At 64.7% G+C, this 57671-nt stretch carries 24 protein-coding genes (1 of these 24 running past the window's edge); 19 read left to right on the plus strand and 5 right to left on the minus strand.

Going from position 1 to position 57671, the window contains the following annotated elements:
- Positions 1–133: 133 nt before the first annotated feature.
- A complete protein-coding gene (locus AABB87_RS00005; protein ID WP_341969021.1) occupies positions 134–484 on the minus strand; it encodes a PspC domain-containing protein in 351 nt (116 codons plus the stop codon).
- A 241-nt stretch (positions 485–725) separates the two neighbouring features.
- Between AABB87_RS00005 and AABB87_RS00010 the strand changes: the two genes are divergently transcribed.
- From AABB87_RS00010 to AABB87_RS00025, 4 genes are all read left to right on the plus strand, one after another.
- Positions 726–2264, plus strand: coding sequence for an alpha/beta hydrolase (locus AABB87_RS00010; protein ID WP_341969022.1), 1539 nt, complete (start codon positions 726–728; stop codon positions 2262–2264).
- Positions 2261–3082, plus strand: coding sequence for an ABC transporter ATP-binding protein (locus AABB87_RS00015; protein ID WP_341969024.1), 822 nt, complete (start codon positions 2261–2263; stop codon positions 3080–3082). The genes AABB87_RS00010 and AABB87_RS00015 overlap by 4 nt, the downstream gene beginning before the upstream one ends.
- Positions 3079–4290 carry an ABC transporter permease gene (locus tag AABB87_RS00020; protein ID WP_341969025.1) on the plus strand — a complete coding sequence of 404 codons (1212 nt, stop codon included), beginning with the start codon at positions 3079–3081 and terminating at the stop codon, positions 4288–4290. Before AABB87_RS00015 ends, AABB87_RS00020 begins: the two co-directional genes overlap by 4 nt.
- A 445-nt stretch (positions 4291–4735) precedes the next feature.
- Positions 4736–6637 carry a sensor histidine kinase gene (locus AABB87_RS00025; protein WP_341969026.1) on the plus strand — a complete coding sequence of 634 codons (1902 nt, stop codon included), beginning with the start codon at positions 4736–4738 and terminating at the stop codon, positions 6635–6637.
- A gap of 72 nt (positions 6638–6709) precedes the next feature.
- Here the strand turns inward: AABB87_RS00025 and AABB87_RS00030 are convergent, their stop codons facing one another.
- A complete protein-coding gene (locus tag AABB87_RS00030) occupies positions 6710–7000 on the minus strand; it encodes a hypothetical protein (protein ID WP_058721390.1) in 291 nt (96 codons plus the stop codon).
- 251 nt (positions 7001–7251) lie between these two features.
- Between AABB87_RS00030 and AABB87_RS00035 the strand changes: the two genes are divergently transcribed.
- The 4 genes from AABB87_RS00035 (at position 7252) to AABB87_RS00050 (ending at position 11756) form a co-directional block, all read left to right on the plus strand.
- The gene (locus AABB87_RS00035; protein WP_058721389.1) at positions 7252–7971 is read left to right on the plus strand and encodes a helix-turn-helix transcriptional regulator; all 720 of its coding nucleotides are present in this window, start codon (positions 7252–7254) and stop codon (positions 7969–7971) included.
- A gap of 135 nt (positions 7972–8106) precedes the next feature.
- Complete coding sequence (locus AABB87_RS00040) at positions 8107–8289, plus strand: hypothetical protein (RefSeq protein WP_058721388.1); 183 nt, start codon at positions 8107–8109, stop codon at positions 8287–8289.
- A 73-nt stretch (positions 8290–8362) separates the two neighbouring features.
- A complete protein-coding gene (locus AABB87_RS00045) occupies positions 8363–9616 on the plus strand; it encodes an HlyD family secretion protein (protein WP_341969029.1) in 1254 nt (417 codons plus the stop codon).
- The gene (locus AABB87_RS00050) at positions 9609–11756 is read left to right on the plus strand and encodes a peptidase domain-containing ABC transporter (RefSeq protein ID WP_341969661.1); all 2148 of its coding nucleotides are present in this window, start codon (positions 9609–9611) and stop codon (positions 11754–11756) included. The genes AABB87_RS00045 and AABB87_RS00050 overlap by 8 nt, the downstream gene beginning before the upstream one ends.
- Before the next feature lie 7 nt (positions 11757–11763).
- On the opposite strand, the gene AABB87_RS00055 is transcribed toward AABB87_RS00050, so the two are convergent.
- Entirely contained in the window at positions 11764–12621 is an 858-nt protein-coding gene (locus AABB87_RS00055) for a DMT family transporter (RefSeq protein WP_341969663.1), read from the minus strand.
- A gap of 244 nt (positions 12622–12865) precedes the next feature.
- Between AABB87_RS00055 and AABB87_RS00060 the strand changes: the two genes are divergently transcribed.
- The 7 genes from AABB87_RS00060 (at position 12866) to AABB87_RS00090 (ending at position 53551) form a co-directional block, all read left to right on the plus strand.
- Entirely contained in the window at positions 12866–14197 is a 1332-nt protein-coding gene (locus AABB87_RS00060; RefSeq protein ID WP_341969665.1) for an aminotransferase-like domain-containing protein, read from the plus strand.
- A gap of 130 nt (positions 14198–14327) precedes the next feature.
- Positions 14328–18326: a response regulator gene (locus AABB87_RS00065; RefSeq protein WP_341969031.1), complete on the plus strand. Its 3999-nt coding sequence runs from the start codon at positions 14328–14330 to the stop codon at positions 18324–18326.
- Between the two features lie 15 nt (positions 18327–18341).
- On the plus strand, positions 18342–19508 hold the full coding sequence (locus tag AABB87_RS00070) for a response regulator (RefSeq protein ID WP_445944817.1): 1167 nt from the start codon (positions 18342–18344) through the stop codon (positions 19506–19508).
- A gap of 258 nt (positions 19509–19766) precedes the next feature.
- Positions 19767–21338 (plus strand): ABC transporter transmembrane domain-containing protein, encoded by a 1572-nt coding sequence (locus tag AABB87_RS00075; RefSeq protein ID WP_341969034.1) that lies wholly within the window; start codon positions 19767–19769, stop codon positions 21336–21338.
- Positions 21335–23530, plus strand: coding sequence for an ATP-binding cassette domain-containing protein (locus tag AABB87_RS00080; RefSeq protein WP_341969035.1), 2196 nt, complete (start codon positions 21335–21337; stop codon positions 23528–23530). The genes AABB87_RS00075 and AABB87_RS00080 overlap by 4 nt, the downstream gene beginning before the upstream one ends.
- A gap of 16 nt (positions 23531–23546) precedes the next feature.
- Positions 23547–24890 carry an HlyD family type I secretion periplasmic adaptor subunit gene (locus AABB87_RS00085; RefSeq protein ID WP_341969037.1) on the plus strand — a complete coding sequence of 448 codons (1344 nt, stop codon included), beginning with the start codon at positions 23547–23549 and terminating at the stop codon, positions 24888–24890.
- A gap of 38 nt (positions 24891–24928) precedes the next feature.
- The gene (locus tag AABB87_RS00090; protein ID WP_341969039.1) at positions 24929–53551 is read left to right on the plus strand and encodes a VCBS domain-containing protein; all 28623 of its coding nucleotides are present in this window, start codon (positions 24929–24931) and stop codon (positions 53549–53551) included.
- Between the two features lie 116 nt (positions 53552–53667).
- On the opposite strand, the gene AABB87_RS00095 is transcribed toward AABB87_RS00090, so the two are convergent.
- The gene (locus AABB87_RS00095) at positions 53668–53805 is read right to left on the minus strand and encodes a hypothetical protein (protein WP_341969041.1); all 138 of its coding nucleotides are present in this window, start codon (positions 53803–53805) and stop codon (positions 53668–53670) included.
- Between the two features lie 45 nt (positions 53806–53850).
- On the opposite strand from AABB87_RS00095, the gene AABB87_RS00100 reads away from it, so the two are divergent.
- Positions 53851–54093: a DUF2061 domain-containing protein gene (locus AABB87_RS00100; protein ID WP_341969042.1), complete on the plus strand. Its 243-nt coding sequence runs from the start codon at positions 53851–53853 to the stop codon at positions 54091–54093.
- Here AABB87_RS00100 and AABB87_RS00105 read toward each other — a convergent pair.
- Positions 54083–54400, minus strand: a complete 318-nt coding sequence (locus AABB87_RS00105; protein WP_058721381.1) for a YkgJ family cysteine cluster protein — start codon at positions 54398–54400, stop codon at positions 54083–54085. The two genes, AABB87_RS00100 and AABB87_RS00105, sit on opposite strands and share 11 nt — an antisense overlap.
- Before the next feature lie 214 nt (positions 54401–54614).
- On the opposite strand from AABB87_RS00105, the gene mnmG reads away from it, so the two are divergent.
- The 3 genes from mnmG to AABB87_RS00120 all read left to right on the plus strand — a co-directional run.
- Positions 54615–56573 (plus strand): tRNA uridine-5-carboxymethylaminomethyl(34) synthesis enzyme MnmG, encoded by a 1959-nt coding sequence (mnmG, locus tag AABB87_RS00110; RefSeq protein WP_341969043.1) that lies wholly within the window; start codon positions 54615–54617, stop codon positions 56571–56573.
- Between the two features lies 1 nt (position 56574).
- Positions 56575–57261, plus strand: a complete 687-nt coding sequence (rsmG, locus tag AABB87_RS00115) for a 16S rRNA (guanine(527)-N(7))-methyltransferase RsmG (RefSeq protein ID WP_445944823.1) — start codon at positions 56575–56577, stop codon at positions 57259–57261.
- A 93-nt stretch (positions 57262–57354) separates the two neighbouring features.
- Positions 57355–57671, plus strand: the 5' end (the start) of a protein-coding gene (locus AABB87_RS00120; RefSeq protein WP_058721378.1) for a ParA family protein. 454 nt of this gene lie beyond the right edge of the window; only the first 317 of its 771 coding nucleotides appear in the window; its start codon is at positions 57355–57357; its stop codon lies off the right edge, out of view.

Here is a 57671-nt window from a genome sequence, read left to right on the forward strand (position 1 = left end):
CAGTTGGTGACAGCCTTGCCGCTGGTATCGCGGCAAGTCCTTCGGCAGCCGAGCCAAGCCTTCCGGCTTGGCTGTGCGGCCTCAGAGCTACTCACGTCGCTTCGCTCCGTTCGGGCGGTCTGTCACGCAAGTCCTAAGATTCTTCCGGGACAAAGATCCACAGCAGCAGATAGACCAGCACGCCGCTGCCGGCGCAGATGGTCAGCAAGCTGAACATCAGCCGCCACAGCCAGGTCGGTGTGGCCGTGAGTTGCGCCAAGCCACCGCACACGCCGCCCAGCCAGCGGTCGTCGCGGCTGCGCTTGAACTCGTTGATGGCCGGCATGCCATTGCTCGCGAAATAGTCAGAACCTGCCGAGGCGCCCGCATTGCCGCCTGAGCCACCGCCCAGCACCCGCTCTTTGGCGCGCGCATATTCCTCGGCCGACAAAGTGCCACGGTCGTGCAGTTCGGCCAATTTGGCCAGCTCGTCGCTGATGGACATGGAAACAACCCTCCGATTGATGTTGATGACGCTAGCCTAAAGCTTTCAGCCGCCGCCGACCAGCCCATGCGACAGACTGCCGCCTGGCCAGCGCGAACGGTATGCACCGGCCCATTCATCCCGGCAAAGGGCCATTCATCCGCGCAATTGCCCATTGAACGCCTATGCCTTGTGGGCCCGAGCAGCGTGCCCATAATCCGCCCCATCCCAAGCTGGAGTGGAGAACAAGCAGATGAATGGCATGAGAAGACTAGCCCGCCAACGCGGCCGGCGGCACTGGACGAGCGGCCTGCTGAGCCTGACGATGGCAGCAGCCGCCGCCCAGGCAGCCACGGCCAGCCCCGCCGCCACCGCCGAACGCACGACGACCCAAGCCTGCCGCGTCGAGGGCGTGCCCAACGAATTGCAATGCGGCAGCATCAAGCGCCCGTTGGACCCCAGCAAGCCCCAAGGCACGCAGGTCGACATCCACTTCCTGGTGGTGCCGGCCATGGCGCGCAACAAGCAGCCCGACCCGGTGCTGATGCTGGCCGGCGGCCCCGGCCAAAGCGCCATCAGCGTGGCGCCCATGGTGCTGCCCCGCCTGGCCCGCATGAACAATCGGCGCGATCTGGTTTTCATCGACCAACGCGGCACCGGCAAGTCCGCCCCGCTGCAATGCGCCGATGCCAGCAAGCTGCCGCTGAGCGAAGCGCTGGACCGCGCAGCCATGCTTAAACGCCTGGAGCAATGCAGGATTGAGTTGAGCCAGCTGCCACACGGTGATTTGACCCAGTACAGCAGCAGCATCGCGGTGCAAGACTTCGAGGCCGTGCGCCAGGCCCTGGGCGCACCGCAATGGAACTTGATCGGTGGCTCCTACGGCACCCGCGCGGCGCTGGAGTATCAGCGCCAGTTCCCGGCCCAGGTGCGGCGCACGGTGCTCGATGGCGTGGCCCCGCCGGACATGGTGTTGCCGGCCAGCTTCTCTGTTGACGGCCAGGCCGCGCTCGACGCCATGCTGGACTTCTGCGCCAAAGACAAAAGCTGCGCGCAGCAATTCCCCCAGCTGCGCCAGGAATGGCAAGGCCTGCTGCAAAGCCTGCCGCGCAGCATCAGCGTCAAGCATCCGCTGACCGGCCAGGCCGAGCGCTTCACGCTCGAACGCGCCCAGCTGCTGCAAGCGGTGCGCACGCCGCTCTACGCGCCAGCCTTGGCCGCCGCCCTGCCAGCCGCCATTCACGCCGCGCATCTGGGCCAGTTCGAGGGCCTGCTGGGTTTGAGCGGCAGCCTCGGTTCGGCCAAGAGCATGAAGCTGGCAGAGGGCATGCACTTCTCGGTGGTGTGCGCCGAAGATGTGCCGCGGCTGGCCCAAGCCAGTGACAAGCCCGGCGCCGACTTTGGCCTGAACGACGCCCAGCTCTACACCCAGGTGTGCAAGAACTGGCCCCGCGCGAATGTTCCGCAGGCCTTCTACAACATGCCGCCGGCGCAGTCACCCGTCTTGCTGCTCAGCGGCGGCGCCGACCCCGCCACCCCGCCCCGCCACGGTGAACGTGCGGCCAAGGCCCTGGGTGCCAAGGCCCAGCACATCGTCGTGCCCGAGGCCGGCCACGGCGTGATGGGCCTGGGCTGCATGCGCGAGCTGCTGTTCCGCTTTATCGACGCCAAAACCGACAGCGCCGCCCTGCCCCAGGACGCCAGCTGCGCCATCAAGATTCCACGCCCGCCTGCCTTCCTGCCCGTTCAGCCGCAGCAGCAGCAACAACAGGCAGCCGCCACCGCCAAGGAAGCCTCATGATCGAGATCGAAAACGTCAGCAAACAGTTTGTTGCCCCCGGTGGCTCCGGCGTGGGCGGCAAGCAAGGCCTGCTCGCCGGTTTGGGTTTGAAGCGCGTGCCCAAGCAGATCGTGCATGCGGTCAGCAATGTGACGGTGATCGCGCCAAGCGGCCGCATTACCGGTTTGCTCGGGGCCAACGGCGCCGGCAAGACCACCACCTTGCGCATGCTCGGTGGCCTGTTCCAACCCGATAGCGGGCGCATCACGGTAGACGGCATCGCTGTGGCCAGCCAGCCGCGCGAGGCGCTGGCCCGCATGGGCATTCTGGGCGACGCCCACGGCCTCTACCCGCGCCTGACGGCGCGCGAAAACATCATTTACTTCGGCCGCCTTCAAGGTATGGAGGAAGACGCTGCCAGCGCCCGTGCCGCTGAACTGGCGCGTTTGCTCGACATGACGCACATTCTGGACCGCCGCGCCGAGGGCTTCAGCCAGGGCGAGCGCATGAAGACCGCGCTGGCCCGCGCCCTGGTGCATGACCCCGCCAACATCGTGCTGGACGAGCCCACCAACGGCCTCGATGTGCTGGCCACCCGCTCGCTGCGCGAGGCGCTGCGGCATCTGCGCTCCGTCGCTGGCGGCAACAAGACCATCATTTTTTCGACCCACATCATGCAAGAGGTGGAGCAGCTGTGCGAGCACGTGGTGGTGGTGGCCAAGGGCCGCAGCGTGGCCGAAGGTTCGGTGCCCGAGCTGCTGGACTTGGCGGGTGAGCGCCGCTTCGAAGACGCGTTCGTGAAACTGGCTTTTGGCAATTCTGAAGAGGTGGCCGCATGAGGACCGAGAACAAAGACAACACGAACAAGGCGGCCAGCGGCCTCTGGCGCAACTTCCGCGTCGTGTTCTTCAAAGAGGTGATCGACGCCTTGCGCGACCGCCGCACCCTGCTGCGCCTGATGGTTCCCGCCGTGCTGATGGGGCCGCTGATGCTGCTGGCAATTTCGGGCCTGATCTCCTCGCTGGAAACCCGTGCCGACAAGCGCGAAATTCTGGTGGCCGGCATGGAACACGCGCCCACTCTGCGCAACTACATCGAACGCCAGACCTACACCATCAAGGAAGCACCCAAAGACTACGAGGCCGGCCTGCGCGCCAACACCTTGCTGGAGCCGGTGCTGGTAATCGGCAAGGATTTTGAGCAAGACTTGCTGCACGGCGAGCAACCCACGGTGGAGCTGGTGAGCGACAGCGCCAACCAGCGCGCCGGCGCGGGCATGGCGCCGATCCAGCGCTTGCTCAGCGGCTTCAACCGCGAACGCGCCTCGCTCAACCTGGCTTTGCGCGGCGTTTCCACCGAGCTGCTGCAACCGCTTCTGGTGGAGGAACGTGATCTGGCCAGCACCCAGGCGCGTGCCGCCCGCATCACAGGCATGATCCCCATGTTCATCATCATGGCGGTCTTGTACGGCGCGCTAACGTCCGCCCTCGACAGCACCGCCGGTGAGCGAGAGCGCGGCTCGCTGGAGCCACTGCTGATGAACCCGGTGCAGCAGTTCGCCCTGGTGCTAGGCAAATGGGGCGCGGTGGCCTGTTTGGGTCTGGCGGTGGCCATGCTGGCCAACCTCAGCTTTTTGCCGGCGCAGTGGCTGCTGGGCAATGACAGCCTGCAAGCCATGTTCCAGTTCGGCAGTTACGAGGTGCTGGTGTTCTTCTTGCTGCAGCTGCCCCTGGCGGCGGGCATTGGCGCCTTGCTGATGGCCATGGCGATTCGCACCAAGAGCTTCAAAGAGGCGCAGGCCAGCAGCACCCTGGTGATCACCTTGGTGGCGCTGGCGCCCATGGTCAGCCTGCTCAACCCGGGCGGCGACGCGCCCTGGTATCTATGGGTGCCAGGCTTGTCGCAGAACACCTTGATGATGCTGGTGCTCAAGGGCGAGGCACTGACCGCCGCCCAGGTGCTGCCCGGCGTGCTGGTGGGCCTGTTGCTGACGGTGACCAGCCTGATCTTTGTGGCGCGCTCGATGCGCGGCGCGGTGGCCAAGTAGCGCTCGACTCAACACTGAGAAGGGCGCGTGCCGCCCCTTTTCGGTCAGTGCGGACCCGGCGCTAGGCTAGCGCCGCACCGGCTTGGAGCCAGGTACGGGAATGCTGGCCATTGTCTTGAGCCAAGGCTCATGCACATAATGGTTCGGCATCTGCCGCGCAAAAGATGCCGGTCAAATTTGTGCTCGGGCCAGGCCTTGCTTGCCGCCCCTGGCGCCCAGGATCAGAGTGCGCACCGAGCTTCGGGAGGCTTGCATGTTCTTGTCCAGTACTTGCTCGCAGCTTGACGCGTTTATGCGCAGAGCTTCAGGCTGCGCGGCGCGCCATGCGACAGGCCACCTGCCACCGCGGCCCCACTTGCACTGAACGGCCGGGCTCGGGCAAGCAACAATGGCTGAGAACCTGGCACTGAGCAGACTTTGGCCTCGGCATTTCAAACATCGGCTGATGTTGCTGATGTCGGTCTTGCTGGTCTTGGCCACCGCCATTCAAGGCGCCATCACCGCGCAACGACAAAGCAATCAGGCCCTGCAGGACAAGCGCGAACAGGCCGCCATGCTGGCCCATAGTTTGGCGGTGGCCACGGCGGAATTGCTGCGCAGCGACAGGGGCTATATCGAGCTGCAAGCCTTGATTCAAAGCTATGCCAGCTTTGACAGCGTGGGCGCCTTGAGCATTCTGGGCCTCAAAGGTCAGGTGATGGCGCAGCTGCACCGAACGCCCAAAGCCACCCAGGTGACCGAGAGCAAAAGCAATGGCGCCGGCATGGTGCTGCCGACCCAGCCGCTGTTCAGCGCCAAGCTCGCCGACGATGGCAAACACCTCGAGATCTGGCAGCCGGTGATGGCCGGGCGGCATTTGGGCTGGGTCAAGCTGGACTATGACTTGCAATCCCTGCGGGAAGTTCAGGCCCAGGTCTGGCGCGAGACTTTGGCCGTGGCTGCGTTGCTGGTGGTCTTGTGCATGATGCTGCTGCACGCCCTGCTGAAGCGGCCGATGCGCGCGCTGGAGAATGCCCGCCGCTTCGCCAGTGAGCTGGCCGATGCTCGCGGCCTGACCGAACCCGTTGAGGCCGGGCCGATTGAGTTTGTGGAACTCGGCCGCGCCCTCAACGAGGCCTCGGTCTTGCTGCTCCAGCAGATGATCGTGCTGAAAGACAGCATGCAGCGCCAGCAAACCCACAAGGCACAGATGGAGGCGCAGAACGAGCAGCTGAGCGCCATCTTCGCGCTCAGCCGCGACGGCCTGCTCACCTTTGATCAGCACGGCCAGGTGCAATTCGCCAATCGCGCTTTTCTTGATTTGACCGGCTTGCAGGCCGAGGAACTGCTGGGCCAGACCGACACGCATCTAGAGACCCTGCTGCTGGCACGCGCCCAGGATGCCGAGGAGTTCGCAGGCCTAGCCGCCTGCTTCGCGCCGCCAGACCCACTCAATGCTCAGAAGCAAGCCCGCCAGACCAGCCTGAGCTTGATCGGCGACCGCCCGCGCGTATTGGCGCTGAGTGGCCAGCACAGCCAATCGGCCAGGGTCAGCCGGGTCTTGTACGTGTGTGACGTGACCCGCCAGCATGAGGTGGACCGCATGAAGTCAGAGTTCCTGGCCCTGGCTGCGCATGAACTGCGCACGCCGATGACCAGCATTTTTGGCTATGTGGAGCTGATGCTGGAACGCGAGATGAGCGAGGCCAAGCGTCAGTCGATGCTGGCGCGCATCTACCGGCAATGCCAGTTGATGATCAATATCCTCAACGAACTGCTGGACCTGGCCCGCATCGAGGCGCGCGGCGCCAGCGACTTCAAGTTCGAAACCCTGGACCTGGCCACGGTGGTGGCCGAAACGCTCAACGATTTCAAACCCCCGCAAGGCCGCGAGCCGCCCCAGCTGGAGGCGCGCGATGCCGGGCACCCGCCGATGCTGGTGTGCATCGACCGTCAGAAGATGCAGCAGATTCTGCTGGGCACCCTATCGAATGCCTACAAATACTCGCCCGAGGGCGGGCTGGTGACGGTGCGCTTGCTGCAAGCGCAGCGGCCAGCCTCCACCGGCAAGCGCATTGCCAACGGAATCCGGCTCGGCAATGGCGGTGATGCCAGTGATGCCGCAGTAGGCCCGGAAGGCCGGCCGCATTTCGGCGTGCAGGTCGAGGACCGTGGCATTGGCCTCTCAGCCGAAAGCCTGGCGCGCATGGGCGAGCGCTTTTTCCGTGTCGACACCTCCGGCCACATCCCCGGCACCGGCCTGGGCGTCAGCATCGCCCGCGAATTGCTGGATCTGATGGGCGGCCATATGCAGATCGAGAGCGAACTCGGTCGCGGCACTCGCGTGACGCTATGGATCAAGTGTTGAGGCTTGCGCGCTCAAACGCATCGGTGACGTGCCGTTCAGCTGAATTCCAAAGTCTCCCGGAACGGACCCGGCTCAGTGCAGTCCGGACAAGGCCCGCTGCACCTCATGCTGCCAAGGCAAGGCATGGACGATCTCGTTGAGCTGGCGCGCTGATTCAAATGGCGCCAGCACTTCACCAGCGGGCGTCAAGAACTGCACATTGGTGATCAAAGCCATCGGGTCGACCATGGCCACCACCCCTTCCGACATGCTGACCCAATCCCAGGCCACACCGGCCCGCGAGCTACCGTCGTCACCTTGCCACAGGGTTTGCCCCAAAGCTGGGCGATTAGCGTCGCCGGCAACCAACACTTGAGTGCTCAAATGCGCGAACTGTAGTTGGTGCACATGCAATACCTTACACAAAACTCGTGGCCACGCGTACACAATCCAAGCTGGGGTCATAAAAACAATTCAATAAATTGAGGCAGGGAAAAAAGCTCAAGCGCTCACGCTTGGAATATGACAAGTGTGATGACACTTGTCGTAATTCGATAGCTGTAAACCTTGTCAGGGAACAACGGCACTTTCGTTCGATGCATCACGAACGACCCGCCTAAATTTGGACGAAAGCGATGCTGCAGGGGGGTTACCAATCGGTACTCGAGGCCCAATCCCGTGATCAGTTCCGCAGCGAAATCATTCGCTTTGCGCAGGGTCTGGGTTTTGCGACGGTGTCAGCCACGGTGGTGGTCGACCATACCCTGGGCGTTTCCGACTTTGAGACGGTGGACAACACGCCGGACTCCTACTCCACCCATTTCCAAGATCGCGACACTTGGCGGCGTTGCCCAGTCACTCAGCATTGCAAACGCCAAAGCGTCCCCATCATCTGGAATCAGACTACTTACGCGTCCTGCGGTCAGGCTGATCTCTGGGAAGAACAGGCACAGTTTGGCTACAGGACCGGCATCGCTCTCGCCCTCCACATGCCAGAAGGTCGGCATTTCATGTTTGGCATGGATCGGAGCGATCCGCTGCCGAGCAACGCTGTCGAGCTGACTCGGCTGGTCGCCGACTTACAACTATTTGCCGTTTACGCGCAAGAGGCGGCTTGGCGGGTAGTCTTGCCAAAATCCCAAGGTGCTTTATCGCCCAAAATGCACCTCACGCCTCGCGAGCTTGAAGCTTTGCGTTGGACGATGGACGGAAAGACCGCCTGGGAAGTCGGCACCATCCTCAGTATTTCGGAAAGAACAGCGGTTCTTCACATCAGCAATGCGATGCGAAAACTCGACTGCACGACCAAACATCAGGCGGTGCTGAAGGCACTGCGTTTCGGTCTGATCAGATAGAGCACACTTTTCCCCGATTAATGCCAAGCCAGTCACGCTGACAAGTGTCAGAGTTGACAGTTACCTCACTTGCATCGGTCTGTTGAAATTCAACTCATGCACTCAACAGAGTGAGTTCAACAAACGGATGCCCACATGAACACCCAAGACCAAACCCCTGTCGCAACAATCTCGAACACCGATGTTGGCCCAGTGGAAATCAGCCTTGATTTGCTGCAACAGGTTTCTGGCGGCACCCCACGCGGCGGCTGGATTGTCGAACCCACCACCGTGCTGGCCATTGAAGCCGAAGCCCCGACACCGCGCGGCGGCTGGTAAGCAGCCACCCCCAGCCGATACCGCCAGCGCGGTATCCCAACACAAGAGCGGAGTTCGCTTTTTCTAGGTCCGCATGCTTTTCAGATCCGAAGCCCTGGCTGGTCAAGAACAAAAAGGCTGGCTGGGTCAGGTGCAAGTCCTGCCACCGCTGTCGCTCCAACTGCTCACCGCTGCGGCCGTGGGCAGTTTGTTCTTGGTCGGCGTGTTTTTGAGCACGGCCGAATACACCCGCAAGGCGCGGGTCAGCGGCTATTTGGTGCCCGACCGCGGCGTCTTACGCATCAATGCGCCGCAAACCGCCACGGTGCTGAGCCGGCTGGTGAGCGAAGGCCAGCAGGTCAAGCAAGGGGATGTGCTGTTTGTGCTGGCCCTGGACAGCGCCAGCCAGGCGCCTGAAGACATCGCCAAAAACCTCAGCGCCCGCCAGCAAAGCCTGGGGCAGACGGCCGAGCAACAACAGCGCTTGCTGGAAACCCAGCAAAGCGCCCTGGCGCAGCGGCGCTTGGGCTTGCAGCGCGAATTACGCCAGTTGCAGGACGAGCGCGCCCTACATGCCGAACGCCTGAGCCTGGCCGCCGAGGCGCTGGCGCGGCTGGAGGCCTTGAAGAACGATCAGTTCATCTCCACCGCCCAAGTGCAAAGCAAGCGCGAGGAATTGCTGGGCCTGCGCGCCCAGGCCCAAGCCTTGGAGCGCCAACGCGAAGCGCTGCAGCGTGATCTGGAAACAGTGGATGCGCAAGCGCGGGAGTTGCCGCTGCGCAGCCAAGTGCTGCAGGGCGAGATCAGCCGTGACCTCGCCGCCTTGCAGCAGCAGGGGCTGGAAACGGAAGGCCGGCGCCGCCTGGTGCTGCGCGCGCCCAGCGACGGCGTCGTCTCCACCTTGCAGGTCGAGCCGGGGCAAAGCGTCAGCAGCGCCGCACCTCTAGCCAGCTTGCTGCCGGCGCAAACGCAGATGTTGGCGCAGCTGTTCGCGCCCTCCAGCGCGGTTGGCTTTGTGCGCGCGCAGCAGGCGGTGCAACTGCGCTATCAAGCTTTTCCCTATCAAAAATTCGGTCAGCAAAGCGGCAGCGTGCTGCAGGTCTCACGCACGCCGCTGAGCCCGGCCGAGCTGGCCGGCCTGAACCTGCCCGCCGCGCTGAGCCAAGGCCCGGGCAGCGAGCCGCTGTACCGCATCACCGTCAAGCTGGACCGGCAAACCGTGTCGGCCTATGGCCAGGCCCAGCCCCTGGCCGCCGGCATGCAGCTGGATGCCGATGTGATGCTGGAACGGCGCCGCCTGATCGAGTGGATTTTTGAGCCCATCTTGAGCCTTGCCCAACGTGTCTGAAGCCTCCTCGTCCTCGCATCGCCTTCTTGAACGCCTGAGCCTGGGCTGGCGCGGCCGCGGCCAAATGCCAGTCATTCTGCAGACCGAGGGCGCCGAATGCGGCCTGGCCTGCCTGGCCATGATTGCCAGCGCGCAAGGCCGGCACTGCGATTTGCGCCAGCTGCGCACGCAGTTCTCGCTCTCGCTCAAGGGCGCCACCATGGCCGATCTGGTGCGCATGGCCACGCAGCTGGGGCTGACGAGCCGGGCCTTGCGCGCCGAACCGGCTCATTTGGCCCAGCTGCATCTGCCCTGCATCCTGCACTGGGACTTCAATCACTTCGTGGTGCTGGAGCGGGTGCAGGGCGACGAGGCCCACATCATCGACCCGGCCCATGGCCGCCGCAGGCTCAAGCTGGCGGACTTGTCCAAGCACTTCACCGGCATCGCGCTGGAGCTGCGAGCGGGCGCTGACTTCGCCCCACAGCCTCGCCCAGCGCCACTGCGTTGGCGGCAGTTGCTGGGGCGGATCACCGGGCTGAGGCGCTCACTGGCGCTGGTTTTGGGCCTGGCGTTGACGCTGGAGCTGCTGGCCCTGCTGTCGCCCTTCTTGCTGCAATGGGTGGTGGACGGGGTGCTGGTCAGCGCCGACCGCGACCTGCTGGTCACCCTGGGCCTGGGCTTTGGCCTGCTGGTGCTCTTGCAGGTGGGCGTGGGGGCGCTGCGCTCCTGGGCGGTGCTTTATCTCTCGGCCACGCTGAATGTGCAGTGGCTGAGCCAGGTGTTTGCGCATCTGATGCGGCTGCCGCTGGATTGGTTTGAAAAGCGCCAGATCGGCGATATCTGGTCGCGCTTCGGCAGCGTGCAGACGATTCAACGCGCCTTCTCCACCCAGTTCGCCGAAGCGCTGCTGGACGGCGCCATGGTGCTGCTGACGCTGGCCATGATGTGGGTTTACAGCCCACGCCTGAGCGCCGTGGCAATGCTGGCCGTGGCCGCTTATGCCGGGCTGCGCTGGGCCTTCTTCAGACCGCTGCGCGAAGCCTCGGAAGAGGCCCTGGTTCACGAAGCGCGCCAGAACGGCCACTTTCTTGAATCGCTGCGCGGCGCCCAGGCCATCAAGCTCTTCAACGCCCAGGCCGAGCGCAGCGCCAGCTACGCCAATCTGGTGGTGGAGCAGATGAACGCGGGCATCCACATCCGCCGCCTCGACCTCTGGATGGGCGTGGGCAACAAGCTCTTGTTCGGGCTGGAGCGGGTGGCCATCGTATGGCTGGGCGCCCTGCTGGTGCTGGACCGTGAGCTGTCGGTGGGCATGTTGTTCGCGTTTCTGGCCTACAAAGAGCAATTCAGCCTGCGCCTGGCCGGTTTGATCGACAAAACGGTGGAGCTGCGCATGCTGCGCCTGCAGGGCGAACGCCTGGCCGACATCGTGCTGACGCCGCCCGAAGCTGCTCAACAAGCCTTAGTCGCCGCGCCGCCAGACAGCGCCGCGCTGGAATTGCGCGATGTCAGCTTCCGCTACGCCGATGGCGAGCCGCTGGTGCTGGCGCATTGCTCGCTACGCATCGAGCCGGGCGAGTCGGTGGCCATCATCGGCCCCTCGGGCTGCGGCAAGACCAGCTTGCTCAAGCTGATGCTGGGCATCCACGCGCCGCAGTCGGGCGCCATACTGCTGGGTGAGCAGCCGTTGGAAAAAATTGGTACGGCGGCCTGGCGCCAACGCATCGGCACGGTGATGCAAGACGACCAGCTCTTTGCCGGCAGCATTGCCGACAACATCAGCTTCTTCGACCCCGATGCCGACGCCGAATGGGTGCAGCAATGCGCCCGCCTGGCCTGCGTGTTCGAGGACATCGCCGCCATGCCCATGGGCTTTCAGAGCTTGATTGGCGATATGGGCCACAGCCTCTCCGGCGGCCAGCGCCAGCGCGTGCTGCTTGCCCGGGCCCTGTACAAAAAGCCGCAGTTCCTGTTCCTGGACGAAGCCACCAGCGCCCTGGATGTGGACAAGGAGCGCCAGGTCAATGCCTCACTCCGCCAACTGCCGCTGACCAAAATCGTCATCGCCCACCGGCCAGAGACCATCGCCGCCGCCCAGCGCGTCATCGCCCTGCAGGGCGGGCGCATTGCCCAGGATTTGCGCAGCGTGCAGGCTTGAGGCCAAGCTAGCGCGAGAACCTTCTGGCCCCGGCCACGCAAAGAATCACCCCCAGCGTCACGCCCAGCATGCCGGGGCTGACTTGCTCATGCAGCAAGCTGGCCGCCAAGGCCAAACCGAAGAAGGGTTGCAAGAGCTGCAACTGGCCCACGGCCGCAATGCCACTCTGGGCCAGGCCGCGGTACCAGAAGACAAAGCCGATCAGCATGCTGAACACCGAGACATAGCCCAGGCTGAGCCAGGCCGGCATTGAGATGCCGCTGAACTGCGCCGGCTGAGTCTGCCAAGCCAGCACCGCCATGAAGGGCCAAGCCAGCAGCAAGGCCCAGCTGATCACCTGCCAGCCGCCCAAGGTGCGCGAGAGCTTGGCGCCTTCGGCATAGCCCAGGCCGCACACCACAATCGCCAGCAACATCAGCAAGTCACCCACAGGCGCCGCGCTCAAGCCTTGGGAGAATGCAAAGCCCACCACCAAGGCGCTGCCCAAAATCGAGAAGACCCAGAACACCGGCCGGGGCCGCTCACCGCCACGCAGCACCGCAAAGGCGGCGGTAGCCAGTGGCAGCAAGCCGAGGAAGACGATGGAATGGGCGGAACTGAGGTGTTGCAAGGCCAGCGCCGTCAAGATCGGGAAGCCCAAGACCACGCCGAACGCCACCAGGGCCAGCGAGCCCAATTGCTGACGCGCCGGGCGCGGCGCCTTGAACAGCAGCAAGAGGCCCAAGGCCAAGAAGGCAGCAATACTGGCCCGCGCCGCCGTCAAAAAGAGCGGTGAGAACTCCTGCACCGCCACCCGTGTGGCCGGCAAGGAGGCGCTGAAGATCAGCACCCCGATAAAGCCATTGACCCAGCCGCGCAGGCTCACATGGGGCCCGCCCTCACGTTCACCCTCGTGTTCGCCATCAAGGCGCGGGGCCAAGGCGTTCTGCCCCTCTTGTTCTTGCTGCTTCACCACACGCGCTCCCTTGGCGCCATATCACTCGAGCCCGCTTGCGCGGAGCTTTCCTGGTGCATGGCCTGGCGTCCACTTCGGGTTTGAGGGGTTTGCCTGCGGCCATGCTAGGCAAGAGAATGATGACATTCAATTAATTGTCATGGATACATTGCCCATGGTGCGCGCCCGGTACAAACAAGTGGTCGACCGCTTTGCGGCCGAGATTCAGGCCGGCAGCTTGGCCCCCGGCACCCGACTGCCCACCCACCGCGATCTGGCGCGCAGCGAAGGCATGGCCCTGGTCACCGCCAGCCGTGTGTATGCGGAGTTAGAGGCCATGGGTTTGGTCAGCGGCGAAACCGGCCGTGGCACTTTTGTGCGCGAAGCCAAGCTGCCGCAAGCGCATGGGCTGGACCAGCAGGCCACACCCGACGGCATGCTCGATCTGAACTTCAACTACCCCGCCATGCCGGGCCAGGCGGAACTGCTGCGCAGCGCGCTGCGCCAACTGGCCACGGCCGGCAATCTGGATGCGCTGCTGCGCTACTCGCCGCATGGTGGCCGCGCGCATGAACGGGCGACGGCGGCGCGGCATCTGCAGCAACGCGGCTTATTTGTGGATGGCGAGCAAGTCGCCCTAGTTACTGGCGCGCAGCATGGCTTGGCCACCACGGTGATGGCCTTGCTGCAGCCGGGCGATCTGGTGGCGATTGATGCGCTGAGCTATCCCGGCTTCAAGCTGCTGGCCGAGACGCATCGCCTGGAGCTGGCCCCCCTGCCGGCCGCCGGCCAAGGCCCTGACCCCGAAGCCTTGCGCGCCCTGTGCCAGCGCCGCCGTGTGCGTGCCATCTACACCATGCCCACCCTGCACAACCCCATGGGCTGGGTGATGAGTAGCGCGCACCGGCAGGCCCTGGTCGAGGTGGCCCGGCAGCATGGCCTGCTGATCATCGAAGACGCGGCCTATGCCTTTCTTGAACGCCATGCCCAGCCACCGCTGGCGACGCTGGCGCCTGAGCTGACGGTCTATGTCAGCGGACTGTCCAAGAACGTGGCCGCCGGGCTGCGGGTTGGCTTTGTGGTGGCACCGGCGCCGTGGCTGGTGCAGATCGAACGCGCCATCCGCGCCACCACCTGGAATGCCCCGGGCTTGATGACGGCGATCGCCTGCGCCTGGCTGGAGGACGGCACGGTGGCCAGCCTGGAGGAGCAAAAACGCCAGGATGCCCAGGCCCGGCAAAGCCTGGTCAGCCAGGTGCTGGGCGACCTGGGCTGCATCCGCCACCCCGCGTCCTACTTCGCCTGGTTGCCGCTGCGGGAAGAGCAGCGTGCCGACCGAGTCGCGATGGCGCTTTTGTCCCAAGGCATCTCGGTCGCAACAGCCCAGCCCTTCTCGACCGGCCCCGCCCCGCAAGCGCTGCGCTTGGCCCTCGGCTCGGTGCCGCTGGAGGTGCTGCGCGACGCGCTGGGGCGGGTCAAACAAACCATCGAGGCCCAAGCGTATTGATGCGAAAGCCATCACCGAAACAGTGGGAATAGGCACCAAGGATAAAAAGAACAAAGCCGCGACGACGGCTCGGGGCGAAGCGGCCTAGACCTATGAAATACTGCCCAGCACCCTCTTAGCTCGAACCACGATGCAAGCGCCAGAAACCACTGACTTGGAACCCGCTGCACACAAGCTTCCAACGCTGCGTCTGCGCCTGGCAACGCAGATTCTGGGCTTGCTTTTTGTGGCGGTTGCATCCTTTGGCTTGCTGTTCTATTTCTTGCAGGCGCGACCATTGCTGATCAATTTGGCCGCCGCCGATGCCGAGCGCGCGTCCAGCCAGGTGGAGGCCCGCATCAACGAAGCCACCGCGAGCTTGAACAAGCTGGCGGTGATTGCCGGCGGCTGGGGGCGCAGCGGCTTGCTCGACATCGACAAGCCCATGGCTTTCAATCAAATCCTGAAGCAGCTGCTGCTGGAGCACCCGCTGGTCGATACGGTTCACCTAGCCGACGCGCAGGGCCGGGAATTGAGCCTGCACCAACTGGAGGAGGATCGCGGCTGGCTCAATCGCGTCGTCAAGGCGGATGGGGAACACAAACACCGCTGGTTGACACACGACACGGGTCTGAAGAGAAGCGAAGAGCGGATTGACGCGCAGGACTATCAGCCCCAAGAGCAGCCCTGGTTCAAGGCCGCTTCAGGGGCTCAAGCGGACAATCACTTGGTCTGGACCGCGCCCTACCTCAACGGCGTCAGTGGTGAAACGGTGGTGTCCGCTGCGATGCGCTGGCATGACCCCAATGGCCAGTTACTGATCCTGGCCTTTGACCTGTCTTTGCAGGACTTCTCCGACTTCACCAGCAAGCTCAGCATCGGCAAGTCCGGGCGAGCCGCCGTACTGATGGCCGATGGCCGCTTGATTGGCGTGCCCCTGCACCCCAGCACGGCCACGCGCGACGCGGTCAAGAAGCTGGTGCTCGTGCCCATCGATCAAACCCCCTTCAACGTCTTGCGTGCGGCCTACGCGACCTGGCAGCAAGGCGGCATGAAGGACATCGGCCTGCTGCGCTTTGCCGTGCCGGCGGAAAACAACGCCGTCTGGTTTGCCCGCGTGCAGCGGCCCAGCAAGCCTGGCATGTTTGAATACATCGTTATGACCGTGGTGCCGGAGTCTGACTTTGTCAGCATCGGCGGCGCCTTCATTGCCCAAGCGCTGCTGATGCTGGCGGCGCTCAGCGTGCTGGGCTATGTGATGGCCCGGCGCATGGCCACAAAGCTCAGCCGCTCAATGGCAGCCCTGGCCAAGGAATCGCGCCGCATCGGCCGCATGGATCTCAAAGACCCGGTTCGCATCGACGCGCGCTTTGCCGAATTGCAAAGCCTGGTGGACGCGCAAGAAGGCATGCGCCAGCGGCTCTTGCAGTCCACCACCGAGTTGGCGGAAATGAATCACTCCTTGGAAGCCAAGGTCGCGCAGCGCACCGCGCAGCTGGCCGAGAACGAGGCCCGGCTTTTGGCCATTCTGCAAGACAGCCCGATCGGCGTGGGCATCGTGGGCAAGGACGGCGTGGTGCACTTTTGCAATCGCCAGCTGGCGCGCCTCTTGGGCCTGAGCGAAGACGAAGTCAAACAACACAATTTCGCCGAGTTCTGGACCGAGGCTGGCTCTCGCGACGCCTTTCTGAAGACCCTGAGCACGGGCGTAGATGTGCTGGACCAGGAAGTGCAATTCCATCGACCCGACGGCCAGGCCTTCTGGGTCTTGTTGAATGCGCTCAATCTGGACTATCAGGATCAGCCCTGCCATATCTCCTGGTTCTATGACAGCACCGAGCGCCACGCCGCCATGTTGGCGCTGAAGCAGGCGCACGACTTGGCGGAAGAAGCCGCCAAGATGAAGGCCGACTTCCTGGCCAATATGAGCCACGAAATCCGCACGCCAATGAACGCCATCATCGGCATGTCGCATCTGGCGATGAAGACGGGGCTCAACCCGCGGCAGATGGACTATGTCAGCAAGATCCAGCAGGCGGGCCGCCACTTGCTGGGCATCATCAATGACATCCTCGACTTCTCCAAGATCGAGGCCGGCAAACTCAGCCTGGAAGAACTCGACTTCGAGCTGGACAAGGTGCTCGACAACCTGGCCAATCTGGTCGGCGAAAAGGCCTCCAACAAAGGCCTGGAGTTGCTCTTTGATGTGGCCAAGGATGTGCCGGCCATGTTGCGCGGCGACCCCTTGCGGCTTGGCCAGGTGCTGGTCAACTTCGCCAATAACGCAATCAAGTTCACCGAGGTGGGCGAGGTCAGCATCGTCGTTCGGGTCGAGCAAGACTTGGGCGATCGCCTGCGGCTGCGCTTCACCGTCAAGGACACCGGCATCGGCCTGGACGAGGCCCAACAAGCCCTGCTCTTCCAAGCCTTCCAGCAGGCCGACAGCTCCACCACCCGCAAATACGGCGGCACGGGATTGGGCTTGGCCATCTGCAAGCAAATTGCCGAGCTGATGGGCGGCCAGACCGGCGTGAGCAGCCAACTCGGCGTCGGCAGCAATTTCTGGTTCACCGCTGAGTTCAAGAAGAGCCAAGCCCTGCCGCCCAGCTATATGCCTCAACCCGATCTGCGCGACCGCCGGGTGCTGGTAGTAGATGACAACGCACACGCCCGCAGCGTGCTGCATGATCTGCTGGAATCCATGACCTTCCGCGTCGCCCAAGCCGCCAGCGGCCCCGAGGCGCTAGAGGAAGTCGACAAGGCCCGGGAAAGTGGCGACCCCTTCGAATTGGTGCTGCTGGACTGGCAAATGCCCGGCATGGACGGCATCGAGGCTGCCCGCCGCATGCAAGCCGAGCAAAAAGTTGCCGCACCCAAGCTGGTGATGGTGACGGCCTATGGGCGCGAAGAAGTGGTCAGCCAGGCGCGCGCCACCGGGATCGAGGATGTGCTGATCAAGCCGGTCAGCGCCTCCATGCTGTTCGACACCGCGATTCGCCTGCTGAGCGACGCGCAGCCCGCCAGCAACTCGCCAGACGCGAGCGGTCCAGACGCCCTGCTGCATCAGTTGGCAAGCCGGCGCGGCGCCCGCATCTTGGTGGTGGAGGACAACGAGCTCAACCAGCAGGTGATTTCCGATCTGCTAACCGATGCGGGCTTTGTGGTCGAAGTGGCCGAGCATGGCGCCATCGCCCTGGACATGCTGGCCAACAAGCCCTACGCCCTGGTCTTGATGGATATGCAAATGCCGGTGATGGACGGCTTGACCGCCACCCGCTTGCTGCGCGAGCGCCCTGCCCTGGCCGATATGCCCGTGCTGGCCATGACCGCCAATGCCATGCAGGCCGACCGCGAGCGCTGCCTGCAGGCCGGCATGAACGATCACCTGAGCAAGCCGATTGAGCCGGACGCGCTGTGGGCGGCCTTGCTGCACTGGATACCAGCCCAGGTGGCAGAGGCGATGAACTCGGCTGGCGCGGCGCCGGCGGCCGATTCAAGCCAGCCGCTGGCAGGTTCAGCCTCAGCCTCTTCGGCGATCACCTTGCCGGAGATTGCGGGCCTGGATGTGCAATCCGGCCTGCGCCGCGTGCTGGGCAAGCCCGAGCGCTATCTCGCCACGCTGAAACGCTATCTGACCAACCAGGCCACGGCCGCCTCGCAAATCCAGGCGGCGCTGCTGCAGGCCGACTTCCCAACAGCCGAGCGCCTGGCCCACACCAGCAAGGGCCTGGCGGGCAATATCGGCGCCGACGCGGTGCAGGCCACGGCGGCCACTTTGGAGCAGGCCTTGGCCAAGCGGGAGCCTGAAGCCATCTTGCGCCCCTTGCTGGTCGACTTTGAAGCGAGCTTGGCGAGCCTGATGGCCGCCTTGCACGAAGGCTTGGATGAGGACTCAGAAGCGGCATCTCCCGCCGCCGACATCCAGTGGGGCAGCGATGAAAGCCAGCAACTGGTCGAGCGCCTGGCCCAACTGCTGGCCGACGATGACGCCGAGGCCGGCCAACTGTTTGCCGAGCAAAAGGCCAGCCTGCAAGTCCTGCTGGGTCAGCGCTATCGAGAATTGGAAGCGGCCATTGGCGGTTATGACTTTGAAGAGGCCTTGGCAGCGCTGAAGACCGCAGCCGAGCAAGCCGGTCATCCCCTGGATTGAATGGAGAAAAAGCAAATGGATAACTTGCTGGCCGAGCACAAGGCCACCGTCCTGGTAGTCGATGACACGCCCGACAACCTCAGCTTGATGAGTGAGCTGCTGAAAGACCTCTACAAGGTCAAGGTCGCCAATAGCGGCGAGAAGGCGCTGAAGATCGCCACCAGCGCCAACCCGCCCGACCTGATCTTGCTGGACATCATGATGCCCGGCCTGGACGGCTACCAGGTCTGCACCCAGCTCAAGGCGGCGCCACAGACGCGCCATATCCCAGTGATCTTCCTGACAGCCAAGAACGAGATCGAGGATGAGAAACACGGCCTCGACCTGGGTGCGGTGGACTACATCACCAAACCGATCAGCCCGCCCATCGTGCTGGCTCGCGTGCACACCCAACTCGCGCTGAAGGCCAGTGCCGACTTCCTGCGCGACCAGAATGCCTATCTGGAAAGCGAGGTGCAGCGGCGTACCCGCGAGGTGGCGGCGATTCAAGACGTCACCATCATGGCCATGGCCTCGCTGGCCGAGACCCGCGACAACGAAACCGGCAACCACATCCGCCGCACCCAGCACTACATCAAGGCCCTGGCCCTGCAGTTGCAAAAAGACTCGCCCTATGCGGCGCAGCTGGACGATCACACCATCGACATGCTGTTCAAGTCCGCCCCGCTGCATGACATCGGCAAGGTCGGCATCCCCGACCGCATCCTGCTCAAGCCCGGCCGCTACGAGCCGCATGAGTTCGAGATCATGAAGTCCCACCCCCGGCTGGGCCGCGACGCCATCATCCGCGCCGAACAAGAGCTCGGCATGAACGTGCCCTTCTTGGCCCATGCCAAGGACATCGCCTACGCCCACCAGGAAAAATGGGACGGCAGCGGCTACCCCGAAGGCCTGAGCGGCGAGGCCATTCCGCTCTCGGCCCGCCTGATGGCACTGGCCGACGTGTATGACGCCCTGATCAGCCGACGCGTCTACAAGGCGCCGATGACGCACGAGAAAGCAGCGACCATCATCCGCGAAGGCCGCGGCACGCATTTCGACCCACTACTGGTCGATGCCTTCGAGGCCATCGAATCCACCTTCATCGCCATTGCCGCCCGCTATCAAGACAGTGATGACGATATGGCCGAGAAGGCGCGTCAGATCGAAATTGCCAGCGGCGGAGCCAGCAACGCTTCGTGATGTGCGGCGCAAGCCCATACACCGCTGTGTACTGCCGGCCACAGTCTCACAAAAGCAGGCCAAGAAGACCGCGCCGCTAAGCGTGTTGAGCCCCTGCGCGCAGGTCGCGGACATGGGTTCATTGCTATATTGGCAAAGCACTCGTCGACACAAACTCGCGCCTGCGCCAATGGTCCTTGCTTCTATTGAATCAGCCCATCCATGACAGCCATCCACCCGTCGACACCACTCCGGCCCAGCCCAACTCGTCGGCCCCGCTTGTTTCGGCCCGACATCCTCTTGGTTTCTTTGGTGATGCACCTGCTGGGCCTGGCGCTGCCACTGGCGCTCTTGCAGATTTACGACCGCATCCTGCCCGCCCAAGCCTACGGTACGGCAGTGTTTTTGGTGATTGGGGTCGGTGTCGCGATCTTGCTGGAAGCCGTGTTGCGCTACGGGCGCCAGGCCTTGTTCGCCAATATCGGCGCCCGCTACGAGGCGCAAGCCACCATGGCCGCGCTGGAGCGCCTGCAATTGGCCGATATTGCGCAGCTGGAAAAGCGCGGCACCCCCGCCATCAGCGATGCCTTGCGCGCCATCGGCCAAGTGCGTGACTTCTGGTCCGGCCAAGCCGGCGCGGCGCTCTACGAACTGCCCTTTGTGGCGCTGTACGTCGCCCTAATCGCCTATGTCGGCGGCTGGCTGGCCCTCATTCCGCTGGGTCTTTTCATTGTGGCCATAGGCTTTGCGCTGGTCTGGAACCCGCAGATCGAGCGTTGGTCCAGCGATGCGGAGCAGGTCAATCGCCAACGCCAAGACTTTGTGTGGTCGGTCTTTGGCGCGCTGCGCTATTTGAAAGCGATTGGCGCCGAACTCAGCCTTGCCGCGCTGTGGCGCGACATCAATCAACACTCGATGGCCGTCAACGCCGAACTCGAAGCCCGGCTGGGCTGGCTGCGCGAGAACGCGGCGGCCATTGGCCAGCTGTCCACCGTCTTGGTGGTGGCCTTTGGCGCCACGGAAGTCATGAACGGCCAACTCACCACCGGTGCGCTGGCCGCCTGCACCATGCTGGCCGGCCGCTCCATCGGCCCGGCCATGTCCAGCCTGGGTTTTTGGTCGCAAAGAGCGCGCCTGGGCGAAGCCCAAGCTCAGGTCGATGACTTGTTGAACCTGCCCGACGCACCAAGCTTTGCCTCGGCGGCCAAGCTCAGCATCGAGCAAGGCGAACTCCGCCTAGACGCGCCCAGCCTCTTAGACGGCCCCGTCACCCTCGCCCCCGGCGAAGTCGTGCACCTGCAAACCGACGATACCCAAGCCGCCTCGCGCCTCCTGACCGCCATCGCGGGTTTGAGCCTTGACGATGGCGTTCAGGTGCAAGTCGATGGGCGCGCGCCGTCCGCCTACAGCCATGAGGCTTACCGCGGTAGCGTGGCTCTGGTCACCCGGCAACTGGCCCTGGTGCCGGGCTCGATTCTCAACAATTTGACCCTGTACAACGCCAGCCTCAACGCCTCGGTGCAGCCGCTGTGCGAAGCCCTGGGCCTGCAAGCGCATCTCGACAAGCTCAAGAACGGCGTGCTCACCGACGTTGGCCCCGGCAGCGCCGAGCAGATTGACGAGGGCATTTATCAACGCATCGCCATCGTGCGCGCCCTGCTGTGCCAGCCGCGCATTCTGTTGCTGGATCACGCGGCCAGCGGCGTTGACCTCGACGGTGTCAAACGGCTCGCCGCCCTTTTGACCGGTATGCAAGGCAAGACCACCGTGTTGATCGCAACTTACAAAGAGCCGCTGATTGCGGCTTGCAATCGCAGCCTGGTGCTCAAGCGCTCGGGAGGTGTGCAATGAGCGCGCTTGATCACAGCATCAGCATCGGCAGCGAGCAAGAACGCATCGCGGCCATCAACGCCGTGCTCGGCACCGCCCGGCTGAGCCAATCACCCTTGGCACCCTGCGTCGCGCCGCTGCTAGTGACACTGAACTGGATGGGTGCGCCACGGCGGCTGCTCAGCGGCTTGCCGCCCAAGAGCAGCCTGTTTGATGCCGATGCCTTGACGCGGCTCATGAGCCATCTGGGTTATCAGCTGCGGCGCCGCAGTTGGAAGGGCTGGCCCGGCCAGCTAGAGACCTTGCCGGTCGGCAGCATCGTGCAAGCGGCAGACTCGGCGCGCGTCTACCTGGGCCACAGCGAAGGCAAGCATTGGTGGCATGACGGCCAAACGGCCAGCGAAGGAGCGCCACCCGCCAAAGGCGACACCTTGCTGCTGGTGCAGGCCGACGCCACCTATCAGCCCCTGGACGCACCTCAAACCGGCTGGTTCGGCCGCCTGTTCCTGGCCGCCCGGCGTGAGATTGGCGGGCTGATGTGGGTCAGCCTGGCGGCCAATCTGCTGGCTTTGGTGATCTCTTTGTTCACCATGTTCGTCTACAACACGGTGATCCCGAGTGGCGCCCGAGGCACGCTCTGGACCCTGACGGCCGGCGCGGTCATCGCCATCTGCGGTGCCTGGGGCTTGCGCATGGCGCGTGCCAGCTTGCTGGCGAAGCTGAGCGGCTGGGCTGGCGTTCGCATCAGCCAATTGGCCATGACCAAGACTCTTGGCCTGCCGCTCGAGGTGTCAGCGCGCCTGGGGCTCGAAAACAATCTGAGCCGGCTGCGTTCCCTGGAAGGCGTGCGGCAATGGTTCGGCGGCGGTGGCGGCGCGGTCAATATTGACTACCCCTTCGTGCTGATCTTTTTGCTGGTGATTGCGCTGCTGGGTGGGCCCATAGTCTTTGTGCCCATCGTCGGTTTAGGTCTGTTCGCCCTGCTCTCCTGGCCGCTCTCGACCCTGCTCAATGCCCGGGCGAGTGCCGTCGGCCGGATCTCGCGGCACCTGGGTGAGATGGCCGGGGTGGTCAGTGGCCGGCTGCGCGCCTTGCGGGGCGTTCCAGCCACCGCGCTGTGGAACCGGCATCTGGGCGAGTTGGTCGCGCAGTCGGTGGCACTGAACCGCGACTACGCCTTGGCCAATGCGCTGACGCAAACCGTCGGCCAAGCGCTTTCGATGCTGATCGTGCTGTGCACCATGGGCGTGGGCATTTCTTTGGTGCTGACGCAAAGCATGAGCACCGGCGGGCTGATCGCCGCCATGATGCTGATCTGGCGCGTCACCACACCGGCGCAGCAGTTCTTTGCCAGCCAGGTGCGGGTCAAGCAATTGCTCGATTCCGGCCGCCAACTTGAGCGCCTATTGGCCACGCCGGGCGAAGCCTCCAACCCACAGCTGACCTCGGCGGTGGCCGAGCTGACTCCCGCCGTGGAAGCCGATAGGCTTTACTACCGCCACAGTGCGGACCGGGAGCCAGCCCTGGCCGGCGTGAGCTTTGCGGTGGAAGCTGGCCAGATGCTGGTGGTGGTCGGGCCCAACGGCGCGGGAAAAAGCACGCTGCTGGAAGTCTTGGCCGGGGTTCGCCCCGCGCAAAACGGCCGGGTGCGTATTGCTGGCCGCGACATTCGCCAGTTCGATCCGGTGGACTACCGCGCCTGGCACGGCTATCTGCCGCAAATGACGCAAAGCCTGCCCCTGACCGTGCGCGAAGCCGTCAGCCTGCGCCGACCCGGCAGCATGGACAGCGAGCTGGCCGCCGCCCTGGCCCGCGTTGGCGGCGAAAGTTGGTGGCGTTTCTTCGGAGCCAACTCCGGCACCGAGGCCTTGGACTTGCGCCTAGAACCCTGGCGCGAAGACCGCGAAGCCACCCGCAGCCGCTATCTCGTGCAGCTGGCCGCCGCCATTCTGGGTGACCCGCCCCTGGTCTTGCTGGACGACCCGATCGGCGACCGCGATCCCGCGCTTGACCCCTACCTGCTGCGCCTGCTGGCCAGCTTGAAGGGCAGCCGCACCGTGATCCTGGCCACGCACCGCCCCGACCTGATTCAAGGCGCCGACCTGATTGCGGTGCTCAACGATGGCGCCCTCGCCCACTTCGGGCCGATCGCGCTACCGGAAACGCCCGTGGCGCCCCAGACACCTCTCGACAGCACGGCTGCAACAGCTTGACGACGAAAGTTTACGAATGAGCCAACCCAGCACTCCCAAGCTTGTGTCCATCAGCGCGGCGGACGACCGACCGCCGCTGAATATTGAAGCCCTCTTGGATGAGCGCGGGCAATCGCGCGCCCTGCGCCGCACCCTCGCCGCCATCGTTGTTTTGGTCTTGGCGCTGCTGGCCTGGGCCAGCCTGGCCAAGGTCGATGAGGTCGCCCGCTCGCGCGGCGAAATTCAGCCCGGCGGCCATGTGCAGGTGCTGCAAAGCCAAGAAGGCGGCACCATCATCAAGCTGCATGTGAAGGAAGGTGAAAGCGTGAAGGCCGGTCAGCTGATCGCCGAGTTCGCCACCACCGACATCGAGAAGCTACGCACCCAAACGGAAATCAAGCTCAACGCCCTGGCGATTGACCGCGAGCGCATGTTGGCCGTGCTGGAGAACCGCCGCCCGGACTTTGCCAAGTTCGAGCAGGAGTACCCGATGCTGGTCGCGCAAGCATTCACCACTTACCGCGAACAAATCGCCAGCCGAGACGCGGCCGTAGCCTCCAAGCGCGCTCAAGGCGGGCAGCAAGGCGCCTTGATCGGTGGCGCCGAGCAGGACAAGCTGCTGATCGAACGTCAAATCAAGGAAACCAGAGATCGCCTCGCTCGCCTGGAAGAAGGCGCGCGCGGCGGCGCCGTCACTCAGTTCGCCGTCAGCGATGTGCGGCTGCAACTGGCGGTGCTGGAGCAACGCCTGTCGGAGGCGACCTCGCGAGCCAGCGGCATGCGCAGCAATGTCAGCGGCGTGGATGCCGACGTGGCCAAGGTGCGCGCTGACTTCAACCAGCAAATTAGCAGTGACCTGAGCAAGGTGACTGAGAACTTCCGCGAATTGCAGGCCGACCGCAAGGCGCTGGAAGAACGCAAGGGCCGCATCGAGATCAAGTCGCCGGTGGCCGGCATCGTGATGGAGTTGCCACGCACCGCCGAAGGCGCGGTGGTGCCGCCCGGCGGCATCGTGGCCGAAGTGGTGCCCACCGGGCTCGATATCGTGATGGAAGTGATGGTGTTGCCGCGCGATATCGGCTTTGTCAAAGAGGGCCAGCGGGCCAGCGTCAAGATCGACAGCTTCGATTCCGCACGCTTTGGCTTTGTCGAAGGCCGGGTCATGCGCGTCGCGCCCACCTCCACCAAGATGAAGGAAAACGGCCAGCCCTTCTACAAGGTGGAAGTTGCCTTGGCCAAGCCTTTTGTCGGCGCGCAGAACCACCGCCTCATGCCCGGCATGACCGGTGAAGCGGATATTGCCACCGGCAGCAAAACGGTGATGCAGTACCTGCTCAAGCCCATCTTCCTGGCCGCCGATACCGCCTTCCACGAACGTTAAGCCCTTCGCAGTCGTCAAGAGATTCCACCGAGGTTCGCATGGACAGCATGGTCCCCCCCAAGAACGACGAGCCCAGCGCCGAAGAGTTGGCCCAAGGTCTGAAGGCCAAGAACAAGCCGCTGGGCAGCGCCGGCGAACTGGTGCAAGGCAGCGAGCCAGCACCGATTGCCTGGGAGGCCACCCCCCTCCCACAGGCTGAGGGGCAAGAGGAATCCAGCGACGACCAATTGGCGCAAGCCCCTGCGCCGGCGACAGCGCCAGCCGCGAGCCCTGACTCGCCGCCCCAAGCGCAAGAACCGCGTTCATTGAGCAGCCCCCCCGCGACCGCGCCGACTGAAGGGGCAGCGGCCGATACCGGCACGCCGCCAACTGCGCCAGCCTTGAACGACGAGTGGCTTGGCCGCCCCGAAACGGGGTTGACCGAGCGGCATGCACCGACGCTGCCCCCCAGCGCGCCAGGCACTGTGGATGCCAGCCCGCAAGCGCCGGTGCAGCTGAATCAGGCCGCACACACACAAGTGCAAGTTCCCGACCTTGGCGCGCGAGGCCAAGTGGGCGCCAAGGCAATTCCCACCGTCGCGCTGGCCACAGCGCTCAGCGTCGATGCCCTCAAGGCGGGTGGCGAGCGACGCGGCACGGTCACCGAAGATGGCCTCAACCAGGCCCAGGGCACGCTGAGCGTCACAGGTGGCGCGCCCAGTGGCAAGCAATGGTCCCTGGCCGCCACGGCGGGTCGTTTTGGAGCACTCCAGCTCGATCCCCAAGGCCACTGGCACTACCAACTCGATGGCGCCAAGCCTAACGTCCAGGCCTTGCGTGAGGGTCAGGTCGTGGTCGAGCACTTCACCGCCTTTGCGCGCGATGGGCTCACCGGCCAGACGCAGGCCGTTCGGCTGAGCATCACCGTCAAGGGCAGCAACGATGCCGCGCTGATCAGCGGCGTGTCACACGGCAGCGTCACCGAAGACCTGCAGCCGCAGTGCAGCGGCAAGTTGACGATCACGGATGTTGACCAGGGCGAGGCCCAGATGCGCGCCGGCGATCTCATCGGCCAGTACGGCACCCTGCATCTGGCGGCCGACGGGCAATGGACTTACGAACTGAGCCCCTGCACGTCCAAAATCTTGGCCGCCGGTACGGCCCTGACGGAAAACCTGACCGTTCATGCCCTAGACGGCACGGCGCACCTCATCACCGTCGCCATTGCGGGCAGCAATGATGCGCCGCTGATGGCCCTGCTGCCGCCCATCGCCGCCGTGGAAGGCGGCCCGGTGGTGACTGGGCAACTGAGCGCCAGCGATGCCGACCCTGGCGATACGTTGACTTTCAGCTTGGCCAGCCCTGTGGCCGGCTTTCAGCTGAATGCCGATGGCAGCTACCGCTTTGATCCCACCGATCCGGCTTATGAGCATCTTCAGGCCGGCGAGGCCCTGACGCTGAACATTCCCGTTACCGTCACCGACAGCCATGGCGCGCAAGACAGCCAGCGCCTGCAGATCACACTGAGCGGCACGAACGACGCGCCGACCCTGCTGCTCACGCCGCTCACCGCGCAAGAAGATGCGGCCGTGTTGCAGGGGCAAATCATCGGTGCCGACAAGGATAGCGGCGACACGCTGAGCTATAGCAGCACTGCCGCCAAACCGGGCTTCACGATTCAAGCCGATGGCAGCTACCGCTTCGACCCCGCTGACGCCGCCTACCAGCACCTGGGCGCGGGTCAGACGCAGGATGTGCTGATTCCGATCACGGTCACCGATAGCGCAGGCGCCAGCCATACCGAGAACCTGCTGATCACGGTCAGCGGCAGTAATGACGCCCCCGGCATTGCCAGCCCCCATGCCAACGCGCATCTGATGCGTGAAGACGCCGCCACAACATCGCTCAGCGGCCAACTGCGCAGCCATGATGCCGACAGCAGCGACACGCTCAGCTGGCAACTCGTCGGCACCGGCCAAGGCACATTCGGGCAGCTGAGCTTCGACCCGCATACCCACGCCTGGACCTACCAACTGGACAACGCCAAGGCCCAGACCGACGCCTTGCACGCCGGCCAGCGCGCCGAGGATGTCTTTCAAATCACCGCCACCGACAGCGCCGGTGCCAGCGCCAGCACCACGATACGGATCGCCATCACCGGCGCGAACGATGCGCCGGTGCTGAGCGCGCAAAGTCAGTCCGTCATTGAAGACGGCGCTCTGCTCCAAGGCCAGCTGATCGCCCGCGATGTGGACGCGGGCGACCGCTTGAGCTTCAGCCTCGCGCAAGCAGTGGACGGCTTCACCCTGAATGCCGACGGCAGCTACCGCTTTGACCCGGCGCACCCAAGCTACCAGCACTTGGGCGCCGGCCAGACGCAGCTGCTGCGCATCCCGGTGACAGTGACCGACATCGCCGGGGCCAGCCACACCCAGGACCTGAACATCAACCTCACGGGCAGCAATGACGCCGCGCGCATCGCGGGCACCGATGCCGTCACGGTGAATGAAAGCAGTGCTTCTGCGACGGGCCAGCTGCAGACCGGCGGGCAACTCAGCATCGACGACATCGACGCGGGCGAGGCCCATTTCAAGCCCCTGACCGATGCGCCTGGCCGTTATGGCGCTTTCAGCATCGACCCGACCGGCCACTGGCGCTATCACGCCGACGCCACGCAGCCAGCGATCCAGCAGCTCAAAGCGGGCGAGTCGGTGGTGGACAGCCTGGTGATCAGCGCGGCCGATGGCACGCAGCACACGCTCTCCGTGCAAATTCAAGGTCAGGACAGCGGTGCCATCATCAGCGGGACCGATACCGCCAGCGTCACCGAAGATCAAGCGCTCACCTCAACGCAGCAGCTCCACACCGGCGGGCAGCTGAGTGTGGTAGATCCCGACGCCGGCCAAGCGCATTTCCTCGCCCAGGCCGATGTGGCCGCGATATTCGGCCACTTCAGCCTGGACGCCACCGGGGCCTGGACCTACCAGGCCGACAACAGCCAGGCCGCGATTCAGCGCCTGAAAGCCGGCGAAACGCTGACCGACACCTTGAGCGTGCAGAGCGCCGACGGCACGACGCACACCGTCACCGTCACGATCCAAGGCACGAACGACACGCCGGTGCTGGCAGCACAAACCCAAGCCGTCAGCGAAGACGGCGCGTTGCTGCAAGGCCGCATGGTGGCCAGCGATGTGGACGCCGCTGACACGCAGGTGTTCAGCACCGCCCAGCCCGTCGACGGCTTCACGCTGAATGCCGATGGCAGCTACAGCTTCGACCCCGCGCACGCCGCCTACCAACACCTGGCCGCCGGGCAGACCCAAGACGTGCTCATCCCGGTCACCGTGACGGACAGCGCAGGCGCGAGCAGCACGCAGAACCTCACCATCACGGTTACCGGCGCCAACGATGGCGCGATGATCGGCGGCCGGCTCAGCAACACGCTGATTGAGGATTCCATCGTCTCCACGGGCGGCATGCTCAGAGCGGGCGGCCGGCTCACCGTGCTGGACCCGGATGCTGGCGAAGCCGTCTTCGTCGCCCAGACCGGCGTAAGCGGTGCGGGCCACTATGGCAGCTTCAGCATCGACGCGAACGGTCGCTACAGCTACACCGCGGACAACACGCAAGCCGCCATCCAGCAACTCAAAGCCAGCGATTCGCTGACCGATCGCTTTACGGTGACAACGGCCGACGGCACGCAACAAGTCGTCACCATCACCATCAAAGGCGCCGAGGACAGGCCGGTGCTGCAGGCGCAAAGCCACGCCGTCACCGAAGACGGCACGCGCCTGACCGGCCAGATGCTCGCCACCGACGTCGATGCAGGTGATACGCAACGCTTCGCTATCGCTCAACCCGTCGCCGGCTTTGTCATCCATGCCGATGGCAGCTTCAGCTTCGATCCTGCGAATACGGCCTACCAGCAGTTGGCTGCGGGCCAGACGCAAGATGTCGTCATCCCCGTCACGGTGACCGACAGTGCCGGGGCGACCAGCACGCAAAACCTCACCATCACCGTCACCGGCGTCAACGACGGCGCGGTGATCGGCGGTGTCAGCAGCGGCAGCCTCACCGAGGATCAGTCCGTCCAGCGTGGGCAGTTGCAAGCGAATGGGCAGCTGACCGTTGTTGATGTGGACAGCGGCGAAGCCCACTTCATCGCGCAGACCGGCGTGGCCGGTAGCAAGGGCTTGGGCTACTTCAGCCTCGATGCGTCTGGCGTCTGGACCTACAGCGCCGACAACACGCTGGCGGCCATCCAGCAGCTGAAGGCGGGCGACTCACTGACCGACAGCTTGACCGTGCACAGCGCCGACGGTGCCACCCACACCGTCACTGTCACCATCCAGGGCACGAACGATGCCCCGGTACTGGCCGCGCAGACGCAGGCCATCACCGAGGACGGCGCCCTGCTGCAAGGCCATATGGTGGCCACCGATGGGGATGCCGGCGACACGCAAGCCTTCAGCATCAGTCAAGCCGTGGACGGCTTCACGCTGAACAGCGACGGCAGCTACAGCTTCGACCCCAGCCACGCCAGCTACCAGCAACTCGCAGCCGGTCAGAGCCAAACCCTCGTCATCCCTATAACGGTCACCGACAGCGCCGGTGCCACGCACACGCAAAACCTGAGCATCACCGTCACCGGCATCAATGATGGCGCGGTGATCAGCGGCGTGGCCGTCGGCACGGTCACCGAGGACCAGTCCGTCCAGACCTTGCAACTGCGGGCCAGCGGCCAGCTCAGCATCACCGACCTTGACGCGGGAGAAAGCCACTTCGTGGCGCAGACCGGTGTCGCCTCGGCGCACGGTCACTTCAGCGTGGACGCGACCGGTCAGTGGACCTACACGGCAGACAACGCCCAGGCGGCGGTGCAGCAACTGAAGGCCGGCGAGACGCTGACCGACACACTGACCGTGGCCAGCGCCGATGGTGCGACGCACACTTTGACGGTGACGATCCAGGGCACGAACGATGTGCCCCTGCTGCAAGCCCAAACCCAGGCCGTCAGCGAAGACGGCGCCCTGCTCCAGGGCCGCCTGGTGGCGACCGATGTCGACGCCGGTGACACGCAAGTATTCAGCACGGCTCAAACCGTTGACGGCTTCACACTGAATGCCGACGGCAGCTACGAATTCGACCCCTCGCACGCCAGCTACCAGCACCTGGCCGCTGGCCAGACGCAAGACCTGGTCATTCCCGTCACGGTGACCGACAGCGCCGGGGCGAGCAGCACACGCGATCTGACCCTCACCATCACGGGCACCAACGATGGCGCGACCATCGCGGGCGTCAGCACGGGCAGCACACGGGAAGACAGCCAGCAAGCATTGACCGGTCAGCTCACGGTGACCGATGTAGACGATGGCCAGGCGCACTTTGTCGCGCAGAGCGGCACGGCGGGCAGCTATGGCAGCTTCACGCTGGCCGAGGACGGCCAATGGAGCTACCAACTCGACAACAGCAAACCCGAGGTTCAAGCGCTCAAAAGAGGGGAAACGCTGACCGACACGCTCACCGTACGCAGTGCCGACGGGACCAGCCACACCATCAGCCTGACGATTGACGGTCGCGATGACGGCGCGGTGATTGGGGGAGCCGACACCGGCGCGGTGCCCGAAGACCAATCCGCAACCCTGACGGCCAGCGGCAGCTTGAGCATCAGCGATCCCGATGCGGGCGAGGACCACTTCAACGCGCAAACGAACGCGGCAGGCCGCTACGGTCACTTCAACGTGGATGCGGCCGGCCACTGGCGCTACAGCGCGGACAACAGCCAAGCCGCGGTGCAGCAACTCAAGGCAGGTGATTCGCTGGTCGACTCTATGACGGTCACCAGTGCGGACGGCACAACACACACCGTCCTCGTGGCGATCCAGGGCACGAACGACGCGCCGGTGCTCAACGCACAAAGCCGCGCGGTGACCGAAGACGGCGCCGCCTTGACAGGCCAGATGCGCGCCACCGACGTCGACCACGGCGACACCCAAGCCTTCAGCTTGGCGCAAGCCGTTGACGGTTTCACGCTGAACGCCGACGGCAGCTACCGCTTTGACCCTGCCCACGCCAGCTACCAGCGCCTGGCTGCGGGTCAGATACAAGACGTGGTGATTCCCGTTACCGTGACGGACAGCGCTGGCGCCACCAGCACGCAGAACCTCACCATCACCGTCACCGGCAGCAATGACGGCGCCATCATCGGCGGTCGGCTCGCCAACAATGTCACCGAGGACGCGGTGGTCTCCACCGGCGGCCTGCTCAGGGCGGGCGGCCAACTCACCGTGGCCGATCCGGATGCGGGTGAAGACCACTTCGTGGCGCAGATCGGTGTAAGCGGCGCCGGCCACTACGGCAGCTTCAGCATCGACACCAGCGGCCGCTACAGCTACACCGCGGACAACACGCAAGCCGCCATTCAACAACTCAAGGCGGGCGACACGCTGAGCGATAGCTTCACCGTGGCCACCGCCGACGGCACACAGCAAGTCGTCACCATCACCATCCACGGCACCGAAGACAGGCCGGTGTTGCAGGCGCAAACCCACGCTGTCACCGAAGACGGCGCGCGGCTGACCGGCCAGATGCTCGCCACCGACGTCGATGCCGGCGACACCCAAGTTTTCAGCATCGCCCAGCCGGTGGACGGCTTCACATTGGCCGCTGACGGCAGCTACAGCTTCGACCCCAGCCACGCCAGCTACCAACATTTGGCCGCCGGTCAAACGCTGGACGTCGTCATTGCCGTCACGGTGAAAGACAGCGCCGGCGCGAGCAGCACGCAGAACTTGACCATCACCGTCACCGGCGTTGACGACGGCGCCATCATCGGCGGCGTCAACACCGGTGCGGTCACCGAGGATCAGTCCGTCCAGAGCGGCCGTCTACAAGCCAGCGGCCAACTGACGCTCACCGATACCGACAGCGGTGAAGATCACTTCCTCGCGCAGACCGATGTGGCAGGCAGCAACAGCCTGGGCCACTTCAGCGTCGATGCCTCAGGCGCCTGGACCTATCGCGCCGACAACACGCTGGCGGCCATCCAGCAGCTGAAAGCCGGTGACTCACTGAGCGACAGCTTGACCGTGCACAGCGCCGATGGCACGGCGCACACGGTCACCGTCACCATCAACGGCACGAACGACACGCCGGTGCTCGCGGCGCAGACCCAAGCCATCATCGAAGACGGCGCCCTGCTGCAGGGGCATATGGTCGCCAGCGATGTGGATGCGCAGGACAGCCAAACCTTCAGCATCGCGCAGGCGGTGGACGGCTTCACGCTGAATGCCGATGGCAGCTACAGCTTCGACCCTGCACACGCCAGCTACCAGCACTTGGCCGCCGGTCAAACGCAAGACATCGTCATTCCCGTCACGGTGACGGACAGCGCGGGCGCGACGGCCACGCAAAACCTAACGATCACACTCACCGGCACCAACGATGCGTCCCGCATCAGCGGCACCGATGCCGGCCGAGTCGTCGAAGACCAGACCCTGTCCGCCAGCGGGCAGCTGCAGATCAGCGATGTAGACGACGGCCAAGCGCATTTCATCGCCCAGACGGCCACGGCCGGCAGCTACGGCAGCTTGACGCTGAGCGCCGATGGGCAGTGGCAGTACCAACTCGACAACGCCAAGGCCGAAGTGCAAGCGCTCAAGAGCACCGAAACAGCCACCGACACCTTCACGGTGCGCAGCGCCGACGGCAGCAGCCACAGCATCACCGTCACCATCCAAGGCCAGCGCGACCATGTCGTCATCGGCGGCGTGGATGTTGGCATGGTCAAGGAAGATGTCTCAGCGCGTACGGGCGGCCATCTGGTGGCCACTGGCGAGAGCGCGGAATTCGTGCCGATCACGCAGCAGCGCACGTCCCTGGGCGAGTTCTCCATGGATGCTGCGGGCGCCTGGGTCTACACGCTGGACAACAGCCGCAGCGCGACCGAAGCGCTCAAGAACGGCGAAACCGCCACCGACACGGTCAGCATCACCCACACCGACGGCACAACGCACACCATCACCATCACGGTGATGGGCAGCAACGACGCGCCTGTCCTGAGCGCGCAGACTCAAGCGGTCACCGAGGATGGCTCGCTGCTCAGCGGCCGCTTGGCTGCCACCGACGTGGACGCCGGCGACACACAGACCTTCAGCACGGCGCAGTCCGTAGACGGCTTCACGCTGAATGCCGACGGCAGCTACAGCTTCGACTCCGCACACGCGAGCTACCAGCACTTGGCCGCCGGCCAGACGCAAGACGTGCTGATCCCCGTCACGGTCACCGACAGTGCAGGTGCCAGCAGCACGCAGAACCTCACCATCACCGTCACCGGCCTTGACGACGGCGCCATCATCGGCGGCGTCAGCACCGGCGCGGGCACCGAGGATCAATCCGTCCAGAGTGGCCAACTGCATACCAGCGGGCAGCTGACAGTCACTGATGCGGACACCGGCGAAGACCATTTCGTCGCGCAGACCAGTGTCGCCGCCAGCTACGGCAGCTTCAGCATCGATGCCGCTGGCCACTGGACTTACGCAGCCGACAACAACCAAGCCGCAGTCCAGCAACTCAAGGCGGGCGCGACGCTGAGCGACAGCTTCACCGTGAGCAGTGCCGATGGCAGCACGCATACGGTCACCGTCACCCTCACCGGCAGCAACGACGCACCGGTTCTGCAAGCACAAAGCCAGTCGGTCGTCGAAGACGGCACGCGGCTGCGCGGGCTCATGGTCGCCAGCGATGTGGATGCCGGCGATAGCCTGGCCTTCAGCATGGGCACGGCCGTGGCCGGCTTCACGCTCAATGCCGATGGCAGCTATAGCTTCGATCCGAGCGACGCCGCCTATCAGCAGCTCGCCGCCGGTCAGGTGCAGACGCTGAGCATTCCCATCACCGTCACCGACACCGCCGGCGCCTCCAGCACACAGAACCTGCTGATCGCGATCACCGGGACCGGCGACGCCGCTGTCATCGGCGGGCGACTTGCCAATAACGTCACCGAGGACGCCGTGGTGTCCACGGGCGGCTTGCTCCGAGCCGCAGGCCAGCTCACCGTCGTCGACCCGGATGCCGGTGAAGACCACTTCGTGGCCCAAACCGGCGTGAGCGGTGCCGGCCACTACGGCAGCTTCAGCATCGACGCCAGCGGCCACTACAGCTACACCGCCGACAACACACAAACCGCCATCCAGCAGCTCAAGGCAGGCGACACGCTGAACGACAGCTTCACCGTAGCCACCGCCGACGGCGCGCAGCAAGTCGTCACCATCACCATCAAGGGCAGCGAAGACAGGCCGGTGCTGCAGGCGCAGAGCCAGGCCGTCACCGAAGACGGCACACGGCTGACCGGCCAGATGCTTGCCACCGACGCGGATGCCGGCGACACACAGGCCTTCAGCATCGCCACACCGGTGGACGGCTTCACCCTGCACGCCGACGGCAGCTACAGCTTCGAGCCCGGCCACGCCAGCTACCAGCATCTGGCCGCCGGCCAGACGCAGGACCTGATCATCCCCATCACCGTCACCGACAGTGCCGGGGCAAGCAGCACGCAGAACCTCACCATCACAATCACTGGCGCCGACGACGGTGCGGTGATCCGCGGCATCGACGCCGGCGCAGTCACCGAGGATCAGTCCGTCCAGAGTGGCCATCTGCAAATCAGCGGGCAGCTGACGATCACCGACACCGACAGCGGTGAAGACCATTTCCTCGCGCAGACCGATGTCGCCGGCAGCAGTGGCCTGGGCCGCTTCAGCCTGTCTGAGTCCGGCCACTGGACCTACAGCGCCGACAACACACTGCCGGCCGTCCAGCAGCTTCAAACCGGCCAGTCACTGACTGACACGCTGACCGTGCAGAGCGCCGACGGCACGGCGCACACAGTCACCGTGACGATCCATGGCGCGAACGACGCGCCGGTGCTCGCGGCGCAGACCCAAGCCATCACCGAAGATGGCGCTCTGCTGCAAGGGCAGATGGTCGCCACCGATTTGGACGCCCACGACACCCAAACTTTCAGCATCGCGCAGGCGGTCGACGGCTTCACGCTGAATGCCGACGGCAGCTACAGCTTCGACCCCAGCCACGCGAGCTACCAACATTTGGCCGCCGGTCAGACGCAAGATGTGCTGATCCCCGTCACCGTGGCCGACGCCAGCGGCGCCAGCCACACGGCCACGCTGACCATCACCATCACCGGTGCCAACGACGGCGCCACTGTCACCGGTGTGCGCACAGCCGATGTCATCGAAGACACCAATCTGTTGGGCGGCAGCAGCCCGGACGCCGACAAGATGGTGGCGCGCGGCAAGCTCAATGTGGCCGACGTCGACAGCGGCGAAGCCGCCTTCGTCCCGCAGGACCAAGCCGGCAGCGCCGGCTTCGGCATATTCCACCTGGGTGCCGACGGCCAGTGGCGCTATGTGGCCGACCCCAAGCAGCCCGCCATTCAGGCACTGAAGAACGGCCAGACGCTGGACGAAACGGCGCTGTTCCACACGGCGGATGGCACGCCCGTCACGCTAACGGTCACCATCCACGGCACCGAGGACCGCGCTGTCATCGGCGGCGCTGACAGCGCCACCGTGGCCGAGGACCGGTCGCCACAGGCCGGTCACTTGCAAGCCAGCGGCAGCCTGAGCATCGTCGACCCGGACCGCGGTGATGCCATCTTCATGCCCCTGGCCGACATGCCCGCCAACCAGGGCCGAGGCCTGGGCCTGTTCAGCATCGACGTGAACGGCCACTGGAGCTATTCGGTCGACAACAGCCTGCCGGCCATCCAGCAATTGAAAGCGGGCGAGTCGCTGACCGAGACCCTGACCGTGAGCAGCGGCGACGGCTCGACTCACAGCCTGACCGTCACCATCCAGGGCAGCAATGACGCGCCCGTGCTGCAGGCTCAAGCCCAGGCGGTGACGGAGGACGGCACGCTGCTGCAGGGCCGCATGGCCGCCACCGATGTGGATGCCGGCGATACACAGGCGTTCAGCATCGTGCAGCCGGTGGATGGCTTTACGCTGAATGCTGATGGCACGTACAGCTTCGATCCGGCCAATGCTGCCTACCAGCACCTGGCCGCGGGTCAGACGCAAGACGTGGTCATTTCCGTCACCGTGACGGACAGCGCTGGCACCACCAGCACGCAGAACCTCACGATCACGATTACCGGCAGCAATGATGGTGCCGTCATCGGCGGTCGGCTGGCTAACTTCGTCACCGAAGACAGCGTCGTGTCCACGGGCGGCATGCTCCGGGCCGGTGGCCAGCTGACTGTGGCGGACCCAGACGCGGGCGAAGCCGTGTTCGTAGCCCAAACTGGGGTAACGGGCGCCGGCCATTACGGCAGCTTCAGCATCGACGCCAGCGGCCGCTACAGCTATACCGCTGACAACACGCAAACCGCCATCCAACAACTCAAGGCCGGCCAGACACTGAGCGATAGCTTCACCGTGGCAACAGCCGACGGCACGCAGCAAGTCGTCACCATCACCATCAACGGTGCCGAAGACAAGCCGATGCTGCAGGCGCAGACCCACGCGGTCACCGAAGACGGCGCGAGGCTGACCGGCCAGATGTTGGCCACCGATGTCGATGCGGGCGACACCCTGCGCTTTTCGGTCGCTCACCCGGTCGCGGGCTTTGTTCTCAACTCCAACGGCAGCTTCAGCTTTAACCCAGCGCACGCGTCTTACCAGCATCTGGCTGCGGGACAAACGCAAGACGTGGTCATCCCCGTCACGGTCATCGACAGCGCCGGGGGGACCAGCACGCAGAACCTCACCATCACCATTGCCGGGAGCAACGATGGCGCGAAGATCACCGGCGTGGACGCGGGCAGCGTCACCGAGGACACGGCCCTGCAGAACGGCCGCTTGCAAGCCAGCGGCCAGCTGACCGTCACCGACATCGACACCGGCGAAGCCCACTTCGCCGCGCAGACCGATGTGGCCGGCAGCCAAGGTCTGGGTCACTTCAGCATCGACGCCGCAGGCCACTGGACCTATACCGCCAACAACCGGCAGCTGGCCATCCAGCAACTCAAGAACGGCGACAGCCTGAGCGACACCCTCAGCGTGACCAGTGCCGACGGCACGCAACACACCGTCACGGTGAACATCCACGGTGAGAACGACGCGCCTGACATCAGCAGCACGCGCGCTTCCGCCCGTTTGGTGATCGAAGACGGGCAGACCTCGTCCATCAAAGGCGTGCTACACGCACGTGACATGGATGCCGGCGATACGCTGACATGGTCAGTGACGGGCAATGGCCAGGGCACTTACGGCCATCTGGACTTCGATCCGCAGTCCGGGCAATGGGTCTACCAATTGGACAACGCCAACGCCGACACCAATGCCCTGGGGGTCGGCCAACAAGGCCAAGAGGTGTTCCAGATCTCCGCGACCGATCGCAGCGGCGCAACGGGCACCAGTGTCGTACGCGTCATGGTCGTCGGCGCGAACGACCGCGCCGCCATCGCCGGCGTGGACACCGGCACCGTTAGCGAAGACAGCGTGCTGCAAGCCGCCGGCCAGCTCAGCATCAGCGACGCTGACGCTGGCGAGGCCGCCTTCCAGGCCAGCCCACGCGCGCCCGGCCAGCATGGCGTGTTCAGCCTGGCGGCCGACGGCAGCTGGACCTACGCACTCAACAACAGCGACACCGACGTTCAGGCCCTCACCAAGGGCCAAAGCCTCAGCGACAGCCTGGTCGTGAAAAGCGTGGACGGCAGCAGCCACACCATCACGGTCAACATCCAAGGCCACGACGACGGCGCTGTCATCAGCGGCGTGGACACCGGCCGCGTTACCGAGGACCAAAACGTCAATGCCGGCCAGCTCCAGGCTAACGGCCAGCTGACGCTGACCGACACCGACGCGGGCCAGCACCGGTTCACCGCCCAGAGCCAGGTGGCGGGCCACTACGGTAGTTTCAGCATCAATGCCAGCGGCGCCTGGACCTACACGGCCGACAACAGCCAAGACGCCGTGCAGCACCTGGGACGCAATGACAGCCTGATCGAACGCTTCCGCGTGAGCAGTGCTGATGGCACCCAGCACACCGTGCTCGTCACGCTGCAAGGCAGCAACGATGTGCCGGTGATTCAGGCACAGACCCGCTCGGTCACCGAAGACGGCGCCATGCTGACCGGCCAGATGCGCGCCAGCGACACCGACATCCACGACCGCCTGCAGTTCAGCACCACCGCGCAGATCGCCGGCTTCACCCTGGCCGCCGACGGCAGCTACAGCTTCGACCCCAAGGCCTCGGCCTACCAGAACCTGGGCAGCGGGGTGGCCGAAACCCTGCGCATCCCCGTCACCGTGCGCGACCAGTTTGGCGCGCAGCACACCCGCGACCTGCTGATCACCGTCACCGGCACCAATGACGGCGCCATCATCCAGGGCAAGGATCACGGCGACGTGGTCGAGGACCTGAACCCGGTGGGTGGCCTGCTGCGAGCCCAGGGCCATCTGGGCGTCACCGACGCCGACGCATCACAGTCCGCCTTCGTCGTACAGACCGGCGTGGTGGGGCACTTCGGCCGCTTCAGCATCGACGCAGACGGCGCCTGGACCTACGAGGTCGACAACAGCAGCACCCGCGTGCAGGCCCTGGCCGAAGGCGCACAGGCCGTGGAGCACTTCGTGGTTCGCAGCCTGGACGGCACCTCACACGCCGTGCGCGTCATCGTGCACGGCAGCAACGACGCCCCGGTGGTCACGGCCGCCGCGCAGACGGCCATCGAAGACGGCGCGCTGCTGCACGGCCAGCTGCGCGTGAGCGACCGTGACCGTGGCGACCAAGCGCACTTCCAGCTCGACCACCCGGTGGCCGGCTTCACGCTGGACAGCGACGGCACCTACCGCTTCAACCCCGCCGACCCGGCCCACCAAGACCTGCGCCAAGGCCAGGTCTTGCGCCTGGACATCCCCGTCACCGTGACCGACGACGCTGGCGCCGTGGTGCACCAGACCATCTCCATCACCCTGACCGGCCGCAATGATGCCGCTGTGATCTCGGGCGTAGACCAGGCCGCCGTCACCGAGGACAGCGCCCTGCAAAACGGCCTGCTTCAAGCCAGCGGCCAACTGCAAGTCAGCGACATCGACGACGGCGAAGCGCGCTTCGCCGTGCAAACCGCCGTGGCCGGCAGCCGTGGCCTGGGCCACTTCAGCATCAACGCATCCGGCCAGTGGCTCTACACGGCCGGCACCGCGCAAGCGGCTGTTCAAGCGCTGAAGGCCGGCGAGTCGCTGACGGATACGGTGAGCGTGAGCAGTCCCGATGGCACGACGCACACGATCACCGTGACGATCCGGGGCAGCAACGACGCCCCGGTGCTGACAGCACAAAGCCAGGCAGTCACCGAAGACGGCGCGCTGCTGAGCGGCCACATGGTCGCCACCGATGCCGATGCCAGCGACACGCAAACATTCAGCCTCGCCAATGCCATCGACGGCTTCACGCTCAACGCCGACGGCAGCTACCGCTTCGACCCCGGCCATGCCAGCTATCAGCACATCGCAGCAGGGCAGACGCAGGATGTGATCATCCCGATCACCGTGACCGACAGTGCTGGCGCGACCAGCACCCAGAATCTCACGATTACCCTCACCGGCAGCAACGATGGCCCGCTGGTGACCCACGGTACCGCGGCTACAGCGGCGGACCTGGGCGCGATCAACGAGGACACGCCGCGCGTGTTCACCGAAGCCGAGCTGCTGCAGGCGGTGGGCGCCAGCGATGTGGATGACGGCGCCCAGCTGCATATCGTGGCGGGTTCGCTGACGTCGGCGCATGGCACCTTCACCGGCGATGCCGCGCACGGCTTCACCTTCACCCCGGCCGCCAACTACAGCGGCCAGGATGTGGACCTGCAGTTCAGCGTCAGCGATGGCACGGTCAGCCGCGAAGCGCATGGCCAGCTGGACATCACGCCGGTGGCTGATGCCCCGGACCGTCTGGCCGGCAAGCCGCTGAGCAGCAACTTTGAAGATGCGGCCGGCGCGGCCGGCTGGCAACCCAACGCGGGCAGCACCCTCTCCTTGCAGGGTGGAAGCCCTGTGGGCGGGCAGGATGTCGTGTTTACGAAGGGGGATTTCGATGCCCTCCATCAGGACCTCGACACCTTTGCCGGACAGCGTGTGCATCTGTCATTCGATGTCATGTCAACCAAATATTCTTCCGTTTCCCTGCAGGTGCTATGGGAAGGCAAGGTAGTCGCAGACATCGATCCGAAATTTGCCTACTGGGAGTCAACCCATACCGAACTGGATCTGGTGGCAACGGGCCCCAATTCCCGACTGGAGTTCAGGACAGGCGGCGACCACTACTCCATTGGTCGCATGGTCCGGCTCGACAACGTCAACCTTCGGTTCGACGACATCCGCTCGGATCGCGAGGCCGTCACCAATCACGACCTGCAGCTGCAGCTCGGCAGTGAGTTCCGCCTGACCGACAGCGACGGCAGCGAGAGCCTGCACTACCTGATCAAGGGCCTGCCGGTCGGCTTCACGCTGACCGATGGCACGCACAGCGTCACCGTGGGCCAGACCGACCAGGAGATCGACACCCGGGGCTGGCAACAGGATGCCCTGCGGGTGCAGGCGCCGCACGATTACACCGGCTCCGTGGACATCCAGGTCACGGCCCGCAGCGAGGAGGCCGGCAACCAGCAGACCGCTGATTCCCCGCTGCTGCCGATGCGGCTGAGCTTCGAATCGAACGATGCGCTGACCGTGGCCGAAGACACGCCGAAGAATTTCAGCAGTGACGAGCTACTGAAGCTGGCCGGCCTAGTGGCGCCGCCTGGTCAGCACCTGAGCCTCAGCGATGTGCAGGTGGATGCGGCCTTCGGCCACTTCAGCCAAAACAGCGACGGCAGCTGGACCTTCACGCCGGCGGCGAACGTGTCGGCCGATCAGGTGCCCATCACCCTGACCGCCACCGGCGGCGCCCAGCCGATGACGGCCTCGCTGTCCTTGGCCATCACGCCGGTGGTGGATGCGCCGGTCGGCGGGCTGAATGTGCACTCTGATTTCGATCATCAAAGCGTCGACAGCAGTGGCTGGGCCTTTGTGGATGGGACCGGCATGGGCTGGCACACCGACTATGCCAAGGGCATCGAGGTGGGGCAGGACAAGCTTTATGGCGGCAGCAGCAGCACCAACCAGATCGTCGAATTGACGGCGAACGGCGGCAAGAACATCTATCGTGACTTGACCACCACGGCGGGTCAGGCCCTGCACTTCGGCTTTGACCTGTCGGCACGCGGGGGCAGCACCGTCGCGCCGCTGGAGGTGGTGTGGGAAGGCAAAGTGATCGACACCATCACACCGGGCAGCGCCTTTGGCCTGGTGCACTATGCCTATGATCTGGTCGCCACCGTGGCCAATTCGCGCCTCGAATTGCGCGCCACTGGCGGGGGCGATGGCCACGCCATCATCGACAACATCGCGATCAATCCGCCGCCAGTGGTGGGGCTGGTCAACCATGCGGTGCATCTGGATGTCGGTCAGGCCTTCCAGTTGGCCGACACCGACGGCAGCGAAAGCATCAGTTACCTGATCAAGGACTTGCCGGTGGGCGCCACCCTCTGTGATGGCAGCCATAGCGTCACGGTCAGCGCGGCCGGGCAGGTGATCGACATGCAGGGCTGGCAGTTGGATGCCCTGACCTTGCAGGCACCCAAGGACTTCGAGGGCCAACTGGACTTCACGGTCAACGCCCGCACCGAAGAAGGCGCCACGCACGAGACCGCGCTGTCGACGGATCAGTCGATGCGCCTGAGCTTCGAGCGCTTGGTGACGGCGGAAGACACGCCGCGAACCTTCAGCGAATCCGAATTGCTGCAATTGGCGGCTATCCGCGCGCCTGCCGGACAGACCTATGCGCTGAGCGATGTACAGGTGGACCCCGCCTTCGGCCACGTCAGCCATGACGCCAACGGCTGCTGGACCTTTACCCCGGCGGCCAATGTCTCGGCGGATCAGGTACCGCTCACGCTCACGGTCACAGGCGGTGCTCAGCCGATCACGGCCACCTTGCCTTTGAACATCACCCCGGTGGTGGACAAGCCGGTTGTGGACATACCGGCAGGAACAGTCGACGCATCCGACTTCGAAGGTGTGCGGGTCATTGATTCCAGCGGTAGCCAGTTCGTCGATCCCGCTCAGTTCGGCTGGCACAGCAGTGGCGCTCACGGCGTCGAGCTGGGTAAGGAAACCCTGTTCGGCGGCACTCAGGCCGGCAACCAGGTGGTGGAGCTGATCTCCCAAGGTGCCAGCGGCTACAAGGACGCCAATCTCTACCGCGATCTCGCCACGCAGCCGGGGCAGCAACTGCACTTCAGCTTCGACATTTCGCGCCGCGACAAATGGGCCATTGGGCCGGTCGAGGTGCTGTGGGAAGGCAAGGTGATCGACACCATCACCCCGACCGGTGACGGCTATGCGATGCACCACCATGCGTATGACCTGCTTGCCACGGGCAGCAATTCGCGCATCGAATTGCGCGTGGTCGGCGACACGGCGGACCAGCGTGCGGTCATCGACAACCTGGAGATCAGCGGCCCGCCGCAGTTGGGTCTGGCGAACCATGATCTGCTGTTGGACCTGACGCACCACCTGTACCTTGCCGATACCGACGGCAGCGAGACGCTGACCTATATCGTCAAGGGCCTGCCGGTCGGCTTCACGCTGACCGATGGCACGCACAGCGTGACGGTTGGCACCGCCGGTCAGCTTATCGAGACGGCGGGCTGGGCGCAGGACGCCATCGTGGTACGCCCGCCGCAAGACTTCCAGGGCCAGCTGAACCTTCAGGTTTCCGCGCGCGCCGAAGAAACTGCCAACCACCAGACGGCGACCTCGGCCGATATGGAGGTGCGCCTCAGCTTCGAGAACCTGAGCACCGCCGAAGACACGCCCAAGTCCTTCACCGAATCCGAATTGCTGCAATTGGCCGGCATCCGTGCGCCCGCCGGACAAACCTATGTGCTGAGCGATTTGCAGGTGGACCCGGCCTTCGGCCACGTCAGCCATGACGCCAACGGCGGCTGGACCTTTACCCCGGCGGCTAATGTCTCGGCGGATCAGGTGCCGCTCACCCTGACGGTCACGGGCGGTGCCCAGACGATCACGGCCACCTTGCCCTTGAACATCACCCCGGTGGTGGATGCACCGGTGCACGAGGCGAGCACCGGCGGCAGCGGGCAGGCCATCTCGACGGATTTCAACAGTGTCGCCGTGGGCAGCGACGGCTGGGCCTATGTGGATGGGGCTGGCACGGGCTGGCACACGGACTATGCCAAGGGCATTCAGGTCGGTCAGGACAGGCTCTATGGCGGCTCCAGCAGCAACCAGATCGTCGAACTGAATGCCGGCGCGGGCAAAAACATCTACCGTGAACTGCCCACCACGGCGGGCCAGACCCTGCACTTCGGCTTTGACCTCTCGGCACGCGGGGGCAGCAGCGTCGCGACGCTGGAGGTGGTGTGGGAAGGCAAGGTCATCGACACCATCACGCCGGCCAGCGGTTTTGCCCTGGTGCACCATGCCTATGATCTGCTCGCCACCGGGACCAATTCGCGCCTCGAACTGCGCGCCACCGGTGGGGGCGACGGCCGCGCCATCATCGACAACATCGACATCGGTGCGCCGGTTGACCCGCTGCTGGCGCAGGTCAACCATGGCTTGCATCTGAACCTGACGCACGAGCTGCATCTGGCCGACACCGATGGCAGCGAGACGCTGAGCTATATCGTCAAGGGCTTGCCGGCCGGTTTCACGCTGACCGATGGCACGCACAGCGCCACGGTCGCTACAGCCGGTGAGGTGATCGAGACGACCGGCTGGAATCAGGGCGCGCTGATCGTGCGCGCGCCGCAGGACTATGCCGGGCAACTGGCGATTCAGGTCAGCGCCCGCGCAGAAGAGACGGCCAATCACCAGACGGCGACTTCGGCGGACATGACCCTATCCTTGAGCTTTGAAAACGCAAGCACTGCGGAGGACACGCCCAAGACCTTCACCGCGTCCCAGCTGATGCAACTTGCAGGCATCAGTGTCCCCAATGGGCAGACTTACACATTGGATGATGTGCAGGTGGACCCGGCCTTCGGTCACATCACCCATGATGCCGATGGCGGCTGGACCTTCACGCCTGCCGCCAATCTGTCGGCCGATCAGGTGCCGCTCACGCTGACGGTCACAGGCGGCGCACAGCCAATCACGGCCAGCCTGCCGCTCACCATCACGCCGGTGGTCGATGCGCCGGTCATAGCCTGGCAGCCCATCCAGCCCGACATCGCCAGCCAACACGTCAGCAGCGAGGGCTGGGCCTACTTCGACCCGAGCCCGGTGGGCTGGCACACCGACAACCACCAGGGCGTGTACATCGGCACGGCCAGCCGCTATGGCGGCGCCGACGACCACCGCATCCTGGAGTTGGCGGGCATCGCCGACTCACCGATGAACTTCTACCGGACTCTGGACACCCAGGCCGGTCAGACCTTGCGCTTCAGTTTTGACATGACCGGCCGCCCGGGACGGCCCCCGGCGATCATCGAGGTGCTGTTCGAGGGCAAGGTCATTGACACGCTGACCCCCGACAACCAGGCCTATGCCCTGCAGCACCATGAGTACGCGCTGACGGCCACAGGACCCAACGCGCGGATCGAGCTGCGGGCACAGGCCCAGGATGGTCAACATCGCGCGCTGATCGACCACATCGAGGTCGTCAACCATCCGCAGCTGGAGTCGCTGGTCAATCACGACATGCAACTGGGCCTCGGTCGTTATGTGGCACAGGTCGATACCGATGGCAGCGAAGCCTTCAGCTATCTGATCAAGGGCTTGCCAGTCGGCTTCACGCTGCGCGACGGCAGCCACAGCATCACGGTCTCGGCCGCCGATCAGGTGATCGATACGAAGGGCTGGCAACAGGATGCCCTGAGCTTGCAGGCGCCCAAGGACTTTGCCGGGACGCTGGACCTCAGAGTCGTCGGCCGCAGCGAAGAAGGCGCCACCCACCAGAGCGCCAGCTCCGCCGAGCAGCCGCTGCGCCTGAGCTTCGAGAAGCTTGGCACGGCGGAAGACACGCCGCTGACGCTGAGCGAAAGCAAGTTGCTGGCGCTGGCTGGCGCAATGCCGGGAGCAGGCGCGCATTTGAGCCTGAGTGATGTGCAGGTGGATGCAGCCTTCGGCCAGTTCAGCCACAACGCCGACGGCAGCTGGACCTTCACCCCGGCGGCCAACGTCAATGCCGACCAAGTGCCGTTCACGCTGACGGTGAGCGGCGGCGCGCAGCCGATCAGCAGTTCGCTGCAACTGAGCATCACGCCGGTGAATGACGCGCCGGTGCTCGCTGCGCAAACGCAGGCCGTGACCGAAGACGCAGCCGTGTTCATGGGCCATGTGCTGGCATCCGACCCTGACGCTGGCGACACCCTGGCCTTCAGCACCACGGCCACGGTGGACGGCTTCACGCTCAATGCCGACGGCAGTTACAGCTTTGACCCGGGACACGCCAGCTACCAGCATCTGGCGGCAGGCCAAACACAGGACGTGGTGATCCCCGTCACGGTCACCGACAGCGCCGGCCTGACCAGCACGCAGAACCTAACGATCACGGTGACCGGCACCGCCGATGCCGTCGTCATCAGCGGCGTGGATGTGGGCGTGGTGCAGGAAGACCTGGCGTCAACTACCAGCGGGCATCTGGTTGGCACCGGCGCGGCCGCGGAGTTTGTGCCGCTGACGCAACTCACCACGTTCGGCGAGTTTTCGATGATCGCTGACGGCGCCTGGATCTACTCGCTGGACGAGAGAAAGGCGGCGGTTCAAGCCTTGAAGACGGGCGAGACGGCCACCGACTCGGTCACCATCAGCCACACCGATGGCACGACCCACACCGTGACCATCACGGTCAGGGGCACGAACGATGCGCCGGTGCTGAGCGCCCAGACCCAGGCGGTCACGGAAGACGGCACGCAGCTGACGGGTCATCTGTCAGCCACCGATGCGGACGCGGGCGACACGCAGACCTTCAGCACCGCCAACGCGGTCGATGGCTTCACGCTCAATGCCGACGGCGGCTACAGCTTCGACCCCGGCCACGCCAGCTACCAACACCTGGCAGCTGGCCAGACGCAGGACTTGGTGATCCCCGTCACGGTGACCGACAGCACTGGCCTGAGCAGCACCCAGAACCTGACCATCACCGTCACCGGCAGCGATGACGGCCCGCTGGTCACGCACGCCACGGCGGCCACCGCGGCCGACCTGGGCGCCATCAATGAAGACGCACCACGCCTGTTCACCGAGGCTGAACTGCTGCAAGCCGCGGGCGCCAGCGATGTAGACGACGGCAGCAGCCTGCACATCATGGCCGGCTCGCTGAGCAGTGCCCACGGCACGTTCACCGGCGATGCCAGCCACGGCTTCACCTTTACCCCGGCCGCCAACTTCAGCGGCCAGGATGTGGACCTGCAGTTCAGCGTGACGGACGGTACCGTCAGCCGCGAAGCCCATGCCCAGCTGGACATCACGCCGGTGGCCGACACGCCCCTCTTCCACACCAACGCGGCGCAGACGGCTGGCTTCGACAAGACCAGCGTCGGCGGCGCTGGCTGGGCCATGCTGGACCCCAGCAGCGAGGGCTGGCAGTCCGGCAAAGCCGGGGGCGTGGAGGTCGGGCTGACAACCATCTACCAAGGCCACGACTCCAACAACCAGGTGGTCGATCTGACCGCCGGCTCGTCCAATGCCCTGTACCGCGAGATCCCGACCACGGCGGGCCAGCGCCTGCAATTCGGCTTCGACCTGAGTGCGCGACCCGGCTTCGCGGCGGCGGCGCTGGAGGTGGTGTGGGAAGGCAAGGTCATCGACACCCTCACGCCGACCGATGCCAGCTTCAATTTGCAGCACCACAGCTACGAGTTGCTGGCCAGCGGCGGCAATTCGCGGCTGGAGCTGCGGGCCACGGGCTCGGGCGATGCCCGCGCCATTCTTGACAATCTTGAGCTCAGCCCGCCGCCGCAACTCGCCCTGGTCAACCACGATTTGCGTCTGGGCCTGACCGGCATGGCCCAGCTAGTCGATACCGACGGCAGCGAGGCGCTGAGCTTCGTGGTCCGTGACCTGCCTGTGGGCTTCACGCTGACGGACGGCACGCACAGCGTCACGATCGGAACGGCTGGCCAGTTTGTTGAGACCAAGGGCTGGGACCAGGACGCCCTGGTGCTGCGCGCGCCCACGGACTTTGCCGGTGAACTCACCCTGAAGGTCTCGGCCTACGCGCTAGAGACTGCCACCCAGCAATGGTCCACGCCGGTTGAGCAGCCGCTGCGCGTGGCCTTCGAGCGCTTGGCCGTGGCCGAAGACACGCCGCAGCACTTCAGCGAAGACAAGCTGCTGGCCCTGGCCGGCCTGCAGGCCCCGGCCGGGCAGAGCTATGCCATCAGCGGCATCCAGGTGGACCCGGCCTTCGGCCAGTTCAGCCATGATGCCGATGGCCGCTGGACCTTCACGCCGGCGGCCAATGTGTCGGCCGATGCCGTGCCCTTCACGCTGACGGTCAGCGGCGGCGCGCAAGCCATCACGAGCACCTTGCCGCTGGCCATCACGCCGGTGGCGGATGCACCGGTGCGCGACGGCGGGCCCTCGATCGCCACCGATTTCAACAGCATCGATGTGGGGGCGGGCGGCTGGAAGTTGTCCGACCCGACCTCGCTGGGCTGGCACAGCTCTGAAGCCAGCGGTGTCGAAATCGGCCAGGAGCGGCTCTACGGCGGCAGCGGCAACAACCAGATCCTCAGCCTGACCGCGAGCTGGAGCAACAACATCTTCCGCGACCTGGCCACCCAGGCCGGTCAGAAGGTGCATGTGGGCTTTGATCTCTCGGCCCGCCCAGGCTTTGCGATGACGCCTGTCGAGGTCTTGTGGGAAGGCAAGGTGGTCGACACCATCAGCCCAACCGCCGGAACCTACGCCATGCAGCACCATGCCTACGATCTGGTGGCCACCGGCGGCAACTCGCGCCTGGAGTTCCGCGCCACGGGGCAAGGTGAGGCGCGCGCCCTCTTCGACAACATCCAGATCGGTACCCCCGACCACCTGACGCTGATCGATCAGGACATACTGCTCAAGCCCTACCTCGGCTACCAACTGGCGGACACCGATGGCAGCGAGACCCTGAGCTACACCATCCATGGCCTGCCGGTGGGCTTCACGTTGACGGACGGCACGCACAGCGTCACGGTCGCCACTGCCGGGCAGGTGATCGAGACCACAGGCTGGAACCAGGAGGCGCTGGCCCTGCGCGCGCCGCATGGCTTCCAGGGCGATACCAGCATTCAAGTGAGCGCCCGTGCCGAAGAAGGCAGCAATCATCAAAGCGCCAGCGCGGCGGACCTCACCCTGCATCTCAGCGGCGCACCTGTCAGCCATGCGGCGGTGATCGGCGGCGACACCGCCGCTACAGTGACGGAAGACCAGCAAGTCAATTCCCAGGGCAATCTGGAGCACTTTGGCAAGCTCAGCATCAATGACCCGGATGCGGGCCAGGCCCAGTTTGTTCCGCAAAACGCGGTGGTCGCCAAGTACGGCCACTACACCATCGATCAGACCGGCTTCTGGCTGTACGAAGCAGACAACAAGCTCGCGGCGATCCAGCAGCTCAAGACCGGCGAGCACCTGACCGACAGCTTCACGGTGCACAGTGCCGATGGCACCGCGCAGACCATCACCGTGACCATCCAGGGCCAGGACGATGCCCCGGCCTTCGTGCCCCATGCCGGCCCGACGCGCTCGGACGACGTCTACGCCCAGATCGCCCAAGTCTTGGGGACGCGGACCCATCAAAACTTCAAATACCTTGCCAGCATGATGCTGGCTGGTGCCGACACCTACCCATTCGAGCGGGCCCTGGTCGTCATCAAGAACGCGGGCGTTTCCTTCATTTCGCCCGATGGCAGCGTCGCGAAGGCCTTTGCTCCCCATGGCGGCACCCTGACCGAAGTCCCGATCAGCGAAATGATCGCCTGGCACGCCAAGGGCGCCGGTTATCAGGTGGTGTTCACCGACGCAAAAGCCAGTGAAGTGGGTGTCTACGCCTACAACAATGGCAACCCCGGCATGCTCTCGGGCCGCTATCCGTACACGGATTTTGTGCTTCACCCGGAACAACAAATCGCGACCCTCTATCCGGTCATGCACGACGCGGCCGCGGCCAGCGGTGGTGCTGCCGTGCAGGGCTCTGCGTTCATGCCGCCGGCGATAGCTCCCTTGCTGTTCGACGGCGGCCAGGCGCTGGAGGACAGCGGCCTGCTGGTCACAGGCTTCATCGAAGTCAAAGATGCCGACGCGCAGCAGTCCGCCATGCAGCCGCAAACCGGCACCGCCACGCACTACGGCCGCTTCAGCATCGACGTCAACGGCGACTGGATTTACCAACTCGACAACAGCCGCCCCGAAGTGCAAGAGCTGGGCGATGGCCAGACCCTGGTCGACACCATCACGGTGCACAGCGAGGACGGCACCGCGCATGAGGTGAATGTCACCATCCACGGCCAGAACGATGGCGCGGTGATTGCCGGCGCCGACAGCGGCACGGTCGTCGAGGATCATCACGTCACGGCGACCGGCAATATCGTGGCCAAGGGCTTGCTCACGGTGAGCGACGTCGACGCCGGGGAAGCCGCCTTTGTGGCGCAGAACGATGTGGCCACCCAGTACGGCCATTTCAGCCTGGCGGCCGATGGCCACTGGACTTACACGGTCGACAACAGTAGTGCGGCCGTCCAAGGTCTCCAGCCTGGTGGCACGCCCGGCGAGACCGCCGATGTGTCGCAGGTTCTCGCGCAGGCGCTGGCCCAGTCGAATGAAGCCGGTTTCAAGGCCGTGGCCGAAGCGCTCACGCAACAGCAACCAGGCGCTGCTGCCGGTGTGCTCGATCTGAGCATCCAAGGCGCGGCCATCGTACTCAGCGGCCCGGCTGGCACCACGCCGGTGGTCTATGCCATGGACGCGAACGGCCGCGCCAATATTGGCGTGGACGAGTTGCTGAGCTGGCTGCACCAGGGCAAGGGCTACGAGCTGCATCTGCAGGGCAATCAGAGCGATGTGCAGGTCTTTGTGCATGACAGGGGTGATGCGGGAGATTTGCATCCCCTGCCCCTGAGTGCAGCGGCGGATCTGAGCGACCCGGCCAGCGCCGCCCAGCACCTGGCGCTGAGCTGGCACACGCCGCCGGTGCCGGCCGAGCTGAGCGAGACCGTCACCGTGCGCAGCGTGGACGGTACCGAGCACACCATCAGCCTGAGCATCTTCGGCACGGCAGAGAACGCAGTCATTGCCGGGGTCGATACCGGCAGCGTGACCGAGGATGCCCATGTCACCGGCGCCGGGATGATCCAAGCCCATGGCAAGCTCACCGTGCAGGATCCCAATGCCGGCCAAGCCGCCTTCAGCTCGCTGCACCAGGTGGCCGGCCAGTACGGGCATCTGTCGCTAGAAGCTGACGGGCAATGGACCTACGCAGCCGACAACAACAGCGCGGCGCTGAACGCGCTGAACAAGGGCCAAACCGCGCTCGAGACCTTTGTGGTCAAGAGTGTGGACGGCACGGCGCACACCCTGAGCATCACGGTCAATGGCGCCGACGAAAAGCCCGATCTTTGGCCGGAGATCGCCCGAAACCTGATGGCCCAGAGCGGCGGGGACACGCGCGGCTATCACGTGATCGCCGAACGGGTGGCCGCAGGTGACTCGAACGGCTTGCGTGATGTGGTCATGAATGTGTACGACGGCAAGCCCACCGTGGTCGATGCTGCCGGCCATGTGCTGCACACCTTTGATAGGTACAGCAAGTTCTTCGGCTACTACGTGCCGATGAACGAGTTGGCCGACCAGCTCAAGGCCCATCCGGGCGCCATGCTGGTGCTGCAAGGCAGTGTTGGCGGCAACGCCAACTACTACTTCCACGATGCGAGCAACGAGATGTTGCTGAACTTCAATGGCGCCTACAGCTACCAGCCAGACAAGCGCCCGATAGGCGGCCTGCCCATCAACGGCATCCCGCATCCGAATGCCGGTGCCGCGACGCACAGCAACACGGCCGCCCAGCTCGGCGGCGCCGACAGCGGCAGCGTGTTGGCCGACGGCGACGCTTTGCTGCAAACGCAAGGGCACCTCACGGTGCTGGACGCCGACGGCGGCCAAGCCCACTTCGCCGTCCAGCGCGATGCCCAGGGGCACTATGGCAAGTTCAGCATCGACGCCCAAGGCAGCTGGCATTACCAGGCCGATGGGCACGCGCCGGCGCTCAGCCAGCTCGTCGCCGGTCAGCAACTGAGCGAAACCTTTACGGTGCATAGCGCCGATGGCACTGCACACACCATCACGGTGCAATTGTTTGGCGACAACGCTTCAGCGGCGGTGATTACCGGTGCTGATACTGCCTCGCTGAGCGAAGACCAGGCTGTGCAAGCTGGACAGCTGCAGGCCTCAGGCCAGCTCAACATCACGGACAGCAATGTCGGACAGGATCATTTCCTCGCCCAGAGCGATGTAGCGGGCAGCGCCGGGCTGGGGCATTTCAGTCTGGATGCCAGCGGCGCCTGGAGCTACAGCGTTGACAACAGCAAGCCGGAAGTCCAGCAGCTCAAGGCGGGCGAGACGGTGACGGACACGTTGACCGTCAGCAGTGCTGACGGCACCACGCACCAGATCACCGTGACGCTCAGCGGCAGCAACGATGCAGCGGTGATCACCGGCACCGACAGCGGCACGGTCAGCGAAGACGGCGTCCTCAGCGCCTCCGGCAAGCTCAGCGTCACGGATGTGGACAGCGGCCAAGCCAGCTTCACCGCGCAGCAACAGGCGGCGGCGCACGGCAGCTTCACGCTGACGACCAGCGGCGACTGGACTTACACGCTGGACAACCACAGCGCCGCCGTCCAGGCACTGAAGGACGGTGAAAGCCTGAGCGACAGCATCACCGTGCGCAGCGTGGATGGCAGCAGCCATGTCGTCACCGTGCTCATCAACGGTGCCAACGACGCGCCGGTCTTGCAAGCGCAGAGCCAGTCCGTAACCGAAGACGGCAGCGTCCTGCACGGACAGTTACAGGCCAGCGATGCCGACCACGGCGAGCACCTGCAGTTCAGCACCAGTGCCCAGGTCAGCGGCTTCAGCCTGAATGCCGACGGCAGTTATGCCTTCGACCCGGGGCATGCCGACTACCAAAGCCTTGGCGCTGGGCAGCAGCGCGATATCTCCATTCCCGTGCTCGTCAGCGACGCCAGCGGCGCTCATGCGGCGCAGTTCCTCACTCTGCACATCAGCGGCCGTGACGACGGCGCGGTGATCAGCGGTGTCGATACCGGCCATGTGCAGGTAGGCGCGCAAATGCAGGCCGATGGCCAGTTGCAGATCAGCGATGCCGATGCCGGGCAGGCGGGCTTCCAGGCCGGTCGGCTTGCGGGCAGTTTCGGCAGTCTGTCGATTGATGCCCAGGGTCATTGGCAGTATCAGCTCAATAGCAGCGATTCGTTTGTGCAGCAGTTGCTGCCGCATTCCAGTCTGACGGACCAACTGAGCGTGCACAGTCTGGACGGCACGACTCACAACATTGATGTGCAGATCAGCGGCCCGGTGGCGGTGCAACAGCCGCCGATCTATCAGCCACCCGTTCAGCAGCCGGTGGCGGCGCAGGGGCACGATGCTTACGCCAACATCCTGGCCGCCGTGCGTGCCGGCGGCTACCAGTACCAGGCGATTGCCGATGCGCTGGAGCACGGAGACCGCGCGCCCATGGCGAATGTGGAGCTGGCCATAAGCGGCTCGCATGTGCAGATCGTCGATGCCGCCGGGCATGTGGTGCAGAGCTACGGGCCAGTGACCGCCGACTGGGCCGCCACCGTGCCCATGGCCGATTTGATGCTCTGGCATGCGCAAGGGCACAGCATCATCGTCAACAACGACAGCGGCATGAGCAGCACCCACGTCTGGCTGCATAACGCCGGCGATATGCACAACCTCCACGTCAATGTGGGCGGCATCGGCTTCAACGGCTGGGTGGGTGAATACTCGCTGGGCGAGCTGGCCATCCCTGCTCCGCTGCCGCCAGCACCACCGGTGGCTGCTGCGCCGCCCATCGCTGAACTCAGCGACGCCCCGGACGCGCAGGACTTTGACCTCGCCAGCTCGGTCCTCCTCGGTGCAGCGCCTGCCCACAGTTTGACGGATGGCCACAGTGGCGGCACGCACCCAGGGTTGCCCGACACAGCCGCCCATCCGCCAAGCCTTGCGGAACCGGCCACCGCCGCTTTGCCCCCAAGCCCATCGGCGCTGGACGCCTATCTGCACTTTGCCGCACCCATCCATGAGGTGGGCGTTGATGCTGGCCATGGCGCCGCCAGCAATGACGCGCAGCATTTGGCGGGCTCACCGGTCCACGACTATCTGCTCGCGGCAGGCCTGGATCTGAGTGCGCTGTCGCATGAGCCTGCCCATTTGCCACCAACGGAGCAACTCATCGGGGCCTTCCACCACGCTGATGACAGCCACACCAGCCCGGACACCGTACACGGTGAAGGCCTGCACGATGCCCTTCTGGTGGACCTGCCGGAGCCGACGCATCAGGAGGATCCTCAGCACCACGGGATCTGACTTCCTGCGATTGCGCCCCATCAAGCGCTCAAGAGAAGAGCAGCGCCTGAGTTCAGGCCAAGCCTATAAATACCCCGCCCGCGTGCGCCGCCTTGTTGCTGCCACTGGGCGGGGGATCAAATCCGCACACAGTAAATCACCGGCAGAACGTCGGTTTTGTTGGTTTGAGCAATGGCGGCAAGCTGAAGTGCAGCCGCGGCTATCGCCGCCATCAGCAGAGTCAAATGGACGCAGCGCTCCTCGGCCGTTAGCATTTAGCTATTCATAGATCAAATGCAATAGCGTCAGGAGTTTTCACCATGGCCAAAACCGCGACCTTTGGTGTGCTGCACCTCGGCACCTCTTTCGGCGTCACTTTCACACTGACGGGCAATGTGGCGGTAGCTGGAGCGGTGACTTTTATCGAGCCCTTGGTGAACACCGTGATGCACCACTTTTTCGACAAGTACTGGGAGCACCCTCGCCTGCGCGCCCTGCGCCAAGCCATGAGCCGCCGCAGCCCAGCGGCGCCAGCGGCACCAGCAGCGCCGCTCAGCGCTTGATCTTGGTGTTGGCGTTTGGGCTGTCGGGCAGCGGCAAGGTGGCGGGTGCCGTTTGCTGCTCCATCCAGCCCAGCCAGCGCATCGCTTGTTCGCGGTTTTCACCGCACATCAATTCCTCCGGCTGCAAAGAGCCGCACACGGCAGGCCGCTCGGGCTGACCGAAGATCTTGCAGCGGTCTTGTTCGTCCAGCTGAATGCAGCGCACGCCGGCGGGTTTGGACACCCCAGCTATCACCGGCATGCCCGGGATGGGGGAGCTGATCGACGGGGCGATGCAGCAAGCGGCGCAGTGTTCTCGACATTTCATGGCGATATTGTCGACGCAAGCCCGAAATGCCCGTGCGGCCTGGCCCGCAGACGGTGACTTATCCACACCCTCCCCGTAAAATTCGGGGTTTGCCCGCGCAGCATTTCTTGCGCCGCTGATTCGGCCTGGTATCTGGCAAAACGCCATCCGCCACCGAGCACATCACCGGGATCATCGCATCTGGGCCTCAACCGAAGCTGCACACACCACTCCCATGCTTTACCCCAAGGAATTCGACGTCATCGTCGTCGGCGGCGGACATGCCGGCACCGAGGCTGCCCTGGCTGCCGCCCGCATGGGCTGCGCCACGCTGCTGTTGACCCACAACATCGAGACCCTGGGGCAGATGAGCTGCAACCCCTCGATCGGTGGCATCGGCAAAGGCCATCTGGTCAAAGAGGTGGACGCCCTGGGCGGTGCGATGGCCGCAGCCACCGACGAAAGCGGCATCCAGTTCCGCATCCTCAACGGCTCCAAGGGTCCGGCCGTGCGCGCCACCCGCGCCCAAGCCGACCGGGTTTTGTACAAAGCCGCCATCCGCCACCGCCTGGAGAACCAACCCAATCTGTGGCTGTTCCAGCAAGCGGTGGACGATTTGATGGTGGAGTCGGACGGCGTGAGCGAACGCGTCGTTGGCGCCGTCACGCAAATGGGTTTGCAGTTCCGCGCCCGCACGGTGGTGCTGACCGCCGGCACTTTTCTCGACGGCCGCATCCACGTCGGCCTGGAAAACTACCAAGCCGGCCGCGCCGGTGATCCGCCGGCCATCAGTCTCTCGGCTCGGCTGAAAGAATTGAAGCTGCCGCAAGGCCGCCTGAAGACCGGCACACCGCCGCGCATCGACGGCCGCAGCATCGACTTCTCTAAGTGCGAAGAGCAAGGCGGCGACCTGAACCCGCTGCCGGTGTTCAGCTTCATGGGCTCGGCCGATCAGCATCCGCGCCAAGTGCCCTGCTGGATCACCCACACCTCGGCCCGCACGCACGAAATCATCCGCTCCGGCTTTGACCGCAGCCCCATGTTCACCGGCGTCATCGAAGGCGTGGGCCCGCGCTATTGCCCCAGCATCGAAGACAAGGTGAACCGCTTTGCCGACAAGGACAGCCACCAGATCTTTCTGGAACCCGAGGGCCTGACGACCCACGAGTACTACCCCAACGGCATTTCCACCTCCCTGCCCTTCGACATCCAACTGGCCGCCGTGCGCTCTATTCCCGGCCTGGAGAACGCCCACATCCTGCGCCCCGGCTATGCCATCGAGTACGACTACTTCGACCCGCGTGAGCTGAAGTCCTCTTTCGAAACCCGCGCCATCCGCGGCTTGTTCTTCGCCGGGCAGATCAACGGCACGACCGGCTACGAAGAAGCCGCCGCCCAAGGTCTGTTCGCCGGCCTTAATGCAGCCCTGCAAGTGCAAGGTCGCGACAGCTGGTTGCCCGGCCGCGACCAAGCCTATCTGGGCGTGTTGGTAGACGACCTGATCACCAAGGGCGTGACCGAGCCCTATCGCATGTTCACCAGCCGGGCCGAGTTCCGCCTGCAGCTGCGCGAAGACAACGCCGATATGCGCCTGACCGAAATGGGCCGCGAACTGGGCTTGGTGGACGATGCCCGCTGGGCGTCCTTCAACCGCAAGCGCGACGCTGTTTCACGTGAAACAGAAAAGCTCAAATCCACCTGGGTGCACCCCAACATCCTGCCCGCCACCGATGCGGAGCGCCTGGTCGGCAAAGCGCTGGAGCGTGAGTACAACCTGATCGATCTGCTGCGCCGGCCCGGCGTGGTCTACGACACAGTAGCTGAGGTGGCTGCAATTGCCCGCCCGGAGTCTGCTGTTTCACGTGAAACACTGAATGCCGATTTGGGCAAGACCATGGCCGACGCGGTGATCGAGCAGATCGAAACCACCGTCAAATACGCCGGCTACATCAACAAGCAGACCGAAGACGTGGCCCGTGCCTCGCACTACGAGAACCTGCGCCTGCCGCCTGAGCTGGACTATTCCCAGGTCACCGCCCTCTCCTTCGAGGCACGCCAGAAGCTGGGCAAGCACCAGCCCGAAACCTTGGGTCAGGCCTCTCGCATCTCCGGCGTCACGCCGGCCACCATTTCCCTGCTGCTGGTCTACCTGAAGAAAAAGCGCTTCGCGGGCTTTACCGAAACAGCCGCCTGACATCCTTATGACGACATCCAATCCTCTGCGCGCCCCACTGGCCGCTGCCGCCGAAACGCTGAAGCTCAATCTCAGCGAGTCTCAGCTCGACCAGCTGCTGGCCTATCTGGACATGATTGCCAAGTGGAACAAGGTCTACAACCTGACCGCCGTGCGCGACCCCCAGGCCATGCTGACCCAGCATCTGGTGGATAGCCTGAGCCTCTTACCGGCCCTGCGCCGGTATTCCAATGATTCGGTGCTGCGCCGCGATGCCGCCGGCCAGCCTTTGCGCCTGATGGATGTGGGCAGCGGTGGTGGCTTACCCGGCGTGGTGGTTGCCATTTGCGAGCCCAGCATCGACGTGACTTGTGTGGACGCCGTGGCCAAGAAGGCCAGCTTCATCAAGCAAGTGGCCGCCGAGCTGCGCCTGCCCAATCTGCATGGCGAGCATTCCCGCGTGGAGCAATTGAAGGCACCCGCCTTCGACCTGATCACCTCCCGCGCCTTTGCTTCGCTGCTGGACTTCACCACCCTCACCCGCCAACACCTCAAGCCTGATGCCATCTGGCTGGCGATGAAGGGCCAACACCCGACCGAGGAATTGGCCGAGCTGAGCGCGGACCTGGATGTGTTTCACGTGGAACAACTGCAGGTCCCAGGCCTGGACGCCCAGCGCTGCCTGATCTGGATTCGCCCCAAAGCCTGACTTTTTGATGTGCAAGAGGCCGGCGAAGCAGCCAAGCCTTTAGCAATCGATCAAACAGCCGCTAATATTCCGCACCACCCAAAAATAGAATCCATGGCCAAAATTTTCTGCGTTGCCAATCAAAAAGGCGGAGTCGGCAAAACCACCACGACCGTGAATCTGGCCGCCGGCTTGGCCAAGGTCGGCCAACGCGTCTTGGTCGTGGACCTGGACCCGCAGGGCAATGCCACCATGGGTTCGGGCATCGACAAGCGCGCCATGGAGCTGAGCGTCTACGACGTGCTGCTGGAATCCTCCACTGTGGCCGAGGCCAAGCAAGTCAGCGAAAAAGCCGGTTACCACGTGCTGGGCGCCAACCGTGAGCTGGCCGGTGCCGAGGTGGAACTGGTGACGCTAGAGCGCCGAGAGCG

It is taken from the genome of Roseateles sp. PN1 (genome assembly GCF_038419725.1).
Lineage (GTDB): Bacteria > Pseudomonadota > Gammaproteobacteria > Burkholderiales > Burkholderiaceae_C > Paucibacter_A.

Coding starts and splice junctions, on each gene's coding strand:
- AABB87_RS00005 (WP_341969021.1), bottom strand. CDS start 484: ATGTCCATCAGCGACGAGCTGGCCAAATTGGCCGAACTGCACGACCGT.
- AABB87_RS00010 (WP_341969022.1), top strand. CDS start 726: ATGAGAAGACTAGCCCGCCAACGCGGCCGGCGGCACTGGACGAGCGGC.
- AABB87_RS00015 (WP_341969024.1), top strand. CDS start 2,261: ATGATCGAGATCGAAAACGTCAGCAAACAGTTTGTTGCCCCCGGTGGC.
- AABB87_RS00020 (WP_341969025.1), top strand. CDS start 3,079: ATGAGGACCGAGAACAAAGACAACACGAACAAGGCGGCCAGCGGCCTC.
- AABB87_RS00025 (WP_341969026.1), top strand. CDS start 4,736: ATGTTGCTGATGTCGGTCTTGCTGGTCTTGGCCACCGCCATTCAAGGC.
- AABB87_RS00035 (WP_058721389.1), top strand. CDS start 7,252: ATGCTGCAGGGGGGTTACCAATCGGTACTCGAGGCCCAATCCCGTGAT.
- AABB87_RS00040 (WP_058721388.1), top strand. CDS start 8,107: ATGAACACCCAAGACCAAACCCCTGTCGCAACAATCTCGAACACCGAT.
- AABB87_RS00045 (WP_341969029.1), top strand. CDS start 8,363: ATGCTTTTCAGATCCGAAGCCCTGGCTGGTCAAGAACAAAAAGGCTGG.
- AABB87_RS00060 (WP_341969665.1), top strand. CDS start 12,866: ATGGTGCGCGCCCGGTACAAACAAGTGGTCGACCGCTTTGCGGCCGAG.
- AABB87_RS00065 (WP_341969031.1), top strand. CDS start 14,328: ATGCAAGCGCCAGAAACCACTGACTTGGAACCCGCTGCACACAAGCTT.
- AABB87_RS00070 (WP_445944817.1), top strand. CDS start 18,342: ATGGATAACTTGCTGGCCGAGCACAAGGCCACCGTCCTGGTAGTCGAT.
- AABB87_RS00080 (WP_341969035.1), top strand. CDS start 21,335: ATGAGCGCGCTTGATCACAGCATCAGCATCGGCAGCGAGCAAGAACGC.
- AABB87_RS00085 (WP_341969037.1), top strand. CDS start 23,547: ATGAGCCAACCCAGCACTCCCAAGCTTGTGTCCATCAGCGCGGCGGAC.
- AABB87_RS00090 (WP_341969039.1), top strand. CDS start 24,929: ATGGACAGCATGGTCCCCCCCAAGAACGACGAGCCCAGCGCCGAAGAG.
- AABB87_RS00095 (WP_341969041.1), bottom strand. CDS start 53,805: ATGCTAACGGCCGAGGAGCGCTGCGTCCATTTGACTCTGCTGATGGCG.
- AABB87_RS00100 (WP_341969042.1), top strand. CDS start 53,851: ATGGCCAAAACCGCGACCTTTGGTGTGCTGCACCTCGGCACCTCTTTC.
- AABB87_RS00105 (WP_058721381.1), bottom strand. CDS start 54,400: ATGAAATGTCGAGAACACTGCGCCGCTTGCTGCATCGCCCCGTCGATC.
- mnmG (WP_341969043.1), top strand. CDS start 54,615: ATGCTTTACCCCAAGGAATTCGACGTCATCGTCGTCGGCGGCGGACAT.